Source organism: Bacteroides sp. AM54-2NS (assembly GCF_003602935.1).
In the GTDB taxonomy this organism is placed as follows: domain Bacteria; phylum Bacteroidota; class Bacteroidia; order Bacteroidales; family Bacteroidaceae; genus Bacteroides; species Bacteroides xylanisolvens.
In genome coordinates, this window is the sequence record NZ_QTMZ01000006.1 from 57672 (window position 1) to 115342 (window position 57671).

At 39.3% G+C, this 57671-nt stretch carries 51 protein-coding genes, 1 tRNA gene and 8 pseudogenes (1 of these 60 only partly in view); 34 read left to right on the plus strand and 26 right to left on the minus strand.

The window, feature by feature from the left end:
• A protein-coding gene (locus DXA05_RS05505; RefSeq protein ID WP_118219443.1) for a DUF4421 domain-containing protein crosses the window boundary here: on the minus strand, positions 1-640 show its 5' portion. It extends 470 nt beyond the left edge of the window; 640 of the gene's 1110 nt are visible here — the first part of the coding sequence; the start codon lies at positions 638-640; its stop codon lies off the left edge, out of view.
• Between the two features lie 157 nt (positions 641-797).
• Here DXA05_RS05505 and DXA05_RS05510 point away from each other — a divergent pair, with 157 nt between their 5' ends.
• Together DXA05_RS05510 and DXA05_RS05515 are read left to right on the plus strand one after the other, a co-directional pair.
• On the plus strand, positions 798-3926 hold the full coding sequence (locus tag DXA05_RS05510; protein WP_128858887.1) for a TonB-dependent receptor: 3129 nt from the start codon (positions 798-800) through the stop codon (positions 3924-3926).
• A 14-nt stretch (positions 3927-3940) separates the two neighbouring features.
• Complete coding sequence (locus tag DXA05_RS05515; RefSeq protein WP_049702475.1) at positions 3941-5422, plus strand: RagB/SusD family nutrient uptake outer membrane protein; 1482 nt, start codon at positions 3941-3943, stop codon at positions 5420-5422.
• Positions 5423-5554: 132 nt separating this feature from the next.
• Here DXA05_RS05515 and DXA05_RS05520 read toward each other — a convergent pair whose 3' ends face one another.
• Positions 5555-6760 carry an MFS transporter gene (locus tag DXA05_RS05520; RefSeq protein ID WP_009039884.1) on the minus strand — a complete coding sequence of 402 codons (1206 nt, stop codon included), beginning with the start codon at positions 6758-6760 and terminating at the stop codon, positions 5555-5557.
• A gap of 161 nt (positions 6761-6921) precedes the next feature.
• Here DXA05_RS05520 and DXA05_RS05525 point away from each other — a divergent pair, with 161 nt between their 5' ends.
• From DXA05_RS05525 to uxuA, 5 genes and pseudogenes are all read left to right on the plus strand, one after another.
• Complete coding sequence (locus tag DXA05_RS05525) at positions 6922-7167, plus strand: GlsB/YeaQ/YmgE family stress response membrane protein (RefSeq protein WP_004313353.1); 246 nt, start codon at positions 6922-6924, stop codon at positions 7165-7167.
• Between the two features lie 44 nt (positions 7168-7211).
• Positions 7212-7499, plus strand: coding sequence for a YtxH domain-containing protein (locus DXA05_RS05530; protein ID WP_015532932.1), 288 nt, complete (start codon positions 7212-7214; stop codon positions 7497-7499).
• Positions 7500-7887: 388 nt separating this feature from the next.
• Positions 7888-8961, plus strand: a complete 1074-nt coding sequence (locus DXA05_RS05535) for a substrate-binding domain-containing protein (protein ID WP_008025616.1) — start codon at positions 7888-7890, stop codon at positions 8959-8961.
• A gap of 21 nt (positions 8962-8982) precedes the next feature.
• Positions 8983-9794, plus strand: a pseudogene (locus tag DXA05_RS05540) (SDR family oxidoreductase).
• A 126-nt stretch (positions 9795-9920) separates the two neighbouring features.
• Complete coding sequence (uxuA, locus tag DXA05_RS05545; protein WP_049702477.1) at positions 9921-11090, plus strand: mannonate dehydratase; 1170 nt, start codon at positions 9921-9923, stop codon at positions 11088-11090.
• A gap of 76 nt (positions 11091-11166) precedes the next feature.
• Here the strand turns inward: uxuA and DXA05_RS05550 are convergent, their stop codons facing one another.
• Complete coding sequence (locus DXA05_RS05550; RefSeq protein ID WP_128858888.1) at positions 11167-11763, minus strand: 3'-5' exonuclease; 597 nt, start codon at positions 11761-11763, stop codon at positions 11167-11169.
• 117 nt (positions 11764-11880) lie between these two features.
• Here DXA05_RS05550 and DXA05_RS05555 point away from each other — a divergent pair, with 117 nt between their 5' ends.
• The 3 genes from DXA05_RS05555 to DXA05_RS05565 are packed head-to-tail and all read left to right on the plus strand — an operon-like array spanning position 11881 to position 16291.
• Positions 11881-14310, plus strand: a complete 2430-nt coding sequence (locus tag DXA05_RS05555; RefSeq protein WP_128858889.1) for a HAMP domain-containing sensor histidine kinase — start codon at positions 11881-11883, stop codon at positions 14308-14310.
• 39 nt (positions 14311-14349) lie between these two features.
• On the plus strand, positions 14350-15828 hold the full coding sequence (gene nrfA / locus DXA05_RS05560) for an ammonia-forming cytochrome c nitrite reductase (RefSeq protein ID WP_128858890.1): 1479 nt from the start codon (positions 14350-14352) through the stop codon (positions 15826-15828).
• 46 nt (positions 15829-15874) lie between these two features.
• Positions 15875-16291, plus strand: a complete 417-nt coding sequence (locus DXA05_RS05565) for a pyridoxamine 5'-phosphate oxidase family protein (protein ID WP_009039881.1) — start codon at positions 15875-15877, stop codon at positions 16289-16291.
• Between the two features lie 134 nt (positions 16292-16425).
• Here the strand turns inward: DXA05_RS05565 and DXA05_RS05570 are convergent, their stop codons facing one another.
• Positions 16426-16701: an antibiotic biosynthesis monooxygenase gene (locus DXA05_RS05570; RefSeq protein WP_049702479.1), complete on the minus strand. Its 276-nt coding sequence runs from the start codon at positions 16699-16701 to the stop codon at positions 16426-16428.
• Between the two features lie 331 nt (positions 16702-17032).
• On the opposite strand from DXA05_RS05570, the gene DXA05_RS05575 reads away from it, so the two are divergent.
• The 4 genes from DXA05_RS05575 (at position 17033) to rsgA (ending at position 20675) form a co-directional block, all read left to right on the plus strand.
• Complete coding sequence (locus DXA05_RS05575) at positions 17033-17872, plus strand: RteC domain-containing protein (RefSeq protein ID WP_049702480.1); 840 nt, start codon at positions 17033-17035, stop codon at positions 17870-17872.
• 108 nt (positions 17873-17980) lie between these two features.
• Positions 17981-18583, plus strand: coding sequence for a DUF1062 domain-containing protein (locus DXA05_RS05580; protein ID WP_128858891.1), 603 nt, complete (start codon positions 17981-17983; stop codon positions 18581-18583).
• An 84-nt stretch (positions 18584-18667) separates the two neighbouring features.
• Entirely contained in the window at positions 18668-19369 is a 702-nt protein-coding gene (locus tag DXA05_RS05585) for an SIMPL domain-containing protein (RefSeq protein WP_049703320.1), read from the plus strand.
• A 217-nt stretch (positions 19370-19586) separates the two neighbouring features.
• Complete coding sequence (rsgA, locus tag DXA05_RS05590; RefSeq protein WP_009039878.1) at positions 19587-20675, plus strand: ribosome small subunit-dependent GTPase A; 1089 nt, start codon at positions 19587-19589, stop codon at positions 20673-20675.
• Positions 20676-20775: 100 nt separating this feature from the next.
• Here the strand turns inward: rsgA and DXA05_RS05595 are convergent, their stop codons facing one another.
• The 4 genes and pseudogenes from DXA05_RS05595 to DXA05_RS05610 all read right to left on the minus strand — a co-directional run bounded on the left by DXA05_RS05595 (position 20776) and on the right by DXA05_RS05610 (position 23520).
• A complete protein-coding gene (locus tag DXA05_RS05595) occupies positions 20776-21348 on the minus strand; it encodes a GrpB family protein (protein ID WP_015532926.1) in 573 nt (190 codons plus the stop codon).
• A 179-nt stretch (positions 21349-21527) separates the two neighbouring features.
• Positions 21528-21995 carry a macro domain-containing protein gene (locus DXA05_RS05600; protein WP_008025599.1) on the minus strand — a complete coding sequence of 156 codons (468 nt, stop codon included), beginning with the start codon at positions 21993-21995 and terminating at the stop codon, positions 21528-21530.
• Positions 21996-22101: 106 nt separating this feature from the next.
• Positions 22102-22691: pseudogene (locus DXA05_RS05605) on the minus strand (hypothetical protein).
• Between the two features lie 109 nt (positions 22692-22800).
• Positions 22801-23520, minus strand: a complete 720-nt coding sequence (locus tag DXA05_RS05610) for a WGR domain-containing protein (RefSeq protein WP_008643530.1) — start codon at positions 23518-23520, stop codon at positions 22801-22803.
• A gap of 307 nt (positions 23521-23827) precedes the next feature.
• On the opposite strand from DXA05_RS05610, the gene DXA05_RS26410 reads away from it, so the two are divergent.
• The 3 genes from DXA05_RS26410 (at position 23828) to DXA05_RS05625 (ending at position 25393) form a co-directional block, all read left to right on the plus strand.
• Positions 23828-23882 (plus strand) — tRNA-OTHER (locus DXA05_RS26410).
• A gap of 770 nt (positions 23883-24652) precedes the next feature.
• Positions 24653-24841, plus strand: a complete 189-nt coding sequence (locus DXA05_RS27150) for a hypothetical protein (protein WP_284515441.1) — start codon at positions 24653-24655, stop codon at positions 24839-24841.
• 6 nt (positions 24842-24847) lie between these two features.
• A complete protein-coding gene (locus tag DXA05_RS05625) occupies positions 24848-25393 on the plus strand; it encodes a hypothetical protein (protein WP_008025592.1) in 546 nt (181 codons plus the stop codon).
• On the opposite strand, the gene DXA05_RS05630 is transcribed toward DXA05_RS05625, so the two are convergent.
• The 4 genes from DXA05_RS05630 to DXA05_RS05645 form a co-directional block, all read right to left on the minus strand.
• Positions 25376-25864: a hypothetical protein gene (locus DXA05_RS05630; RefSeq protein WP_008025589.1), complete on the minus strand. Its 489-nt coding sequence runs from the start codon at positions 25862-25864 to the stop codon at positions 25376-25378. The two genes, DXA05_RS05625 and DXA05_RS05630, sit on opposite strands and share 18 nt — an antisense overlap.
• 15 nt (positions 25865-25879) lie before the next feature.
• Positions 25880-26140 (minus strand): hypothetical protein, encoded by a 261-nt coding sequence (locus DXA05_RS05635; protein WP_008025586.1) that lies wholly within the window; start codon positions 26138-26140, stop codon positions 25880-25882.
• A gap of 42 nt (positions 26141-26182) precedes the next feature.
• Positions 26183-26587 carry a hypothetical protein gene (locus DXA05_RS05640; protein ID WP_008025584.1) on the minus strand — a complete coding sequence of 135 codons (405 nt, stop codon included), beginning with the start codon at positions 26585-26587 and terminating at the stop codon, positions 26183-26185.
• A 93-nt stretch (positions 26588-26680) separates the two neighbouring features.
• On the minus strand, positions 26681-27058 hold the full coding sequence (locus DXA05_RS05645) for an Imm10 family immunity protein (protein WP_008025582.1): 378 nt from the start codon (positions 27056-27058) through the stop codon (positions 26681-26683).
• 527 nt (positions 27059-27585) lie between these two features.
• On the opposite strand from DXA05_RS05645, the pseudogene DXA05_RS05650 reads away from it, so the two are divergent.
• Positions 27586-28502, plus strand: a pseudogene (locus tag DXA05_RS05650) (serine hydrolase domain-containing protein); the annotation flags it as partial.
• 1 nt (position 28503) lies between these two features.
• Here DXA05_RS05650 and DXA05_RS27155 read toward each other — a convergent pair.
• From DXA05_RS27155 to DXA05_RS05705, 11 genes and pseudogenes are all read right to left on the minus strand, one after another.
• Positions 28504-28752 (minus strand): annotated as a pseudogene (locus DXA05_RS27155) (hypothetical protein); the annotation flags it as partial.
• Positions 28753-28812: 60 nt separating this feature from the next.
• Positions 28813-29127 carry a hypothetical protein gene (locus tag DXA05_RS05660; protein ID WP_008025575.1) on the minus strand — a complete coding sequence of 105 codons (315 nt, stop codon included), beginning with the start codon at positions 29125-29127 and terminating at the stop codon, positions 28813-28815.
• Between the two features lie 77 nt (positions 29128-29204).
• A complete protein-coding gene (locus DXA05_RS05665; protein ID WP_008025573.1) occupies positions 29205-29606 on the minus strand; it encodes an SMI1/KNR4 family protein in 402 nt (133 codons plus the stop codon).
• A gap of 68 nt (positions 29607-29674) precedes the next feature.
• The gene (locus DXA05_RS05670; RefSeq protein WP_008025572.1) at positions 29675-29995 is read right to left on the minus strand and encodes a hypothetical protein; all 321 of its coding nucleotides are present in this window, start codon (positions 29993-29995) and stop codon (positions 29675-29677) included.
• Between the two features lie 155 nt (positions 29996-30150).
• Positions 30151-30579, minus strand: coding sequence for a hypothetical protein (locus DXA05_RS05675; RefSeq protein ID WP_008025569.1), 429 nt, complete (start codon positions 30577-30579; stop codon positions 30151-30153).
• A gap of 90 nt (positions 30580-30669) precedes the next feature.
• Positions 30670-30999 (minus strand): hypothetical protein, encoded by a 330-nt coding sequence (locus tag DXA05_RS05680; protein WP_008025567.1) that lies wholly within the window; start codon positions 30997-30999, stop codon positions 30670-30672.
• 38 nt (positions 31000-31037) lie between these two features.
• On the minus strand, positions 31038-31337 hold the full coding sequence (locus DXA05_RS05685) for a hypothetical protein (protein WP_118160708.1): 300 nt from the start codon (positions 31335-31337) through the stop codon (positions 31038-31040).
• A gap of 47 nt (positions 31338-31384) precedes the next feature.
• Positions 31385-31915: a hypothetical protein gene (locus DXA05_RS05690; protein ID WP_008025562.1), complete on the minus strand. Its 531-nt coding sequence runs from the start codon at positions 31913-31915 to the stop codon at positions 31385-31387.
• Between the two features lie 75 nt (positions 31916-31990).
• The gene (locus tag DXA05_RS05695) at positions 31991-32458 is read right to left on the minus strand and encodes a macro domain-containing protein (protein ID WP_008025559.1); all 468 of its coding nucleotides are present in this window, start codon (positions 32456-32458) and stop codon (positions 31991-31993) included.
• An 84-nt stretch (positions 32459-32542) separates the two neighbouring features.
• Positions 32543-32884: an Imm45 family immunity protein gene (imm45, locus tag DXA05_RS05700; protein WP_008025557.1), complete on the minus strand. Its 342-nt coding sequence runs from the start codon at positions 32882-32884 to the stop codon at positions 32543-32545.
• Positions 32885-32961: 77 nt separating this feature from the next.
• The gene (locus DXA05_RS05705) at positions 32962-33423 is read right to left on the minus strand and encodes an SMI1/KNR4 family protein (RefSeq protein ID WP_008025556.1); all 462 of its coding nucleotides are present in this window, start codon (positions 33421-33423) and stop codon (positions 32962-32964) included.
• A gap of 326 nt (positions 33424-33749) precedes the next feature.
• Between DXA05_RS05705 and DXA05_RS28305 the strand changes: the two are divergent.
• From DXA05_RS28305 to DXA05_RS05765, 12 genes and pseudogenes are all read left to right on the plus strand, one after another.
• Positions 33750-33983: pseudogene (locus tag DXA05_RS28305) on the plus strand (hypothetical protein); the annotation flags it as partial.
• Positions 33984-34354: 371 nt separating this feature from the next.
• Entirely contained in the window at positions 34355-36601 is a 2247-nt protein-coding gene (locus tag DXA05_RS05715; protein WP_128858893.1) for a hypothetical protein, read from the plus strand.
• 269 nt (positions 36602-36870) lie between these two features.
• Entirely contained in the window at positions 36871-37488 is a 618-nt protein-coding gene (locus tag DXA05_RS05720) for a DsbA family protein (RefSeq protein ID WP_004313318.1), read from the plus strand.
• Positions 37489-37565: 77 nt separating this feature from the next.
• A pseudogene (locus DXA05_RS05725) lies at positions 37566-38777 on the plus strand (AAA family ATPase); the annotation flags it as partial.
• A gap of 173 nt (positions 38778-38950) precedes the next feature.
• Positions 38951-39265, plus strand: a complete 315-nt coding sequence (locus DXA05_RS28310) for a hypothetical protein (protein ID WP_032842109.1) — start codon at positions 38951-38953, stop codon at positions 39263-39265.
• Positions 39266-39352: 87 nt separating this feature from the next.
• Positions 39353-41512 (plus strand): TonB-dependent receptor, encoded by a 2160-nt coding sequence (locus DXA05_RS05735; protein ID WP_128858894.1) that lies wholly within the window; start codon positions 39353-39355, stop codon positions 41510-41512.
• Positions 41509-42000 carry a DUF4625 domain-containing protein gene (locus DXA05_RS05740; protein ID WP_128858895.1) on the plus strand — a complete coding sequence of 164 codons (492 nt, stop codon included), beginning with the start codon at positions 41509-41511 and terminating at the stop codon, positions 41998-42000. Before DXA05_RS05735 ends, DXA05_RS05740 begins: the two co-directional genes overlap by 4 nt.
• A 153-nt stretch (positions 42001-42153) precedes the next feature.
• Positions 42154-42752: pseudogene (gene nrfH / locus DXA05_RS05745) on the plus strand (cytochrome c nitrite reductase small subunit).
• 39 nt (positions 42753-42791) lie between these two features.
• Entirely contained in the window at positions 42792-44273 is a 1482-nt protein-coding gene (nrfA, locus tag DXA05_RS05750) for an ammonia-forming cytochrome c nitrite reductase (RefSeq protein WP_128858896.1), read from the plus strand.
• Positions 44274-44296: 23 nt separating this feature from the next.
• Positions 44297-45541, plus strand: a complete 1245-nt coding sequence (locus tag DXA05_RS05755) for a cytochrome c biogenesis protein ResB (protein WP_049702491.1) — start codon at positions 44297-44299, stop codon at positions 45539-45541.
• Positions 45538-46328, plus strand: a pseudogene (gene ccsA / locus DXA05_RS05760) (cytochrome c biogenesis protein CcsA). Before DXA05_RS05755 ends, ccsA begins: the two are co-directional and overlap by 4 nt.
• 29 nt (positions 46329-46357) lie before the next feature.
• Positions 46358-47638 carry an alginate export family protein gene (locus DXA05_RS05765; protein WP_128858897.1) on the plus strand — a complete coding sequence of 427 codons (1281 nt, stop codon included), beginning with the start codon at positions 46358-46360 and terminating at the stop codon, positions 47636-47638.
• A gap of 177 nt (positions 47639-47815) precedes the next feature.
• On the opposite strand, the gene DXA05_RS05770 is transcribed toward DXA05_RS05765, so the two are convergent.
• Positions 47816-48505 carry a Crp/Fnr family transcriptional regulator gene (locus DXA05_RS05770; protein WP_004317686.1) on the minus strand — a complete coding sequence of 230 codons (690 nt, stop codon included), beginning with the start codon at positions 48503-48505 and terminating at the stop codon, positions 47816-47818.
• Positions 48506-48751: 246 nt separating this feature from the next.
• Between DXA05_RS05770 and DXA05_RS05775 the strand changes: the two genes are divergently transcribed.
• From DXA05_RS05775 to DXA05_RS05785, 3 genes are all read left to right on the plus strand, one after another.
• Positions 48752-49291: a flavodoxin family protein gene (locus tag DXA05_RS05775; RefSeq protein WP_009039862.1), complete on the plus strand. Its 540-nt coding sequence runs from the start codon at positions 48752-48754 to the stop codon at positions 49289-49291.
• Between the two features lie 252 nt (positions 49292-49543).
• The gene (locus DXA05_RS05780; protein ID WP_128858898.1) at positions 49544-50365 is read left to right on the plus strand and encodes an MBL fold metallo-hydrolase; all 822 of its coding nucleotides are present in this window, start codon (positions 49544-49546) and stop codon (positions 50363-50365) included.
• Positions 50366-50382: 17 nt separating this feature from the next.
• Positions 50383-53742 (plus strand): S41 family peptidase, encoded by a 3360-nt coding sequence (locus tag DXA05_RS05785; RefSeq protein ID WP_128858899.1) that lies wholly within the window; start codon positions 50383-50385, stop codon positions 53740-53742.
• A 155-nt stretch (positions 53743-53897) separates the two neighbouring features.
• Here the strand turns inward: DXA05_RS05785 and DXA05_RS05790 are convergent, their stop codons facing one another.
• Entirely contained in the window at positions 53898-54569 is a 672-nt protein-coding gene (locus tag DXA05_RS05790; RefSeq protein ID WP_128858900.1) for a DUF6198 family protein, read from the minus strand.
• A gap of 155 nt (positions 54570-54724) precedes the next feature.
• Here DXA05_RS05790 and DXA05_RS05795 point away from each other — a divergent pair, with 155 nt between their 5' ends.
• Positions 54725-55615, plus strand: coding sequence for an AraC family transcriptional regulator (locus DXA05_RS05795; protein WP_004304051.1), 891 nt, complete (start codon positions 54725-54727; stop codon positions 55613-55615).
• 174 nt (positions 55616-55789) lie between these two features.
• Here DXA05_RS05795 and DXA05_RS05800 read toward each other — a convergent pair whose 3' ends face one another.
• Positions 55790-57547 (minus strand): 1-deoxy-D-xylulose-5-phosphate synthase, encoded by a 1758-nt coding sequence (locus DXA05_RS05800; RefSeq protein ID WP_128858901.1) that lies wholly within the window; start codon positions 57545-57547, stop codon positions 55790-55792.
• Between the last annotated feature and the right edge of the window lie 124 nt (positions 57548-57671).

Consider the following 57671-nt stretch of genomic DNA (forward strand, 5'->3'; position numbering starts at 1 on the left):
GTTGGTTGGTGGACTGGCTGAAGGCGGCCGGATAAGAGAATTTTCTGTTATTGAAGATATAATATAAGTTCAGTCCTTTTATATCCACCTTTATTCCACTGAAATCCTCGGAATAGTTGGAGGGAATATCTTCAGAAAATCCTCTGATCTTATGTATCTTGTAATTGTTTCCGGTACGACGGTAGAATATATCTACGCCAAGTTTGGAACTATATAAGCTAAGGTCAAACTCTGTACCTCTATTCTTCCGGTTGGTTTTCCGATAGATATCATCCACATCTACGGACCATCCCAGGAAAATCCATCGCCAGCCGAAATACAATCCTATTTTATTATGCGGGTTGGGAGAGAAACTAAGTTTTTGTGGTTGAGGCTGTTCGCTGGTGACAGAGTAATATTCGAAGTTGCTGAAATGAGTAGCCATCAACGCATAATTATAACGGTTCGGGCTGATATAGAGCGTATCAAAATCACTGAAATTCATAAATTTCTTGATTGCTCTTTTGAAAGGACTGGACTGGGTGACCGTTGTGGAATCTATTCTTGTACTATCATTTGTAGAAAGGGCTTTCTCTTCACTTTGTGCCTGTAAGGACAGTGAAAATAACAGAAAAAGATATAGAATAACCCGTTTCCCCATGCGGTTCTTTGTTGTTTTAGATGTTTTTCGTTTCACGAATGTACTACCTTTCGTTGATTTATGCTAGTAATCTTCTAAAAAATGTTTCGTTTCCTAAACAAAAAAGTTCAATATACTGTTAGTTACAACAAGCAAATAAATCTTAAGCCACAAAATTATGAGAATCTATTTACGTTTATTAGTCGTGTCTCTTCTGCTTTTTGCAGGAAATATAGTATATGCGGAAGCACAGCAGGAGAAACGCGTGACGGGTACGGTGACTTCTGAAGGGGAGCCCTTGCCTGGTGTCTCCGTACAATTGAAAGGAGCATCCTCCGGCACCATCACCGATATTGATGGAAATTATTCAATTGAAGTTCCTGCTACCGGCACTTTAGTGTTCCGCTTTGTAGGAATGAGATCGGTAGAGCAACCGGTGAATAACCGAAGTGTGATTAATGTCACGTTGGAATCGGAAAGTAAAGAACTGGAAGAAGTAATGGTAGTAGCTTATGCTATCGCTAAGAAGTATAGTTTTACCGGAGCAGCTTCGACGATGAAAGCGGGTGAGATTGAAAAGCTACAGACTTCGAGCGTATCGCGTGTATTAGAAGGGACGGTGTCCGGAGTACAGGCTAGTGCGGCAAGCGGGCAGCCGGGTACGGATGCGGAAATCCGTATTCGTGGTATCGGATCTATCAATGCATCCAGCGCTCCGCTTTATGTGGTGGACGGTGTTCCGTTCGACGGTAGTGTGAATTCTATCAATCCTGATGATATATCTTCGATGACAGTATTGAAAGATGCGGCTTCTGCTGCTTTATACGGTTCACGTGGCGCAAATGGGGTGATTATTATCACAACCAAGCAAGGAGATCAAAATACCAAAGCGACCGTAAAGGTAAAAGCCTCTTTAGGAGGTTCCAATCGTGCCGTGCGTGATTATGATCGTGTCAGTACCGATCAATACTTTGAATTGTATTGGGAAGCACTTCGCAATCAGTACGCCAAGAGCGCGGATTATACTCCGGCAACTGCTGCGGCACAAGCATCCAAAGACCTGGTTACGAAATTGATGGGAGGTGGACCGAATCCATACGGTCCCCAATATGCGCAACCGGTCGGTACAGATGGAAAATTGGTGGCAGGTGCCCGTCCATTATGGAATTCAGACTGGAGTGATGCCATGGAACAACAAGCACTTCGCACAGAGTTGAATCTAAGTGTTTCCGGAGGCGGAAAAGCAAATCAGTATTTCTTTTCAGCCGGCTACCTGAATGATAAAGGTATTGCGCTTGAATCCGGTTATCAGCGTTTCAATCTTCGTTCCAATATCACCAGCGAAATGACTTCCTGGTTGAAGGGAGGAGTCAATTTGAGTTTTGCACATTCTATGCAGAACTATCCGGTTTCTTCCGACTCCAAAACCAGTAATGTGATTACCGCAGGACGTACCATGCCGGGATTTTATCCGATTTATGAAATGAATACCGACGGTAGTTACAAATTGGATGAGAATGGAGACCGCATTTATGACTTCGGCTCTTATCGTCCTTCCGGTTCGATGGCAAACTGGAATCTGCCGGCTACTTTGCCTTTAGACAAATCAGAACGAATGAAAGATGAAGTTTCCGGTCGTACTTTCTTGGAAGCTACGATTATTGAAGGATTAAAATTCAAGACAAGTTTCAACTTTGACTTGATTAATTATAATACGTTGGATTATACGAACCCTAAATTAGGTCCGGCTAAAGAAAACGGTGGCGGCGTCAGCCGAATGAATACCCGCACTTTCTCTTGGACATGGAATAATATTGCTACGTATGACAAGACAATTGGTGAACATCATTTTAATGTTCTTGCCGGTGTGGAGGCCTATTCTTACCGCTACGATGAACTGACAGCATCACGTTCCAAAATGGCGCAGCCTGATATGCCGGAGTTGGTAGTCGGTTCACAGTTGACCGGAGGTTCGGGGTATCGCATCGACTATGCGTTGGTGGGTTATCTGACTCAAGCATTATACGACTATCAAAATAAATATTTCTTCTCGGCATCCTATCGTCGCGACGGTTCTTCACGTTTTGCGCCGGAGACCCGCTGGGGAAATTTCTGGTCGTTGGGTACTTCCTGGCGTATCGACCGGGAAGAGTTTATGGCAAGTACTTCCGACTGGTTGTCTGCCTTGACTCTGAAAATGAGCTATGGTGCGCAGGGAAATGACAACCTGGGTACTTATTATGCAAGTAAAGGACTTTATACCATTGTTTCCAATTTGGGAGAAAATGCGTTAGTGTCCGACCGTATGGCAACTCCGAATCTGAAATGGGAAACAAACCTCAACTTTAATGTAGGTATCGACTTCTCCCTGTTTAATAACCGTTTTTCCGGTTCATTTGATTTCTTTACACGTCGTTCGAAAGACCTGCTTTATTCACGTCCGATAGCTCCTTCCCTGGGATATGGTTCTATTGACGAAAATGTAGGAGCCTTGAAGAATACAGGTATAGAAATGGTGCTTAACGGAACGATTATCAATCAGAATGGTTGGGTATGGAAACTGGGTATGAACTTGACGCATTATAAGAATAAGGTGACAGATCTCCCATTGAAAGATATGCCGCGAAGTGGTGTGAACAAGTTGCAGGTAGGTCGTTCGGTGTATGATTTCTATATGATAGAGTGGGCGGGAGTAGACCCGGAAAATGGAGATCCGCTGTGGTATAAGAATGAGGTGGATGCAAATAAGAATCCGACCGGAAAACGTGTCACAACAAATGATTATGGTTCGGCTGACTATTATTATGTCAACAAATCGTCTCTTCCGAAGGTGTATGGCGGATTCAATACGTCTCTTTCCTGGAAAGGATTTGATCTTTCGGCTATCTTTGCTTATAGTATCGGTGGATATATCTACAATCGTGATGTCACAATGATTCTGCACAATGGAAGTTTGGAAGGTCGCGACTGGTCGACGGAGATTCTAAGAAGATGGACTCCCGACAATCGCTATACCGATGTCCCTGCTTTGAGTACTACCTCTAATAACTGGAACTCGGCTTCCACTCGCTTCTTGCAGAATAATTCGTATATGCGATTGAAAAACCTGACACTTTCCTATAACTTACCCAAACAATGGATTAGTAAGTTGTCATTGAGCAGTGTGCAGGTATATGTACAAGGAGATAATCTGTTTACCATTCACCGGAATCAGGGACTAGACCCTGAACAGGGAATTACCGGTATCACTTATTACCGTTATCCGGCTATGCGAACCATCTCCGGAGGTATCAATGTTTCTTTCTAAATTCAGACTAAATTATGAGAAAAATAAAAATTCAATCCATTCTTGCGGCAGTTGCCGGACTTTTCCTGGCAACGAGTTGCAGCAGCAGTTTTTTGGATACGGACCCCACAGATGCGGTAAGTTCGGATAAGGTATCTGTACCCGAAAATGCGGAGGCACTTGTGAATGGTGCCTGGTATAATCTGTTTGATTATTCAAGTACCTATGCCAATATCGGTTATCGGGCACTTCAGTGTCTGGATGATATGATGGCAAGTGATATTGTTTCCCGTCCGAAATATGGTTTTAACTCTTCGTATCAGTTCAATGATATAGCGCAATCCTCAAATGGTAGAACAGAGTTTGCCTGGTATCTGATATATAAAACGATAGATAATTGTAATACTGCCATTTCTATCAAGGGGGATTCGGAAGAACTCCGTCAGGCACAGGGACAAGCATTGGCATTACGCGCCTTTTGTTATTTGCACTTGGTACAGCATTATCAATTCACCTACTTGAAAGATAAAGATGCTCCGTGTGTTCCTATATATACCGAACCTAGCAATAGCTCCACTGTACCGAAAGGAAAATCAACAGTGGCACAGGTTTATCAGCTTATTTTCGACGACCTCACTCTGGCGAAGGACTATTTGAAAAACTATGTCCGCAGCGGTGATAATCAAAAGTTCAAACCAAATGTAGCAGTAGTCAACGGTCTTTTGGCTCGCGCTTACTTGCTGACCGGACAATGGGAAGAAGCCGCAAAAGCTGCCGAAGCAGCACGTGCAGGATATACGTTGATGACAACTACAGCCGAGTACGAAGGTTTTAATAACATTTCCAATAAAGAGTGGATATGGGGATTTCCTCAAATTCCTTCCCAATCGGATGCCAGCTATAATTTCTATTATTTGGATGCAACATACGTAGGAGCATATAGCAGCTTTATGGCTGATCCCCATCTGAAAGATACATTTACCGAAGGTGATATTCGTTTACCTTTGTTTCAGTGGATGCGTGAAGGATATTTGGGATATAAGAAATTCCACATGCGTGCAGATGATACGGCTGATCTGGTCTTGATGCGTGCTGCTGAAATGTATTTGATAGAAGCTGAAGCAAAAGTACGCGATGGCGTAGCGTTGGCACAGGCTGTAGCTCCATTGAATACATTGCGTAATGCCCGTGGAGTAGGGGATTACGAGGTGACAGGAAAATCACAGGAAGATGTAATCAATGAGATTCTGATGGAACGTCGCCGTGAACTTTGGGGAGAAGGATTTGGTATTACCGATATACTTCGTACACAAAAGGCAGTAGAACGTGCTGCTTTATCGGATGAGATGCAGAAGACAGAAGTCGATTGCTGGCAGGAGGGTGGTAGCTTTGAAAAACGAAATCCTCTGGGACATTGGTTCCTCAACTTCCCGAACGGTAAACCGTTTACAGTAAATAGCACTTATTATTTATATGCTATTCCACAGAAAGAAATTAACGCTAACCCTAACATATAAATAGCTCTCTTAATTTTTTGACTTTGACCTTAACTTGTAGACCGGTATACGTCGTGACGATGCATACCGGTCGTTTTCTTTGGAAAAGAGGGAGCGCAAAATGTGACACACCCCATTTTATTTAATCTAATCTTATTCTATTTTTTTCTTCTTCAAATTCGGTAAAAAGAATGTGACCAATCCTAGTAGCGGCATATAAGCACAGATATTATATACATATTCAATACTCGTTTTATCCGCTAAATTACCGAGTACGGCAGATGCTACACCAGCCACCCCGAATGCAAATCCAAAGAATAACCCTGATATTAATCCGAGCTTGGTAGGAAGCAATTCCTGTGCATAAAGCAATATAGCGGGAAAAGCGGAAGAAAGCATCAATCCCACACAGAAGCTAAGGATAATAGTCCACATCAAATTAGCATGTGGCATTAGTAAACTGAACGGGGCAGCTCCCAAAATAGAAGCCCAGATCACATACTTCCGACCAATTCGGTCACCGACAGGTCCACCAATTAATGTTCCGATAGCAGTAGCTACCAGAAAGATAAATAAATATAGTTGCGAATCTTGTACGCTTACATTAAATTTATGAATCAAGTAGAAAGTATAATAACTCGTGAGACTTGCCATATAGATATATTTGGAGAAAATCAGAATCAGCAATATCGCGATTGAAAGGGCTGTCTTATCCATAGGCAAAGGAAGATGAACAGGTTTTCTGACACTGACGGTCTGTGCTTTCATCCGGTTTAGATATGATTTATACCATTTGCAAATTGGGTACATCACTCCGATAGCAGCTAAAGCCACAAATGCAAATACGATGAGATGTTGTCTGCCATAAGGAGCCACCAACAGAGCAACCAGTAAAGGACCTAATGAACCTCCGAAGTTACCACCTACCTGAAAGAGCGATTGTGCTAGTCCACGTTTCCCGCCGGAGGCAAGGAATGTGATACGGGAGGCTTCCGGATGTAGTACGGAAGAGCCAATTCCGATTAAGAATACGGAGGCTAATATCCAGTATAGATTATCAGAGAATGCTAAGTTTATCAAACCAATCAGTGTAAAGCTCATTCCGATAGGCAACGACCATGCAACGGGATATTTATCAAAAATGATTCCGGTAATCGGTTGAAAGACCGAAGCCGAAAGCTGATAAACCAGTGTGATAAGGCCGATTTGCGCAAAACTTAATCCTAAATCATCTTTGAATAGCGGATAAGCTGCTGAAACAACGGACTGTAAAAGATCATTGAGACAGTGTGAAAGACTTAATGCGATTAAGATGGAAAATGTAATTTTTCCTACGGGTTGTTCCTGATTTTGTACCATGATACCTATTGCTTTAGAAGTGTTCCTGAAAAATTGGCTGCAAAGGTACGCAAACTTTCCCGTTTCTCTAAGACTAAGGATTCTAAATTGTCGTTAATTCAATTTTGACTAACTGAACTATTCTCCGTACCTGCTGTTGTTAAATAAAAAAGGAGGATTATATGGGCTTTATTTGGTATATCATTATTGGTATTGTGGCTGGATTCCTCGCAGGTAAAGTAATGCGCGGCGGAGGCTTTGGTCTTATTATAAATTTATTACTTGGTATTCTTGGAGGTGTACTGGGCGGTTGGGTATTTGCCCTTTTCGGACTGTCAGCTTCAGGATTGATCGGAAGTTTGATAACTTCCACTGTAGGGGCTATCCTTGTATTATGGATTGCTTCCTTATTCTCGAAATCTAAATAGATATTTATATAATTTATTTTTAATCCTAAAAACAGAACTTAATTATGGAATGTAGACATGGAAATTTCTGGATTGGACTCGGAATTGGGTCAATCCTCGGCGCAGTAGCTTATCGTCTTTCACGTACAGCAAAAGCAAAACAGTTGGAAAGCGAAATTTATAATGCTATCCATCGTATAGGTCGCGATGCTGAAATAGCAGCTGCTCATGCTGAAAGAAAAGCAATGGATCTTGGACTTAAAGCAGTAGAAACCGGTGCGGAAATTGCTGATAAAGTAGCGGCAGAAGCCGACAAAATGGCCGGAAAAGCAAAAGATAAGTGGGAAAAGTAAGAATCCCAAAACGGGTAATCGATTTAAATATAATTGGTTACCTGTTTTATTTTTTGTATATTTAATCTTTTATCCCTAGCTTTATTTAGTCATCGTATCAATGTGTGTGCGAACACATTTAGGCTAATCTTCTTTATTATTATCGTTTCCTTCAAGAATTGGGAGTTACTTTCTCTCTAACTTTTCATCTGAAAAGAGTCTTTTTCTCTATACTATCTTTACTTTTTCTTATGTTTAACAACATGTATGTTTTCTGTTTGTTGGAGTTAATTGTTTGATTATTAATTGTATATGTTTGTTTTGATATAATGTGTGTGCGCACACACTATTGCTTAATTCAATAATTCATTTTACTTTTGCCGATGAAAAACAAGATGCTTATCAATATATGGATAAAGAGTTTTCAAATATTCGGATTGTAGACATTGCTAAGATGGCAGGTGTCTCTGTTGGCACGGTAGACCGTGTAATCCATAATCGTGGAAGAGTATCTGAAGAAAACAGGAAAAAAGTACAGGCTATCTTGGAAATGGTACATTACCAACCAAATCTGATGGCACGTTCATTAGCTGCCTCCAAAAAACAATATCATATCCTTGCAATAACTCCTTCTTTTGTGCAGGGGGAGTATTGGGAAGCTATTTCGGAAGGTATAGATAAAGCTGCGGCGGAAATGGAATCATATAATATCACCATTACCAAACTCTTTTTCGATCAATATAATAACAAGACTTTTGATGATATCATCCGAAATCTGCTGAATGAGAAAGTGGATGGGGTATTGATTGCGACTTTGTTTACAGATTCTGTTATCCGGCTTTCGCAGGAGCTTGACAGGAATGAAATACCATACGTGTATGTTGACTCCAACATTGGAGGGCAACATCAACTGGCTTATTTTGGAACGGAATCTTATGATGCCGGAGTGATTGCTGCCAGATTATTGATGGACAGGCTTCCTTCTTCTTCCGATATATTAATGGCACGGATTATTCATAGTGGGAAGAATGATTCTAACCAGGGAAAGAACAGGCGCGAAGGTTTCTGTCATTATCTCACTGAAACAGCGTTTAACGGAAATCTGCATGAAGTAGAACTGAAAATAAATGATTCAGTGTATAACTTCATGAAACTGGATGAAATCTTTGAAGCTAATCCGAATATTAAAGGCGCTATTATCTTTAATTCAACTTGCTATATTTTAGGAAATTACCTGAAAGCAAGAGGAATGCAGGCTGTCAAACTGGTTGGTTATGACCTTATCGGCAGAAATACGCAATTACTTTCCGAAGGTGTGATAACCGCATTGATTGCGCAGCGCCCCGAGCGTCAGGGGTACGATGGTGTTAAATCATTGTGTAATCATTTGCTGTTCAAGCAGAATAGTGAGAAAGTGAATTTGATGCCTATCGATATTCTCCTTAAAGAGAATCTGAAATATTATCTGAACAATAAATTATAAACATATAAATTTATAAGAACCATGAATGAATTATTTAACGTAAAAGACAAAGTAGTTGTTATCACCGGCGGAGCTGGTATTTTAGGTAAAGGTATTGCTGCGTATCTCGCAAAGGAAGGCGCAAAAGTGGTTGTACTCGACAGAAGTGAAGAAGCTGGAAAAGCATTGGTAGACAGTATCAAAGCAGAAGGAAATGAAGCAATGTTCCTTTACACTGATGTGATGGATAAGGAAGTGCTGGAAGGCAACAAAGTGGAAATTATGAAAGCTTATGGCCGTATTGATGTTTTGTTGAACGCTGCTGGAGGTAACATGCAGGTGCAACTATCGCTCCGGATAAAACTTTCTTTGATTTACAGATTGACGCATTTAAGAAAGTGGTGGATTTGAACCTTTTCGGTACAGTATTGCCTACAATGGTATTTGCTGAAATTATGGTAGAACAGAAGAAAGGTTCTATTGTAAACTTCTGCTCTGAATCAGCTCTTCGTCCATTGACTCGTGTCGTTGGTTATGGTGCAGCTAAAGCAGCTATTGCTAACTTTACTAAATACATGGCTGGCGAACTGGCATTGAAATTCGGTAATGGCTTGCGCGTAAATGCAATTGCTCCAGGCTTCTTCCTGACTGAACAAAACCGTACATTATTGACTAATCCGGATGGCTCTCTGACTGATCGTTCAAAAACAATTCTCGCTCATACTCCATTCAACCGTTTCGGTGAACCGGAAGATCTTTATGGAACAATCCATTATTTGATTAGCGATGCTTCCAACTTCGTAACAGGTACAGTAGCTGTAATCGATGGTGGATTTGATGCATTCTCAATTTAATAAATGGGGAATTGGGAATTAAAAATAGAGAATTGGCTGCGTAGCATCCGTATGCCGACTCTCAACTTTTAATTTTCAACTTTGATTTCTTAATTCTTAATTTTCAATTCTTAATTTAATAACAATATGTATTTATGTGAACAAACTTGGCGCTGGTATGGTCCTAACGACCCCGTTAGCTTGTGGGATATTAAGCAGGCAGGCGCTACCGGTATAGTAAATGCTCTTCATCACATTCCGAATGGTGAAGTGTGGACAGTAGAAGAGATCATGAAACGTAAGCAAATGATTGAAGAAGTAGGTCTGACATGGTCTGTGGTAGAAAGTGTACCTGTACACGAACATATCAAGACACAGACTGGTGACTTCATGAAATACATTGAAAACTATAAGGAAAGTATCCGTAATCTGGCGAAGTGTGGCGTAATGGTAGTTACTTATAACTTTATGCCCGTACTGGACTGGACACGTACTGACCTTGCCTATACAATGCCTGATGGCTCTAAAGCTCTTCGTTTCGAAAAGGCGGCTTTTGTAGCCTTTGACCTTTTCATCCTGAAACGTCCGAACGCAGAAAAAGATTACACTCCTGAAGAAATAGCTAAAGCAAAAGCTCGTTTCGAACAAATGAGCGAAGATGATAAGAAACTGTTGGTTCGCAATATGATTGCCGGACTTCCAGGCTCGGAAGAAAGTTTCACTGTAGAACAATTCCAGCAGGCATTAGACCGTTATAATGATATTGACGCTGAAAAGCTCCGTTCCAACTTGATTTTCTTCTTAAAAGAAATTGCGCCTGTTGCCGATGAAGTAGGCGTGAAGCTGGTGATTCACCCGGACGATCCTCCTTACACTATTTTAGGTTTGCCACGTATTTTGAGTACGGAAGAAGATTTCAAAAAACTGATTGAAGCCGTGCCTAACGAATCCAATGGCCTTTGCTTATGTACAGGTTCTTTCGGAGTGCGTGCCGACAATGACCTTGCAGGCATGATGGAACGTTTCGGTGATCGTGTAAACTTTGTTCACCTGCGCAGCACACAACGTGACGAAGAAGGAAACTTCTATGAAGCGAATCATCTGGAAGGGAATGTAGACATGTACAATGTGATGAAGAGCCTGATTCTTCTGCAACAACGTCGTAAATGCTCTATCGCTATGCGTCCCGACCATGGTCATCAGATGATTGATGATTTGAAGAAAAAGACAAATCCGGGATATTCTTGTCTGGGACGTCTTCGCGGACTGGCAGAACTTCGTGGCTTGGAAATGGGTATCGCTAAATCTATTCTTTAGTTGAAGTTTTAATTAGCACTTTATTATAAAAACACTATGACTATTATTGAACGTGATAATAGTTGTGGTGTTTTTTTTATTTATTCTTTTTCACTTGTTGAGGGATAAGTGAGGCGAATAAGTCTCCAACATGCGTATCTTTATCGGCTTTTTTTGCTTTCTTCGGTTTGGGAGGATCGGGGATAATAAGCAAAGCTATTTGTGCACAAGCTTCTGCGTCAGCAAGTGCGTGGTGGTGATTCTCTAAATTATATCCGCACCGTTCTGCTACCGTATGCAATTGATGATTGGGCAGATCTTTTCCGAAAACTTTTCTGGAAGTACGGCAGGTACAATAAAATTTGTAATTAGGATAAGTCATGTCATACAATTCGTGAACTGCCCGAAGACAACCTTCATCAAAAGGACTATTGTGTGCAACAAGTGGCAATCCATCTATCAATGGTTTGATTTCAGCCCATACATCGGGAAAATCTTCGGCTTCCACCGTATCGTCGTAAGTTAATCCGTGGATAGCCGTTGTCCATTGCGTATAATAATTAGGAGCAGGACGAATGAGACGATAGATTTTGTTCACGATCTTACCGTCTTTTACAATGACAATACCTACACTACAAACACTTGTACGTTTACCATTGGCCGTTTCAAAGTCGATGGCTGCAAAGTTCCTCATTTATTTCCTTGTTTTAGAGAAACAAAGATAATACAAAAAAGGGTCATGCAAAATATAGAAATAGGATTGATAACCAGGAAATTTATTGATTTTAATAAAAATGAATGTTTTTAATGGATGTTTTCAGTGAAATACCTTTCTTGTTGTGAAAATTATGCTATTTTTGCCAAACATAAACAAAAAAGCATGAACAAAACCTACTTCAAATATAAATACGTTTTAATATTCATTCTTTCATTGCTTGTTTTTATAGGTGGACTAAATTACAAACACTGGTATGTTACTGACAATTTGATGGTAAAGCGTATTTCCCTGATTTACTCCATATCTAAAGATGATATTGGCAACAGAAATATAGAAAAGTTGTTGTATCAGGAGTTTCAGAAACAAGGGATAGAGGTAACGTTTGATAAGTTTTATTTTGATTGTAGCAAATATGATGAGAAAGAGCGGATAGAACATGTAAGGGAATATCTTGAATTTCTAGAAAGTAAATCGACAGACCTTATTCTGACCGTTGGTGACCAGGCAACTAATTCTTTATTATCTACCCGTCACCGGTTATTATCTTCTATTCCTGTGGTAGCTTGTAATGTGCATTTTCCCAATGAAGAACTGATTGAAGAATACGATTCGCAGAAAGTTTATGTATTGCGTGATAGTCCCGATCTGAAACGTAATATCGACTTTATAAAAACATTGTATCCCCATAATGATATGGAGATTATTTATAATATAGATCTGACCTTTCTTGGACATAAATCTTTCGATAGCCTTTCCCGAGTGGTTGACAGGAAGAATGTGAGAGTTCTGGGCTATCAAAAAGCATTTGTGCAAGAGTGTGATTATAAGCATTTGACGGAGATGATTGAATATTTTAATCTGACCCCCGGCTTGATAAATGATAGTGCTAAAAGAAATGGTCTGACAATAAGTCTCTGTCCCTTTCGTTATATAAAAGGATCTTCTTTGCTGGTAATGTTGAAACAATCAAAGAGAAGACAACAAAATCAAGCGTTCTTACTGGATAAATTAGATATGCTGGCAATCCCGATAGTAACAGCTTTAAATATTCCTTCTTTTAGTTGTATTCGTGAAGGTTTCGGTGAAAATGCTAAGATTGTCGGTGGTTATATGGCTACAGAGGGTATTACGGCGAAGGCTGCCGCTAGCCTTGCTACACGTTTGTTAAAGAAAGAAAAAACAGGAATGCCTAAAATAAGAGATTTGGAAAAAGAGTATGTACTGGACTGGACATATTTTTCTGAATATGCGGGTGATATTAGTAATGTTCCGCAAAATGTTCGTATGATTAACTATCCCTTTTACGATCGTTATCGAAAAGAACTTTATTTGTTGGGTGGGTTGTTTGTTCTCTCTTTTATTTTGGTAACCATTAGTTTGTTACGTACACATCGCCGTTCGTTGATGGAGCGTAAGAATCTTCAAATGCTGGAAGAAGCGCACAAACGATTGACTCTTTCTATGAATGGCGGGAAAATTTCACTTTGGAATATTCAAGAAGGTGTTCTTGAATTTGATGATAATTATGTACGATTGGTTGGCATGGAACAACGGAGATTTACAAAAGAGGATATTATGAGATATACCCATCCTGATGATGTACAATTGCTTAGCTCATTCTACGAAACATTATATCAGTCTCCCAGTATGCAAATACAACGAATACGTTTTTGTTTTGGAGGGAAAGAGGCAGATTATCAATGGTATGAACTTCGATGCAGTACCTTGAAAGATGCCCAGGGGGAGATTATGTTGGCAGGCATTATGCAGAATATTCAAAACTTGGTAGAGCATGAACAACAGTTGATTCTAGCGAAACAGATAGCAGAAAAAGCAGAGCTGAAACAGTCGTTTCTAAATAATATGAGTCATGAAATCCGTACACCGCTCAATGCTATCGTAGGTTTCACAAATTTATTAATAGGTGAGGGGGCTGATGAAATAGAACCGGAAGAGAAAGCTGCCATGATTGAAATAGTCAATAATAATAATGAGTTGCTTTTGAAACTGGTGAATGACGTATTAGAGATATCTCGTTTAGATTCAGGCAACTTATCCTTTGATATAAAGGAACATAACATTACGAAAATAATAAAGGAGATTTATGTCACTTACCAAACATTGATTCAGCCTTCATTATGCTTTATCCTTGAACTTGATGAAACAGTTTCCTTACCCGTTAACATCGATTGCTTCCGTTTCACTCAAGTCATCTCTAATTTCCTGAATAATGCAAATAAATTTACCAAAGAAGGAACTATTACTTTGGGGTGCAGAATATATAAAGAGCATCAGGAAGTTTGCGTTTACGTAAAAGATACTGGCAAAGGGATTGATGATAAAGAACTAATGATGATTTTTGATCGTTTTTACAAGACTGATGAATTTGAGCAGGGGAGTGGTTTGGGACTTTCCATTTGTAAAGTGATTATTGAACGACTGGCTGGACGTATAGAAGTACATTCAGAAGTAGGAAAAGGAAGTTGTTTCTCCGTTATTTTGTCTTTGGCAAATATAATTTAGTACAATAAACAGAAGGTATTTAAAAGAAAAAAGCAAATAATGAAAGATAAGTTCAAACCCTGGCAGAGGTGGGTACTATTCGCTCTTGCAATGGCTGTTATTTTTGCATCGGGAGTAATTATTTCATTCCTGATGGAACACAGCGCAGAGGTTGTAAATATAGACTATAAGAAAAAGATAAAAATAAACGGAATAGAAGCACGCAGCATTATTTTTGCTGAAAACTATCCACGTGAATATAAGACGTGGGTGGATACGACATCGACCGATTTGCACAGTAGATTAAATGGAAGAACTTCTATCGACGTTTTAGCACAACGTCCTGAAATGGTCATATTATGGGCTGGATATGCTTTTTCTAAGGATTATTCAACACCGCGCGGGCATATGTACGCTTTACAGGATATTGTTCATTCACTTCGTACTGGTGCGCCTATGGGGGTTGCTGACGGTCCTCAATTTGCAAGTTGCTGGGTGTGTAAAAGTTCTGATGTTCCCCGTATGATAGAAGCTATTGGGGTAGATTCCTTTTATAATAATAAGTGGGCTGCATGGGGAGCCGAAATTGTAAACCCTATAGGATGTGCCGATTGTCATGAACCTAAAAATATGGATTTGCATATCAGCCGTCCGTCGCTCACTGAAGCTTTTAGCCGTCAAGGTAGAGATATCACTCATGCTACTCCACAGGAAATGCGTTCATTGGTCTGTGCACAGTGTCATTCGGAGTATTATTTCAAGGGGAATATAAAATATCCTACTTTTCCTTGGGATAAGGGCTTCACTGTTGAAGATTTGGAAAAGTATTATGATGAAATCGGATTTACTGATTATATTCATAAATTGAGCCGTGCCCCTATATTAAAGGCTCAACATCCTGATTATGAAATTTTCAAGATGGGCATACACGCCCAGCGTGGTGTGTCGTGCGCTGACTGTCACATGCCTTACAATGATGAAGGAGGGATAAAATATAGCGATCACCATATTCAGAATCCGTTAGCAGTGACTGAACGCACTTGTCAGACGTGTCATCGTGATAATAAAGAGACGCTCTGTAAAAATGTATACGAACGTCAGCAAAAGGCAAATGAGTTGCGTACACTTTTAGAAAAGGAGTTGGCAAAAGCACATATTGAAGCGAAGTTTACTTGGGATATAGGAGCTACAGAAAATGAAATGCAAGAAGCCTTGCTGTTAATTCGTCAGGCACAGTGGAGATGGGATTTCGGCGTATCTTCTCATGGCGGTTCTTTTCATGCCCCGCAGGAAACCATGCGTATTTTGGGGCATGGCTTAAATAAAGTATTCCAAGCTCGTATGCTTATCAGCAAAGTGCTTGTAGCGCATGGGTATACAGATAATGTACCACTTCCGGATATTACAACGAAAGAAAAAGCACAGCAATATATTGGTTTGGATATGGCTGTTGAAAAGGCGGACAAAGATAAATTTCTCAAAGAAATTGTCCTTGAATGGCTTCAAAAGGCTAAGGCAAACGGGCGTATTGTGAATTAGAATTTATTTTCACTATATTTGCCTGCAATATAAATCCAATAAGATTATGTCAACAAAAACAATGAAAGAGAAAGCAACCGAGTTGTTGCAGAGGTGTGAAGTGGTAGTGCTTGCTTCTGTAAATAAAGAGGGGTATCCCCGTCCTGTGCCGATGAGCAAGATTGCAACAGACGGAATTTCTACTATTTGGATGTCTACCGGAGCGGACTCATTAAAGACTATTGACTTTCTGGCAAACCCGAAAGCCGGATTATGCTTTCAGGATAAGGGAGACAGCGTAGCCTTAACGGGAACGGTGGAAGTGGTAACCGACGAGAAGATGAAACAAGAACTTTGGCAGGACTGGTTTATCGAACATTTTCCTGGAGGTCCTACCGATCCGGGCTATGTGCTGCTGAAATTTGAATCGAATCACGCAACTTATTGGATTGAAGGGACATTTATTCATAAGAAGCTGGACTAATCACTTCATACAGTTCTATTCCCGTGAGATCTGGAAATAAGAAGAGAGAAACATTCTTTCCTTTCGAAGAAGAATGTCTCTCTCTTTTTTTGATGATAGTTGGATAGATAGTATATCTATTCTTCGTGTTTCATTTAGAATTCGAACTTTTCTAGTTTCATTTCAGCTAATTCCTGAATGATACCTACGTACTTGCTGAAATGAGAAGATTTCTCGTGAGCTGCCAATACTTCAGCATTCTGCCATGTTTCACAAATCATGAAAACGTCGTGACGGGTACTGCTTTCGAAAGTATCATAAGCAATGCATCCTTCTTCCTTCAAAGAACAAGCAGTCAGTTCTTTAGCTGTCTCAATCGCTTTTTCGCGGTTTGTCTCGCTTACGCGGACGAAAACATTTAATCTAATCATAGTCTTTATTATTAAATGATTAAAAATAGCTTTATCACATCTTTGGTAATAAATCGCAGGCAAAGATACTATTTTTATGCTTTTTCGGATACCTTGTTCTTTAAATTTCACCAAAACGTCATATAATCATAAAAAACGATTATATTTGCCCTTGAAATCAAAAAGCAACTATTTTGGGCGCAACTCTTAAATTTGTTCTGGCTTAATATTAGCCTCACGAACCACAGGCTAATTTCTTTCGTTTGAGTAATTCCACTCGAACCGGTTTTTCATTTTGTTATTTTTATTATTTACTGCATGGTTTCTCGAAACGTATGCGATATGAAAACGAATGGAAAATTTCGTAAGAAATAGTAAGCAGAACATAGAAAAAGAGATTGAAAGAATTGAGCGACAGCCGATTGCCCCACTAGATAAGATTAAGCAGATTATTGATGTCATACAGATGTCTCTTATTCTGTTGAAATCCGCCGTTGCCGAATACCAATTTCCGAATCCGAAAGAAGAAATTCTTTTCTTTAAGACCTGGAAACCACAGATTTCCGGGCTGTTGATGTTTTATGTCCGCTTGTATCAGATTGAAAAGAAGCGTATCGGCGAATCTCCGTCTTCCCAATGCAAATATCTGAAGTCGGAACTGGAGAACCTGAAAAAATACTTCCTGAATAATTCCTTCTATGATTATTACCGTACCGGCAGGACGGAACTCGACGAACAATATTTTGTCAGAAGAAACTATGATATTCTTGCAGACACCCGTTTCGGGTTGCTGGACAGGGATTCTTCTTTCACTACCCTGCATGATTCAAGTGTGGCTGAAATCATAGCCAACAATCGTTTAGCGGAATACCTGTCTGCTCAAATAGAGATATTATCAGAGGAACTTCATTTGAAATTCACTTCAATGGTAGAAAACCGGCTATTGCAGTGGACGGACAGCAAGGTTGCTTTGGTTGAGTTTATCTATGCCCTGTATGCGGGCAAATGCTTCAACAATGGAAATACCAGTTTAAAAGACATAGCCTTCTGCTGCGAGACTCTTTTCAATATTGAGATTGGAGACTTTTATCGCATATTCCTGGAAATCAGAAACCGGAAGAAGAGTCGGACGCAGTTTCTTGATAAGTTGAAAGATAAAATTATAAAGATGATGGATGAGCTGGACAAATAAATTTCATGTCGTCTTGTGACATCTTGTGAATTATACAAATGGCTAATATCCAACTTTGCGGAGAAAAAGATTTGATTCACAAAGAAAGATAATAGCTTTTGTATAATTATGGAAACAACATTTACATGGGAGATAAAGGTGAAGAATACTCCTTTATTGATTAAAAAATGCAGCCACTGTGAGAGTGACCGCTTTTATTGCAGTGATAAGTTCAGGATGAATGCACAGAAAAAGAACATTGATGTCTGGCTGATTTACAGATGCGTGAAGTGCGATAACACTTGTAATATGACTTTGCTGTCACGTACCAAACCGGACTTGATTGATAAAAAACTGTTTCATAGCTTTTCTATGAATGATCGAGAAGTGGCTTGGCAGTATGCCTTTTCAGCCGGAATGGCAAGTAAGAACAAGCTTCAAATAGACTACGATAGCGTTGAATATGAGGTGATAAGTAATATCTCCTTCGAAGATATTATGAATATGAACAACGTGATAATAAGTATTCGGATCGAATGTGATTTTGAATTGAACCTGAAATTATTATCATTGATAAAAAGGTGTTTTTCTCTTTCCACTACCCGGTTGAAGCATTTTTTTGAAGAAGGAAATATTTCTTTGCTTTCCGGTAAGACGTCTCCAAAGTGTAAGGTAAAGAATGGAGATATTATTTTGATAGATCGAAAAAGCTTGATTGATATTTTGGGATAAGATCGATTTTACAGTTTTTTTTAATAGCTTTGTGATATAATCATTCGGATGCTGTAAATGAGGTTGTACTATAAAATCAAAGATATGAAAAAGGTATTTTTATTAGCTTTTGTTTTGTTTGCATGGAGTATGGTTGTCAATGCTCAAGAAAGTGATGGGAAATATATTGAAGTGACAGGTTCTTCGGAGATTGAAGTCGTTCCGGATGAAATACATTTTCTGATTCAGATTAAGGAGTATTGGCAGGAAGAGTACACAGGTAAATCTAATAAAGAAGAAGATTTTCGGACGAAAGTGCCATTGGCTATGATTGAAAAGGATTTGCGTCGGAGTTTGCGCAAAATCGGAATAGCGGATGATGCTATCCGTACACAGGAAATAGGGGATTATTGGCGCCAGAGAGGAAAGGAATTTCTGATAGGTAAGCAATTGGATATCCGGTTGACCGATTTTGAGCAGATCAATTCCATTATCCGTTCTGTCAACACATGGGGAATTGAGTCCATGCGCATCGGAGAATTGAAGCATAAGGATTTGCCAATGTATCGGAAGCAAGGTAAGATTGAAGCATTGAAAGCTGCCCGTGAAAAAGCATCTTACTTGGTGGAAGCGATGGGGCAGGAATTGGGTGAAGTGATCCGTATTGTAGAACCTGTTGATAATAATATAAGCCGTTATCTTCCTTTTCAGGCACAGAGCAATGTCAGCATGGGGACGGCTGCTACCGAACAGTACCGTGTCATCAAGTTGAGATATGAAATGACTGCCCGTTTTGCCATCAAATAAAAAATGCCTATCTTTGTGGCATGACTAAAAATAATAAATCGGATTTGGTTTGATAAACAATCTGTGTTTCTGACACAGGTTGTCCTTTCGTTTGCTCTCGGATGATTCCATTCGAGGGTGTTTTCTATATTTTTATAAATTCAATTTTTAACTTGCGTACAATGGTGTGAAAAGCATTGTTATGCTTTTCAACGTGTGCGCTCTATATATTAAGATCATGAATAACGAAAATCAAACAATTCACAAATCCGACGATAACCTAACTATTTATGGTTGGAATGAGAAACTCAATCAGCTAAAACAAGAATCAATATATAGTGCCCTTGCTCATGGGCGTGTTTCCATTGTACACCGTACTTGCTACGAGGTAATTTCCGGAAACGGATTGTTTCAGTGTGAACTCACGGGAAATATGATGTATGGAAAATCGGATGATGAATTACCTTGTACAGGTGATTGGGTCATTTTTCAACCGTTCGATGAACATAAAGGGATTATAGTTGATAGTTTGCCTCGTGAGCGGACATTGTATCGCAAGAAAAGTGGCACGGTTGCTGATAAGCAGGCCATTGCTTCTTATGTCGATAAGGCATTTATTGTGCAGAGCCTTGATGATAATTTCAATGTTCGCAGGGTAGAACGCTTTATGGTTCAGATAATGGAGGAAAATATCAGCTCTGTATTGGTTCTTAATAAAGCCGATTTAGATTTTGACAGACAGAGTGTTGAGGAACAAATAAAACATATCTCCAGTCAGATACCCGTATTTTTCACGAGTATTCATCAGCTCGAAACAATTGTCCGGTTACGGAAGTCCATATCGGAAGGCGAAACGGTTGTGTTTGTCGGTTCTTCGGGTGTCGGGAAAAGCTCTTTGGTGAATGCTCTTTGTGAAAAGCCGGTATTGCTCACATCTGATATAAGCCTGTCCACAGGAAAAGGCCGTCATACTTCGACCCGTCGTGAAATGGTATTGATGGACAGTTCGGGTGTTTTAATCGACACTCCGGGCGTCCGTGAATTTGGCTTGGCCATTGACAATCCCGATTCTCTTGCCGAAGTGTTGGAAATCTCCGATTATGCTGAATTGTGTCGCTTTAAAGATTGCAAACATATCAACGAACCCGGATGTGCTGTTTTAGAAGCAGTTAACAGTGGTGTATTAGATTATAAAGTTTATGCGAGCTATCTGAAACTTCGTCGGGAAGCGTGGCATTTCTCCGCTTCCGAACATGAGAAACGTAAAAAGGAGAAATCCTTTACCAAACTTGTGGAAGAAGTGAAGAACCGCAAGGCAAATCGTTGATCTCTATTGAAACGATGCAGGTATCTCCAGATGCCTGCATCGTTTTATACTAGCTTAAGCTTATATCTATTTGGGATTTATATTTAGAAGAGCTTTTTTATTACTTATTGTCGTATCTGCCTGTAAAAAGCAGTTTCCCTTTCTGTGTATATTGTTCTACGAAATCACCTTTGTGGGAAGTGTACATATTTCTGTCATGTTCATATTGTTTCCATAAATCAAGTTTAAGCCGTTCATATTCTTTCGCAATAGCTGTATTTGTTTGAAGATAATCTCTGAAATACAATTCATCATTATCTCCCTCATAACATAAGTGTAGATGAAATACCCGTTCGGCAAATCCTTGTAATGTATAACCTTTATTGAAATCAATGCGACTGTCGTTCTCTGCCATGCAGATATAGCCGCATCTTTCAATTGTACCTTTCAAATCGACGACTTTTTCTTCTCTTGGGATTTCCACAAGTATATCTATGGTAGGCTTTGCCCAAATTCCTTTAATTGCTGTGCTACCTATATGGCTAATACGTTCAATACAGGGAAGTCTCTCTTTCAGCAACTCCGCTTCTTCCTTATACCAATCTGCCCAATAGTCTTGGTGTGCAGTCAGGGTTATGGGGAATAATTGCCAAAGCTCGTCTAATGATAATTCAGTTAATTTCTTTTGTTCCATATCATGTGGCAATTGTTATTAATAATAAGTGACATAGCTATATAGATAAATTACAGTCAAAAATCAATTAATTCTTTTATTTCCTATTTCATTATCAACATTCTTTTTTGTATTAATGTTTTATGCTGATAATGGTTTGCAGCTTGCCGCCGTTAGGCAGGACAGGTGTATGTTGTAAGCTAAATTTCGTATTCAATCTTGTAATCTTCATATACATTGAATACCGTTTCACAATCTGATAAAATACTTTCAAGCAAAGGTTTGACCTCACTATTCCAATCTAACTTACCCAGCCCTGCACCTATTTTCGGTAGCGACACGGTTTTGATACCTCTGCTTTCGCACACTTTTTTCAAGCGTTTCAAACCTTTATTCAGATATGTGAGTTCCGCATGATACATATCGGGTTGTGTAGCGATGTAGATTATACCCGGAGAGAAACCTTTGATTTCTCCTATAAACACATTGCCAGCCTGGAACTTAGTGTTTCGTGTGTACTTCTTAAAGAGTTTTTGGATTTCAGGGAATTGACTTGACAGCTTAAAGGCAAGCCCAGTTCCTAATCCTTCTTGTGAGCCAACAGCTACACCTTGTGCTATGTACTCATCTTTACTCTGTAATATATCTCCCGAAATGTATTTTATCATATTGTTTCCGTTTTTCTATTGCTTATAATGGTTAGAAAGGAGCATCGTCAGATGCTATCTTTCGTTGTTAGCAACCTATTTGAAATAATTAATCAATTTATCGTTATTAGGAATATTCCCAGTATGCCACAAATGGATTTGTGACTTTATTACCTTCAATTTTTCCATAAACATATATACAGCCAGCCATGAAAACAGAAATATCTTTTATGCAAATTTCGTTGATTTGAAAAATGAAGCTATTTCCATCTTTAACCACTTTACCATCATTATCTAATCCCCATTGAATAGGCATTACATTACCCCCAAATTTGATTGCACAATTTTTTTCAGGCATATCTTTTTCTGTACTCATTTCGTATATTGAATAAATTTCATCTATTTCGGGGTGTTTATATCTATCACTTTTGCTTTGACTACTTAATTCATGTTCAACCAACAACAATTTACAATCGGGATATGTGTTATATTCCAATGCAACATCAAATTCCGGAGTGAAAATAGATATTTGCTTGTTGGGATTTAAAGGGTTTTGAAATGTTAGATAAAAATAGAGATTATCTTTGTCCGATAAATACTTATCATCAAAACAAGCTGGAGCATTTCCACCAACCAACCAAAGCAGTCTTTTTGGTATTCACCAATGCCGTAGTATATTGCATTTTCTCTTGTTTTAAGTATTCTTTCTATATCCATAATAACGATAATGATTTGATTGTTGCTAATGCGTTAATAACCACACCTCATAGTGTAGTTCCTAATCTCTATTATTCTCATATATTTACTATCTATTAGTTTCATATTATTAGTCCTTGTCGATAGGAAATGAAAGTAAGTCATCAATCATTCTGCTTTGAATCTCGGTCACCCCATTTCCCCAAAGTAAAGCTAATCTTTTGATAGCTTTAACTCCCTGTTCTTGTAATTTGGGTGAGAGACGCCCAGTGATTTTGATTTGTCCAAAGGCAGTAGCGTAAGTCACCATGTCGCTTTGTGTCATATCCATTTCTTTCTTTGAAGCTAGTTTTTTAACCACTTCGGGGTCAAGACTTTCAACAGGAATATATTCCATGCCCCAGTCGTGTTCTATCAGATACTTGGGATAATCAAGAAAGTTGAGTTTGGGATTTTTTCTGATCGTTTCTTCAAGAGAATCTAATGTATCACTTCCCTCATCGCTACCAAAAGGTGCTTCTTCGTCTACGCAATCATAATAGAGTTCTTCCGTGAAGTGTTCGGTAAATCGGGGATGAGAAGTTTTGGGGTGCAAACCATATTCTTCGGAATCAATATAAAATCTGTGCATGAAGTCGAAGTTGGCGTCTTCTACATATCCTTTTTTCTTTTTCGAGTGAATAAGTTTCTCTGCTTGTTTCAGGCATTCTTCTTCTGTATCGAAGTCTTTGATTTCAAATTTACCGATACTGTCGAACTTACCATAGTTTACAGCAAAATCACAGCCACTATAATCAATCCACCAAAATTTATGAGATTTCTCATCTTTATAAATAAATGCTCTTTTCATAATATTGTGTGTTTATTGTTGGGAGAGAGTAATATCTCTACTATACACAAAAGTAGGAAAACTGTTGAGTTATCACCTATATGTCTTCGTATTTCTTCTGTATTTTTACAAAATAAGTCTTGTTTATTCATTTTTTACTGTTTTTTCGAGAAAACAGCAAAAAAGTTTGAGTTACGCAAAAAGGTTGCGCACCACTACGCCTATCTTTGTCGAAGAAATAAGAAAACAGGTCAAGTACGGGTTACTTCAACACACTCTTTAAGGTAGAACATTACCAGCACGATTATCTGTTTTCCTATTTCGTAAAGGGGCAGTAGCTCAGTGGGTAGAGATGGTCGTCGGTTCGACTCCGGCCTGCTCCACAAAAAACAAATATAGAGGTAGGACAGTAGCTTCGGGATTATCTGAAATGAGGTCAACCGGGGCTTACTTCTTAACGGTGGATATTGCTGGTTCGAATCCGGCCTGTTCTACCTCTTTTTATCAACTTAAGGTCAAGGAAGACTTACTTCAACACTGCAGGAATGCTCCATTGATTCACAGTCTTCCGATTACCTTACTTAAAACACAATGTATGAAAAAAGATTAGTTGAAAGTACCTATCAGTCTAATTGTTGATCTCTATTGAAACGATACAGGTATCTCCGGATGCTTGCTTTGCAGATTGAAGTGCTGTTTGTTATTGTTATCAATATCGTATATCCGCGTGTTTATTATCTTTTCTTGATTTAAATTTGTCTTTTTCCTGTCATATCCGTAACTTTGTAAACTAAAGAATCCGATATGAATCAGGAGTTATTAGTAACAAAGCCGATACAATTCTATTCTTCGTAGATGCGCTTTCGGTGGTAAGAATTAAGATAGCCGGGAAACGAATTGTCAGGCTATTGAGAAAGAATGTACGATTAAGAATACAAACTAAAAATAGTGGCATAAATGATAACTTCCTGTATAGCAATAATATTCGGTTTTCGCTTTTTCGGCAGAGGATTGCATGAAATCTCTGGGGAAGAAATGGCGATTATTGCATTTTTCATGTTGTTTCTGTTTGTTCCGTGCCTGTGGCTTGTCAGGTATTTAAAAGATGACGAAATAGATTCAAACAGACAGGATAAGCTGGTGGAGATACATATTGCTGACCATCGTTCTGACTGTTGCGGGTGGTGTCTTTTCCCGGATGTCCGTACTTGTCAATAAGTGGATAGACGAACAACCGTTCATTGTTGCAGCTTACATAGCGTTGGCACTTAGTGTTTTTGGTGTCGTTATCGGCAAAGCTATTGATTTTTGGGTATATTATTTGAAGAAAAGAATATTCTAAAACAGTATGATAGAGTACATGAATATTCCGGTTTTGGTTTGTGTCTCCCTGTTAGGGGTGGGGGCTTTTGTTATGATAGTAGGCTCGCTATTGAAAAAGCAGTGGGCTACGGATGGGAAAAAGACTTCGTTATCCATTTACCTTTTATATCTTTTCGCAATGTCAGGTTCCGGCTGGACATGGTATAATAGCATACATAAAGCCCGTGCGTTGGCAGAAGGCAATCGATACACTTTAGCCACTTATGAAAAAGTGTCGGGTGTCATTAAAGGGGGACATAAGGTACGCCAGTTCGGTTTTTATGTGGATGGGGTGAAATATAATACTACAACGACATATCCCAAATTTTTGGGTGTCAGCAATCCTTTGCGTATTATAGTGAGGTATGCCGTCAGCAACCCTGAATACAATAAGGCTTTGGGGGACGAGTTTGTCCCCACATGGGTACTGTCCCCACCGGAAAAAGGTTGGAAACAATACCCGCCTGCTATTCATTGGGAAGGTGCTGTTCTGGATTCTGTTTATATGCAATCATTACAGGGTAATAATTAATCCGATGACGGTAAGTGCCGTATATACGCAGTTGATATAAAATGCAGCCATCAACAGCCGGGGAATATATTCAGACTTCTTGAATAAGGATGCAGACTGAATGATGAACAAAGCAGTAAAAAGAGCAATGCTAAAACCGACCTGACTTATCAGCAACCATTGCGGATATTCTGTAATGACAGCCGCAGACCATGCTTGGAGCAAGGGAGTTATATTTTGCAGAAATACGTGAGCCGCAAAATATCCTAGAGAAGAAATTGCTTCTTTCTTCTGTCGTAGAAGCGCATTGATAGCATAAGCGCCTATTCCGGCTTGTCCCAGCAGTATGGATAACTGGAAAAAGTCGAAAATCCAATAGATGGGATTGCTGGTAGTGCCATCGTTGGCAAAATAATCATAGAAACAGAGTGAGGATACGCAACTTGTTGCGACCAATCCTACACAGATAAATGAAATAATTCTTTTATTCATTGTATTTTATTTCTTTCAGATGTTTTTCCAATGCAATATACACTTCTTTCTGATAACTGATAAAAATAGTTTTATCTGTTGGGAGGAATGTTTCTTTTTCCCGTCATAGTGCGGAATATTAGATAAAAACAGGCTATATGAAAAATTCATATTCTTCTCTATTTTACGGGAAGGCTTGAATGACTTGGCAGGTATGTAAGAATAAATACCCTCTTTACAACGGTAGGGCTTATACATTTGCACAACTCCCCACGAATTAATCTCATTCTGTTTCATTTTTCGTTTATTAATTTATAAATTAAGTTCGGTGTCAGCATTTTAATTCAAGCTATCTTTCATCATTATTCGTAGTTGTTTTTGTGTAGGTAATGTTTTCCATCCTTTATCTGGTGCTTTTAGAGTAAACCAGGATGGTACGCTGTCTAATATTAGATGTCGGTCGGGGGCTTTTGCTAAGAATGTTACAAAGTAACGGGTTCCGATTGGAGTGTTTTTACTCTCGGCAAATGATATAAAAAAACTTCCTTTATATAAAGTCTTATTATATACAAATTCATATTTTGCACTTTGCCCTCTATAAGCAGAACTGTATTTAACAAGAGTTACTATAGAATATATGCCATCCTTTCTTACATTGTTGTTTCTAATTGTTGAGACAGCATACAATAGAATAAATACTACAATAGGGATTATAAATTTAAAAATCTTGGTTTGATTAATCATATTTATTGCTATTCTATAATACTTTCATTTTTTCCTCTGTCGATAATGTCCAGCAGCGTTCCGCTTTAAGCAGTAGTGCTGTTTGTTAGCAACTTATTCAATAATCAAAATATCTCCAAAGATATTTGAAAGCATTTTTCTATACTCTTTTATATCTTCAATTGCATTATCCTTATATGACACAGTTATTGAAGTAATATCGTCTTCATATTTATGTTTTACTGAAAAGACAATCTCATTTTGACGTATGACGACTTTACTACATAAACCATAACCAGAATTAGATTGATCTGAATATTCAAAGTAGTATGAATCCATACCCAATTTAATATCCTGTTCATCAAACTCTAATGCTCTTTCGACAATTACATATTCTTTGGGTTCATTCTTATCATCTGCGAAACCGACTAAATATGAATTGTCTTCTGTTACTTCATATACTATATCATTTGCTATAAAGTTTATTTCCATATTTCACCTGTTTTAATCAGTTGCTAACGTTATGCTAACAGCGATCATTTAATGTTTCGTTGTTATTTTTTCTAAGTATTTTATTAAATCTCTTCTTCAAAATATCGTCCAACGGATTTTTAATGTTTTGTTTATCAGTAAATTATATTCATATTGTTTTGCTATATATAATTATGCCTCTAAAAATACGGTTTTGTCTAATTATTCACAAAGGAATCTGTTAGTTTTTTCCTCTATCCTATACAATTTCATCCTTTGGCAGTCAATAACACAATCGTATGTTGTATAATTCGTAATTGCCTGTTTTCTGTTTACATTCGTACATCTATATCAAGTTATCAGGCAGAGAGAAGAAGCGTATAGCATCTCTATACCCAGTCTCTCCACAAAGATAAGCTATAATAATCCTCTTTCGGGAATAATAGCTAACTATATATGCTATATCGTCATTTCTTATCTATTTTCAACCTCATATCTTTGCAACATCAGAAAAACAATAGAATAAACTACTTATTAAATGGAGAATTATGAGAAAGAATTTATTATTTCTAACAGCATTACTAATGTCGGGAATGATTTTAGCTCAGAGAGGAGAAAGTATTATGAAGAAGTATGAAAATCAACTGCCACAGGCAGGGAGAGGAAATGTACATGTAGCCTACCAAGGAAAGGCTATTGATCAGATGATTTACGAATTTATAGAAGAGCAGGGGATACCGGGTATGACACTTGCCATTGTTCAGGCTCCTTACATTCCGCGTGTTGTAGGCTATGGAGTGACAGATTTTGAAAAAGGAAATCTGGCTGCGGCAAAAACTCTTTGGCCGGTAGGACCAATTTCACAGGGTTACGCCGCTGTAGCGGTGATGCAACTATATGAAAAAGAGAAATTGAAACTGAACGATCCTATCGGAAAGTATCTTAAGGATATTCCGGAAAATTGGAAAAATATCAGTATTCTTCAATTGTTGCAGCACAGTTCCGGTATTGCGGATTACCGTGCGCAGGCGGGATTCAATGTGTCGGAAGATTATCAGCCTTGCAACTGATTAAGACAGTCGAAAGTCTTCCTTTGGCTTTTGAACCTGGTACTAATGTGAAGCAAAGTGCGACAAACTTCCTGTTACTGGCTTCTATCATTGAAAAAGTAGGCAAAATGCCGTATCATGATTTCGTGAAAAAGTATCAGATTGACTATCTTGGGTTGCAACAAACTTATTTTGGTGAGGATTTGGCAAAAGTGAAACAGGAAGATGTAACGACTACTGCCAATGTGCATCAGACTTTTAAAAAGAACAAAGACTATATCAATCCGTCGGAAACAACTACCGGATACATGGAGAAAGATGGGAAACTGGTAAAAGCTCCTTCTGTGAGTCCGACAGCAATGAAAGGTTTTTCGGATATTTGGGCATCCGCAGAGAATGTGAGTCATTGGGATATCGCCCCGTAAAATCATATTCCGTTCGTCCTGCCTGTACGTTTTTCAGCACGCCCGACAACTTATCCATTGTAATCTGTGCGGCTACCGGAATATAAGGATTTATACTCTCACTCTGTATGCCATCCTTTCTTACATTGTTGTTTCTAATTGTTGAGACAGCATACAATAGAATGAATACTACAATAGGGATTATAAATTTTAAAATCTTGGTTTGCTTAATCATATTTATTGCTATTCTATATACTTTCATTTTTTACTCTGTTGGTAATGTTCGGCAAATAATCGAATATTAAGGTGCTTTATCTGTTTGTTAGCAATCTATTTCATTTCCATTTAATGATTCTATATCTCCTAATGCTTTATATTCTCTGTCCAAATCTTCTTTTGTGAATAGGTAATAGTTATCCTCAAATCTTGGCATATCATATCCTTTTACAAAAGATAAGAAAGAGAATATTTTTGCATCTATATCTATACCTTGATTACCCTTGTTGTCCAAAGTAAATAATAGATTATCAGCTTTCATCGAAACTCTATTTCTAATGCCTTCTACATTATATTCTTCGTTATCAGGTAACTCTTTAAGTATCTGATAGAAGTTTATTATCTGTTGTTTTACTTTCATTCTTAATTTGATTAGTGATATGCTAATGCTTGACAGCGTGCCGCTTTAAGCGGTATGCTGTTTGTTAGTAACCCATTTCACCATTCTTCAAAGTTCTCTTCTATAAAAACTTCAAGTGATGAAGCTAAAATTTCATTCTCTCCATTATCATGATAAAATATTAGCACTTCTCCTTTAGGATTAATCATAATTGGATTTCCTGCTCCATCATCTGCAACAGCATAGTTTTCTGAAGTTTCCGCATGAACTTCTCTCAAAGATTGAGTATAACCTACAACAGTTTCATTACCTTCAAAAGCAAAAATTTCAATGTCTGCCCAAGCACGACCAAAGTGTTTGATAAAATCAATATAGTCAGAACTAAACTTTACATTCAACACTTTTTCGGCTTGTTCTATTTGTTCGTCCGTAGCGGGAGTACCACGCATTTTATGTTTATTGAGAAATGTACTCAATCGTTCTATAAGTTTTTGTTTCATATTCTTCGCTATTTTTATGGTTACTAATGTCCGGCAGCGTTCCGCTTATTCAGTCGGTTAGCTATGTGTTATCGGTATCCAAATATTTTTATAATTAGTTTTTCATTATCAATATCATATTCAAATTTCCCAATCTTTTCAATTAAATCTTTCATTCTGGATAATTCGTTTATTGATTCAAAGGGGATAATGACATATTCTATATTCTTAGTCCTTATTGCCCCAGCTATGCCATCTGCTGTGTATTTCCCATTCCCAAGATAATCTGCAAGAAGTATATGCCAAAGAGTATCACACACAAGATCTTTTGCAAGGACTTCACTTGCAATGTACTTAATATCTGATTCTGCAATAGCTTTTAGTAACTTAGACCATTTGGCATTGCTCATATAACTACTTTTTAAAGTTACTGCTCTTTTAGTCATTTTATCATAGTTCTTCATCTATAATATGAAATTGGATTATTCTCATTATTTTAATACCGATAATGGCTGGCGAATAACTGATTGTTAGGGCAGTTCATTCGCTTGTTAGCAATAACTTATTATAATCCAAAATACCATTCCAAAAAAGAATTGAAGTCTTTCCATTGTGGAGACAACTTTCCATTCTGAAAATTGATTAGTTTCTCTCCCAATTCAATTTCAAGAACTTCTCCTGTATTACGGTTATAGAAAAAACCGCCTTCACCTTCAAAGCTATCAAGAGGTAAGTATTCGGAGGGAATGCCTAACACTGCTTGCCTTTCTATACCATAACTTAAATCATTAGAGTAAATTTTAAACCAACACACATTATAGATTTCGCCACATTGTCCTCGAAATGTTATTTCGGTAGTATTTAGATTAAACAGTGCAAAATCACTATTTAAATCAATTCCTAAATCAATCAAAGCCTTTTTATATGCTTTATCTTCTTTTTCTGAATATACACCTTGTTTATTCAAATAGTCTATCACTTTATTACTTAGCATGATTTGATGATATTTTATTTGTTTTACTTTATTGCTAATGTCCAGTGGCTAACCGACTTTTTGGGGCGGTTAAGCCATTTGTTAATCGTTTTACAAAACCTCTAAGTCATTTATTTTTATCTTATTCTCATTTTTGAAACAAGAAAGCGAAAGAGTGAGGTCGCTTTGACCTTCTTCTTCACTCCATAGAGGAATGTATATATCTACCTGTTTATCGGAAATTTGATAGGACAATGCCAAATCAAACGCTTTTACAGGTAGAGGTATAATTGTACAACCGTATTCCTCTATAACTCGCCGTATATCTTGAATAGGCACACTATTAGCCAACATTAGATTATTTACGGCTTGATAGTCTTTACGGACTAAACAATATATAAATTCTTGTATTCGTTTTTTATATTCTTCTATACTTGCCATTGTTTTTAGCGATTAATGTTTGGCAGCGTTCCGCTTATTCAGTCGGTCTGCTGTTTGTTATCGGTTTTTAATATTATAGTGGCTACTTTTTTATTGCCTGCATATACATCTACGGATTCTATGGTATTTAAAACTTCATGAGGTGCATGATCAACCAGAAAAGCGACCAAGCAATCACTTACATATTTATCAGGCTCAAGAATAAACATTTTAATGCTCCATGCTGAAGGCTCCACTTGCGGTAAAACTGTAACAGCATAACACAACTCATAAGTCGGCAGATTTTTCAATCCGCCTTCTTCTGGTTTGAGCCAATATATTACTCCTTCCTTTTCCATTTTATTAAACCGATAATGTTTGGCGGATAATTGATCATTAGGGCAATTCATCTGTTTGTTACCGATAGATTAACTTCCCTAAAAATTTTCCTGATAGAACTCCTGTATTCTTCTCCATCAGGGACGATTTTTATGATTAAATAATCATCTGTTTTATCACTTTTTAGAAAATGCAAATTAACTCCATTGCTCAAGAATAAAACCTTTTCCTCTTGGTCTGATACTTCACCGACAATTTTTAGGCTATTCATGTATTCTGATTTTTCAAGCTCTTTAGCGTAAAACAATCCTAATCTATGTACATACTTGGGGAAATTTCTTAATAACCCGATATTGAAATTTAAAGAATCGTGTACATAATAATGATCTTTATTATCATATACAATCTCAAAAGTTGTCACTTTGTTTATGTTTATCGAAATAATTATTGAATCAGACTCAGGCGTTGTCCATATTTCTGTTGCCATCTTTTTAAATTCATTTATTTTAAAATCGGCATATGGATTAATATGTTTAATGCCACCTGACAACAAGTAGTCTTTAATTGTAATATCTAACGTTTTATCTTTCAAATTCATTTTTATTATTTTATGGCATTATTGGTAATGGGTTGCAGCTTGCCGCCGTTAGGCGGAGCAGGTGCATGTTATAAGCTAAATTTCGTATTCAATCTTGTAATCTTCATATACATTGAATACCGTTTCACAATCAGATAAAATACTTTCAAACAAAGGTTTGACCTCACTATTCCAATCCAACTTACCCAAACCTGCACCTATTTTCGGGAGCGACACAGTTTTGATACCTCTGCTTTCGCACACTTTTTTCAAGCGTTTCAAACCTTTATTCAGATATGTGAGTTCCGCATGATACATATCGGGTTGTGTAGCGATGTAAATTATACCTGGAGAGAAACCTTTGATTTCTCCTATAAACACATCGCCAGCTTGAAATTTAGTGTTTCGTGTGTACTTCTTAAAGAGTTTTTGGATTTCAGGGGATTGACTTGATAGCTTAAAGGCAAGCCCAGTTCCTAATCCTTCTTGTGAGCCAACAGCTACACCTTGTGCTATGTACTCATCTTTACTCTGTAATATATCTCCCGAAATGTATTTTATCATATTGTTTCCGTTTTTCTGTTGCTTATAATGTCCGGCGGATAATCAACCCTTATGGAGATTAATCCGCTTGTTATCCACCACTATTTAATAAGAGCTATTTAACATTTTGATATTAAGATTGGAAAATAGTTCTTCATTTTCAACTACCCAAACATCTTCAAGAGGACAATCAATATATCCCCACTCATGCCAATTTCCTACAAGCCATTTAGTGCTCACTGCATAAGTTTCATAATTAGCATCTGAAGGTAATTTGTGCAATATCATACCTGCATAATATCCTGATATAGTCCATAATTGATATGCTTGCACGCCTATTTGCTCCGCTACCATAAAATATAAGGTATCTTCATAAGGGTATTTACCCTTACATTTTAGGATTGCTCCTCTTGAAAGATATTCTGTATAATTAATTAATTTAACCATTTTATTTTTTTATTCTTGGTGAATAATGGGGTTCAACTAACTGCGTTTAGCAGTTAAGGTGATTGTTACAAGCGTGATTAGCTTTCAGTTTCTGAATATTTAAGAAATTCCTTAAAGTAATCCATAAATGAATCATATAATTTTACAGGTTTACTCATATGGGGGGTATCATCTTCCCAATATACATCAGCTCCCCAAATAGAAGAATCTTTCAGATTATTACCAACTGGAATTTTATATAAAATGAGATATTCTCCTACCTCATAACTTAAAACGATCCAATCCATAGATAATTGAAATTGTTTTTGAATTTCCTTGGTTAATTCAATTATAGGATATGAAATAATTTCTGAATCTTTCGCTATTCCCGAAATGCAAACATCACTCCAGTTACACATTCCGCATTGAGATAAAAAAGTTTTGTATTGCAATGGGAAAGATATGCCTAATTCCTGTTCTGCATATTCTATTTCTTGTTCTGTTGCACCATCCCAATGAACAAAGCCTTCTTTATCTTCTATTAATTTCAAATATTCCATATTTATTAATTTGCTTGTAACGTTATGCTAACAGCGGTCATTTAATGTTTCGCTGTTGTTTTTATATTCTTTATTTCATCAGGCATATTATCTATATTATATGACTACCTATAAGTTGTCTCCTTGTCTATCCAATTACAATATTTGATAAATTTACACTATATGCTATAATTTCTTATTCTGACTTTTAATGTTTTGTTTATCAGTAAATTATATTCATATTGTTTTGCTGTATATAATTATGCCTCTAAAAATACGGTTTTATCTAATTATTCACAAAGGAATCTGTTAGTTTTTTCCTCTATCCTATACAATTTCATCCTTTGGCAGCCAATAACTTGCTTTACACTTATGAAAGCCAGTTCGGTGTAGTAGAGACAATGGCGCGTATCGAATAAACATTGAAAAATATGGGAATCCCAGTATTTGCGAAATTCGACCACGGCAAGAATGCTCAAGATGTGATGGCGACAGAATATGGGCTTGATAAAGAATCGGTGATTGGAAAGATGCAGAAGTTGCTGGAAAAGATTGTTATTCAATCGGCCAGCGTTTATTAACAAGAAATATAAAACAAGATACTTTATATTTTAAATCATATAGAGAGTGTCCCCTTTTCCGAAAAAAAAAGTTTGAGTTACGCAAAAAGATTGCGCATCACTGCATCTATCTTTGTCGAAGAAACAAGAAAACAGGTCAAGTACGGGTTACTTCAACACACTCTTTTAGGTTGAACATACCAGTACGATTATCCGTTTTTCCAGTTTCGCAAAGGGGCAGTAGCTCAGTGGGTAGTTACAGTCGTCGGTTCGACTCCGGCCTGTTCTACCTCTTTTTTATAAACTAAGGTCAAGGAAGACTTACTTCAAAACCGCAGGAATGCACCATTGATTCACAGTCTTCCGATTACCTTACTTAAAAAACACAACGTATGAAAAAAGATTTGTTGAAAGTATCTATCAGGCAACATGCAATTTATTTGCCAGCGATAGAAGGAACTGAAAAGCGCGAAGCATTGACTTCGACTACTGTAACATTGGTTGCTCAACTTCGAAAAGTGGGATATAGCTTATCCGAAGAGTTGCTGCATGCTGTCAATCAGTTGTATCCGGCACAACAGGTGGAGATTCTTCAGGTGATGAAAGAAGTATTGGGTGTGTCACTCAACTGGGCTCCATTGGTGAAAGGCTGGGATACACCTACCGGAGAAACACGTTTGGATCATTGGATTACATGGCTTGCTAATATGTTCAATAGTAAGAAAGGTGTGAAACTATCTTGCGGACACGTGATTCCTGATAATACATTCCCCTTGGAACGATACAACGGTTGTCCGTTCTGCGGAACTCCGTTTGAAACGGCATCTACAGAATATTTCGGACAAGCCAGTAAACTGAAAGTGTTGGAACTTTGGCAGGAAAAAGAGCTGAATGTTTTCTTTGGTGACTTGCTGGAATCACGTACGGCCCTTGATGCAACACAAGCGGACAGCTTGAAAATCTTGTTGGCTGAACTTCCGTTGCCGGCAGTCGGAATCAAGATGAAAGAAACTCTGATGCTGGTGATCGACACACTGGTAGAGCAGGATAGGGCACAGGAAGCGCAGATTTATTTCTCTGCTCCGAATGATATATTGCGTTATTTGTGGTATAAGAAAACCGGATTCTTGCAAATCATAGAGCCTAAGACCCTCATTCGTAAAGCGGGTAGAAACAATGCACATCTGTGCAATGCTTTGGATAAAAGCCGTTCGGCTGCCCAGGCAAAGCGGGAAGAATTAAAACTGAAATATACCCGTCGCGAGTGTAAAATGGTGGCTCTTTGGTTGAACAATTTGGCGATGACACCGGAGAAGTCTTGTGAAATGATGCATTCGAAAAGGGAAATGTGGGTACGTATGATACGTGCATTGCGTTTGGCGGAATATGCTCGTAAACCGGGATTCGAAAATTTGAAAGAGTTGATGGACGTATTCTACTGTCAGGCATATACAGTTTGGCAGGGAGAAGTGGAGCGTAGCCGTTTGAAAGCAGATGCGACACAGACATTCGCTTTGTTGAAGCAACGTCCGGGTATGTTTGCACGTTCCTTGTTTGCCAATATGCTTTGGTTCGGTCCGGAAGAGACGTTGACGGCATTTAAAGAAGTCGTTCATTTGTTGCCGGCTCGTTTGGTGGTCACTTTGGGTATGTATGCGGAGAGTTACTTTGAGCAAGGACATAAGAGAATGGTGAAGCCTTTAGGTGGTAATGCGCTTTTGATAGAGCCTCACTATTTGGTGAGTCTTTATATGGAAGACCAGCTTAAAGAGATGGTGAAAGAGGTACAGGATTTGTGTAAAGAGGTTGTTGCTGCCCGCTTTGCTAATGCGGGTGTCGGGAGTGGAAGCGCAAGTATGTATATTGATCCTATGTTGTTTCATATTCCATTGTCTATCGGCGACCGTAGCGAAACGGTTCAGGATACTTCCTGTGCCTTGCAGGGTACACGTTTCCCGGTGGAAGGAGATAAAGTTCGATTGTTTATGCAATGGGGAAAAGGACTTCCGGCACAGCATTTGGATATGGACTTGAGTTGTCATATCACTTTGCCTTCAACGACAGAAGTATGTTCCTACTTCAATCTGACTGTTATTGGTGCTAAACATAGCGGAGATATCCGAAGCATCCCCGACAAGAAAGGTACTGCCGAGTATATCGAATTGGATTTGAATGAGTTGAGCCGTGTAGGTGCGCAATATGTTGCTTTCACCTGCAATGCGTATAGCAATGGGGCTATCTCTCCTAATCTGGTGGTAGGTTGGATGAACTCCGCTTACCCGATGAAAATATCGGAGAGAAACGGAGTGGCTTATGACCCTTCTTGTGTTCAGCATCAGGTGCGAGTTTCTCAAAGCGTGCAGAAAGGACTTGTTTTCGGAGTCCTGAAAGTGAAGGAACGGGAAGTGGTATGGTTGGAAATTCCTTTCGGCGGACAGACGGTTCTTTCTTTGGATACACAGACTATTGAAAAGTATCTGGATAAACTGGAAGCCAAAACCACTGTGGGCGAACTGTTGGCAATCAAAGCACAAGCACAGGGTTTGAAGTTGGCTGATACACCGGAAGCCGATGAAGTATATACCCGTGAATGGGCATTGAATACGGCTGCTGTGACTAAGTTGCTGTTGGGTGATTAATTTCTAGCGGTTAACTGAATCTTTTCTTCCTAATATTTATAAGTTGTATTGCGATAAAGTATATCTTTGTATGCAATAAACTAATCGTCTGACTATAGTTACTTTTTCGTCTAACTATAGTCAGACGAAAGAATAACTATAGTTAGATGCAAGTTACACTATAGTCAGACGAATAAATATATGCTAGCCAAGAACTAATGATTGGTATAAGAGAGATTAAATATCAGGCAAGAAAATGATAAATGATAATCAATAAAATATAGCTGCTTATGAGTGCGTATTATGATTTGTATGAGACACCGGACGTTCAGAATACCGGCGAGAAGCAACCCCTTCATGCGCGGATAGTTCCGAGCGGGACTTATTCCCAAAAAGAGTTTATAGAACGTGTGTCACGTTATCAACATTTTCCCCAGAATATGGTTGACGGGGTGTTGGGGGCTGTAATAGATGAACTTGGTAGTCTCTTGGCGCGTGGCTATATTGTGGAGCTTGGAGAGCTGGGACATCTTAGTGTCTCTTTGAAATGCACTCAGAAGGTAATGACTAAAAAAGAAATCCGTTCCGAATCTATCTGTTTTGACAATGTACACCTGCGTACCTCCAAAAATTTTAAATTGAAGGTAAGACGGGAAATGAGACTTGAACGTGTGCCCAAATCGGGACGGACTGTCAGTAAAACGGAGATACCTATCGAGCAACGTCTTCAAATGTTACAGGAGTTTCTGAAGAAGAATGGAGGAATCACCCGCATAGAATACAGCAGACTGACAGGAGTAGCCCGGCTGAAAGCTGTTGATGATTTGAATACTTTTATTCAGGAGGGAAAACTGCGTAAGAGAGGGGCGGGAAGGAATGTGTTTTATGTATGGAAACAGGAAGAATAATATTATAATAAGTAATTGTCCTTCTTTTTGCTAACAATTTTGTACCTTTGTTTGTATATAGAGAAAATAGTAAGATTATGGCAAGAATAACTATTCCTTATGCAGTAGCGGATTTCATAGATTTGCGTGAACGTGGTTTTTATTATGTTGATAAGACTGATTATATTCCTAAATTAGAGGATTATAATGCTCCTGTATTTCTCCGTCCCCGTCGTTTTGGAAAAAGTTTGTTGGTTTCTACATTAGCTTGCTATTATGACCGTACAAAAGCGCATCGGTTTGAAGAACTGTTTGGGGGAACCTGGATAGGTAACCATCCGACAAAAGAGCATAACAGTTATATGATTATTCGCTACGATTTTTCGAAAATGGTAATGGCGGATACTATTGAAGGATTGGCTCAAAACTTTAATGATTTGAACTGTGGCCCGGTAGATGTGATGGTAGAGCATAACAGAGATTTGTTCGGTGATTTTCAGTTTACTACTCGGGGAGACGCTTCCAAAATGTTGGAAGAAGTTCTTAATTATGCCCGTTCTCATGAATTTCCAAAAGTTTATCTATTGATTGATGAATATGATAACTTCACTAATCAGTTGCTTACAGCATACAACGATCCGCTTTATGAGGAAGTGACGACGAATGATAGTTTTTTGCGTACTTTCTTTAAAGTGATAAAAGCCGGAATAGGTGAGGGGAGTATCCGTACCTGTTTCTGTACAGGTGTATTACCTGTTACGATGGATGATTTGACCAGTGGATATAATATAGCAGAGATATTGACTCTTGAACCTAATTTTCTGAATATGCTCGGGTTTACATACGAAGAGACAGAAACATATCTGCGTTATGTACTTGATAAATACTCCACAGGACAAGAACGTTTTGATGAAATCTGGCAGCTAATTGTAAGTAACTATGATGGTTATCGTTTCCGTCCCAATGGTGACCGGTTGTTCAATGCTACTATCTTGACTTATTTCTTCAAGAAGTTTGCGGCCAATGCCGGTAGTATTCCCGACGAACTGGTAGATGAAAATCTACGTACCGATATTAATTGGATTCGTCGGCTTACCCTTTCACTGGATAACGCGAAAGCGATGTTGGATGCATTGATTATTGATGATGAGTTGCCTTATAATTTCTCTGACCTCTCAAAGAAGCTTGATAAACAGAGAGTTTTTGATATAAGATTTTATCCTATTATTTTATTCTTTTATGGAGTGATAACTTTAAAAGATAAATATTATATGGCTTTTCCTGATAAAATAATGCGTAATATTCTATTGGCATAGTTGTGTATATCTCCATTTTGGCATTGAAAGAGATTAAAATCGAATAGGGTGTGTTATTGATTCTTTTTGATCGTTCACGATAACACATATTAAGCCTGATAATTTGCACCTTCTCTTTCATACATCTATATTTGTCCTCGCTATTCTATATTATCAATAGAGGGAGAATGTATCAAAAGAGAAACATAAAGGTATATATAGCGTGGGTGTTGTTGATGACATTCATTCCCTTCTTTGTGGTGAAAACCTTTCACTATCATGGAAGTGAAGATGAGACATCATGTTCCCATGCAAAACATTCCCATAATCCTTCTGATGATTGTGCGATATGTAAATACTCCCTTTCTCTTTTTACGGAACCTCAACCGGTAGAATTTCATTGTACGTTGACGCTCGTCCCATACGAGCCGGTTATTTATCAGGATAAGGTTGTTTGTAAACGAACTTATTCGCATCATTTACGCGGACCTCCCGTTGCTTGATTACATAATCATATTTTCAAAGGAGATAGATTGACCTTCAATCTGTTCTCCTATTCATTTTACACATTATATAAAAGATTGTAATTGATGCGTATCGGAATTATTTCGGGCGTAATAGGGGTATTTATAACCTTATCCGTCCATGCACAGAAATCCGATTCAATCAAGAGTATGCTTTTGCCTGATGTTGTGGTGACCGAAACGTACCAGCAGCGTCAAGTGAAAAAGTCTGCCCTTACGGTTGATGTAGCCGATCAGGATTTTCTGCGCAAACATTTTACAGGAAACTTCATGCAAGCGATGGAGAACATTCCCGGAGTGCAAGCAATGGATATTGGTTCGGGATTCTCCAAACCGATGATTCGCGGAATGGGATTCAACCGGATTGCCGTATTGGAAAACGGAATCAAGCAGGAAGGGCAACAATGGGGAGCCGACCACGGTTTAGAGCTGGATGCTTTCAACATCGGAGCGGTCAATGTTTTGAAAGGCCCTTCCTCATTGCTTTATGGTAGTGATGCGATGGGAGGAGTGATAGATGTTGTTCCATCGGCCGTGCCTGTGGATAATCGGGTGTTTGGAGATGTCACACTGCTGGGTAAATCAGTCAATGGAACCATCGGAGGATCACTGATGCTGGGAATCAAAAAAAATGCCTGGTACTCTTACATCCGTTATTCGGAACAGCACTTCGGCGACTATCATATTCCTACGGATTCTATTGTCTACCTGACACAGAGAATCCCCATCTATGGGCGTAAACTGAAGAATACAGCAGGCATTGAACGCAATATCGGACTCTTTACCCAATATCAGCGAAGGGCATATAGAGCGAATTTCTCCGTGAGTAATGTCTATCAAAAGACAGGTTTCTTCCCCGGAGCGCATGGCATACCCGATGCGTCCCGTGTGGAAGATGATGGAGATAGCCGTAATATCGAATTGCCTTATAGTAAAGTGAATCACCTGAAGGTGACCATCCATCAGCAATATGCGTGGGAGAAACTGATCTTGTCAGGTGATTTGGGTTTCCAGAACAATCACCGTGAAGAATGGAGTGCTTTCCATACTCACTATGGCTCGCAACCCGCACCAGAGAAAGACCCCGACAAAGAACTCGCATTTAATCTGAACACCTTCAGTGCTTCAGTGAAAGCTCGTTTTATCGGATCTTCTTCATGGGAACATACATTGGGGTGGGATGGACAGCATCAACGGAATGACATTGCCGGCTATTCGTTTTTATTGCCCGAATATCACCGTTCCACCACCGGAATGCTCTGGCTTACAACGTACAGACCTAACAATGTGCTCTCCGTCAGCGGAGGAGCTCGGTATGACTACGGATACATAAATATTTCTTCGCATGAAGATGTTTACCTTGCCGATTATCTTCAAAAACAGGGATATACCCAGGAACAGATAGACCTTTATAAGTGGAACAGTCACCAGGTGAAAAAACACTATGGTGATTATTCTCTTTCTCTGGGATTGGTATGGACTCCCTCCGACAAGCATCTGGTAAAGGTGAATATCGGGCGTAGTTTCCGCCTGCCCGGTGCGAATGAGTTGGCTGCCAACGGAGTACATCACGGCACTTTCCGCCATGAACAGGGAGATGCCAATTTAAAATCGGAACAGGGCTGGCAACTGGACGCTTCTTATCATCTGAAGTACCGGAGAATTTCTTTCTCCGTCTCTCCATTTGTCAGTTGGTTCAGCAATTACATCTTTCTGCGTCCTACCGGAGAGTGGTCTGTATTGCCTCATGCCGGACAAATCTATCGCTATACCGGAGCGGAAGCACTGTTCGCAGGAACTGAAGCTACCGTAGATGTTGATTTTCTGCGTAACTTCAATTATCGGATTTCCGCTGAATACGTTTACACCTATAATTGTGATGAACATATTCCATTGAGTTTCTCGCCGCCACCTGTTATGCGCAATACATTAACCTGGCAAAAGAACCGGTATATGTTGTATGCAGAATGGCAGAGCATTGCTCGGCAAAATAGAGTGGACCGTAACGAAGACCGTACAGCCGGAGCAAATCTCTTCCATTTGGGCGGATCTTTAAACATTCCGATAGGTGGAAATAATGAAATTGAAATTACCCTGACCGCCCGGAATATATTCAATACCCGATATTACAATCATCTTAGTTTTTACAGGAAAGTTGAGATTCCCGAACCGGGACGTAACTTCCAGATATTAATCAAAGTTCCATTTAAAAAATTACTGAAATGAAAAATAAATTTTATCTCCCAATGGTTAGCCTTTTGGCAACAGTTACTTTCATGTTTTCCTCTTGTGATAATGATGACTCCAGCGATACGATCAAACCTTTGATTGAACTTCATGAACCGGAAGAAGGTCAGGCATTGGAGATCGGAAACGAACATGGAGTTCATTTTGAGATGGATTTGTCGGATGACATCATGCTGAAATCCTATAAGATAGAAATTCATAGCAATTTCGACCATCATTCACACGGCGGTAATAGTAGGGCTGCACAGGAAACAGTAGATTTTAGTTTTAACAGATCGTATGATGTGTCAGGACAGAAAACAGCACATATTCATCATCACGATATTGTAATACCAGCCAATGCGACTGCAGGGGATTATCATTTGATGGTTTATTGCACAGATGCCGCAGGCAACGAATCTTATATCGCGCGCAATATTAAATTGAGCAATGAGGTGGAAGATGAAGACCACCATCATAATGAATAGACAACTATATAAAGGAACTGGAATATCTGTTGGCTACAGGACGATAGATAGGCTGTTTTTTGTATAAAGAGTATTTTTTCTTTCGAAAGGTGTAATAGATATTACACCTTTTTTGTTTCCAATCCTTTACTTTTGTGAAAAATTCTATTTCGTATGATGAAGTTTCCAATAATAAATCGACTCTTTCCTTCTTTTAAATGGAAGGTAGCGGCTGTCATCATTGGCGGTGTTATTGTGGGTGGAGGAGCACTGTTTCTGTACATGCTCCGGGCGCATACCTATCTTGGAGATGACCCGGCTGCTGTGTGAACTGTCATATTATGACTCCTTACTATGCAACTTGGTTTCATAGCTCACATGCCCGGAATGCTACCTGCAATGATTGTCATGTACCGCATGAAAATGCTGTGAAAAAATGGACCTTTAAGGGGATGGACGGAATGAAACACGTAGCTGCATTTCTTACCAAAAGCGAGCCGCAGGTGATTCAGGCTCATGAAGCCAGTTCCGAAGTGATAATGAATAATTGTATTCGCTGTCATACACAACTCAATACGGAATTTGTGAAGACGGGGAAGATTGATTATATGATGTCACAAGTAGGAGAGGGGAAGGCTTGCTGGGATTGCCATCGTGATGTTCCTCATGGTGGAAAAAACTCTCTGTCCGGCACTCCGGGAGCTATTGTTCCTCTTCCGGAATCGCCCGTTCCCGAATGGCTCCGGAAGATGGTGAATCAGAAAGATAAATAGGAAATGAAATACGTAATAAAATAATAAAACCGATATACAATGGAAAAGAAATTAAAATCATGGCAAGGATGGCTGTTGTTCGGAGGTTCAATGGTCGTTGTATTTGTTTTAGGATTATGCGTTTCTGCGTTGATGGAACGGAGGGCGGAAGTTGCCAGCATTTTCAACAACCGTAAAAACGTCATCAAGGGGATTGAAGCGCGAAATGAACTATTCAAGGATGATTTCCCCCGTGAATATCAAACTTGGACGGAAACTGCAAAGACTGACTTTGAAAGCGAATTTAATGGGAATATAGCTGTGGATGCCTTGGAAAAACGTCCTGAAATGGTGATTCTATGGGCGGGATACGCTTTCTCTAAAGATTATTCTACTCCACGGGGGCACATGCATGCCATTGAAGATATTACGGCATCGTTACGTACCGGTGCACCTGTGAACCCGACGGATGGTCCGCAACCGTCTACTTGCTGGACTTGTAAAAGTCCGGATGTTCCCCGTATGATGGAAGCATTGGGTGTCGATTCTTTCTATAATAATAAATGGGGAGCTATGGGGGCCGAAATCGTAAATCCGATTGGCTGCTCTGATTGCCACGACCCGGAAACAATGAATCTTCATATCAGCCGTCCGGCTTTGATTGAAGCTTTCCAACGCCAAGGTAAAGACATCACCAAAGCTACTCCGCAAGAAATGCGTTCATTGGTCTGTGCGCAATGTCACGTTGAATATTTCTTCAAAGGTGATGGCAAATACCTGACTTTCCCTTGGGATAAAGGTTTCACGGTAGAAGATATGGAGGCTTATTATGATGAGGCCGGGTTCTATGATTATATCCATAAATTGAGTCGTACTCCGATTCTGAAAGCACAGCATCCTGATTATGAGATTGCTCAAATGGGTATTCATGGGCAAAGAGGTGTTTCTTGTGCCGATTGTCACATGCCGTATAAGAGTGAAGGTGGTGTGAAATTCAGCGATCACCATATTCAGAGCCCATTGGCTATGATTGATCGTACCTGTCAGGTTTGCCATCGCGAGAGCGAAGAGACTTTGCGTAATAATGTGTACGAACGCCAACGTAAAGCGAATGAAATCCGTAACCGTTTGGAACAGGAATTGGCAAAGGCGCATATCGAAGCTAAATTTGCCTGGGATAAGGGTGCTACGGAAGCACAGATGAAAGATGTGCTCGCACTGATTCGTCAGGCACAATGGCGTTGGGACTTTGGAGTGGCTTCACATGGAGGCTCTTTCCATGCACCGCAGGAAATTCAGAGAATCCTTTCTCACGGACTCGACCGTGCTATGCAAGCCCGTCTTGCCGTATCCAAAGTATTGGCGAAGAACGGATACACTGGTGATGTTCCGATGCCGGACATCTCGACGAAGGCAAAGGCACAGGAATATATCGGCTTGGATATGGACGCTGAAAGAGCTGCGAAAGAGAAATTCTTGAAAACAACGGTTCCCGCCTGGTTGGAGAAAGCGAAAGAAAATGGACGTTTGGCGCAGATATAAAACAAATATAAGCATAGATATATATGTGGAGCAAACCGTGGAGTTATAAAGAAGGGTTGGCGATTGGCGCAGGATTACTGATAATAGGCATATTGCTGCAAATGACAGTGGGTGCTATTAACTGGGATTTGTTTGCCTGTCCGGTCAACGTGATTGTGCTGCTGGTTTATATCGTTGCCTTGATAGCCATGCACCTTCTTCGTAAACGTGTGTATTTATTCAGTTGGTTAAGCCATTATTCCGCTGCCGTCTCCGCTTTGTTGTGGGTGGTCGGCATGACGGTAGTTATGGGACTTATCCGGCAAGCTCCTTCCGGTCATGCTCCAAATGCTTCAACGGATTTGCTGGGATTCTCACAGATGATTGCATCCTGGCCTTTCGTTCTGCTTTACTTTTGGATGGTCACTGCATTGGGACTGACGATACTTCGTGCCAGCTTTCCTTTTAAGTGGAGACGACTTTCGTTCCTTCTCAATCATATCGGATTATTCGTCGCGTTGATAGCGGCCACTTTAGGAAACGCCGATATGCAACGGTTGAAAATGACAACCCGCATGGGCAATGCCGAATGGCGGGCTACTGACGATAAAGGTCAACTGATTGAACTTCCATTGGCTATCGAACTCAAGGATTTTACTATCGACGAATATCCTCCAAAACTGATGCTGATTGACAACGAAACCGGGCGTACGCTTCCCGAAAAATCTCCTGAACATGTATTGCTGGAAGAGGGAGTGATAAAGGGAACATTACAAGACTGGCAATTGACAATTGAACAATCTATCCCGATGGCAGCTTCTGTAGCTACTGAAGATACTGTGAAGTTTATAGAATTTCATTCGATGGGAGCAACTTATGCTGTTTACCTGAAAGCTGTCAATCAGAAGAATCAAACAACGAAAGAAGGTTGGGTAAGCTGTGGCAGTTTCCTCTTTCCTTATAAGGCAATCCGATTGGATTCTTTAACCAGTCTTGTGATGCCGGAACGGGAACCGCAGCGGTTTGCATCGGAAGTGAAAATCTATACACAAGAAGGAACGATAACGGAAGGCACCATTGAAGTGAACCGTCCGATGGAGATAGAAGGATGGAAAATCTATCAACTTAGCTACGATGAGACAAAAGGACGATGGAGTGATGTCAGTGTCTTCGAACTGGTTCGCGATCCGTGGCTACCGTTCGTTTACGCAGGAATTATAATGATGATGGCAGGAGCTGTCTGCTTGTTCGTCAGTGCACAAAAGAGAAAAGAGGAGGACAAAGCATGAATTGGGAGTACTTTATATTATTTGCAATAGCTGCACTGGTTTGTTGGGCTTTAGGAGCTTTTGCTGCCTGGAAAGGAACAAAACCGGGATGGGCTTATGGATTTACTTTCTTAGGGTTGGCTATTTTTTTCAGCTTCATTATCGGAATGTGGATTTCATTGGAACGTCCTCCGATGCGAACTATGGGAGAGACCCGGCTGTGGTATTCTTTCTTCCTTCCGTTGGCGGGATTGATAACCTACGTACGTTGGAAGTATAAATGGATTCTTAGTTTCAGTTGCATCCTTTCGTTCGTCTTTATCTGTATCAATATCTTCAAACCGGAGATTCACAATAAAACGTTGATGCCCGCTTTGCAAAGTCCGTGGTTTGCTCCTCATGTCATTGTGTATATGTTTGCTTACGCTATGTTGGGAGCGGCGACGGTGATGGCTGTCTATCTGCTTTGGTTCAAGAAGAAAAAGATTGAACGGAAAGAAATGGATTTGTGCGATAACCTCACTTATGTAGGTTTGGCATTTATGACATTAGGTATGCTTACAGGAGCTATCTGGCGAAAGAAGCCTGGGGACACTACTGGGCTTGGGACCCGAAAGAAACCTGGGCAGCGGCGACTTGGTTTGCTTATCTGGCATATATCCATTTCAGATTGGGAAAGCCATTGAAGGCACGTCCGGCATTGGTTATTTTATTGGTCTCTTTTGTCTTATTACAAATGTGTTGGTATGGAATCAATTATCTTCCGTCCGCACAAGGAGTCAGTGTACATACGTATAATTTGAATTGAAATATCGAATCATTTAAACTGCACTATCAATGAAAACATTTTATTGGTCATTCTTGCTTATGCTATTGCCAAGCATGGCATACACACAAAACACGGAGAAAGAGAATGAATTTACGATGTCTATGCAAATCAGACCTCGTGCAGAGTATCGGAACGGTGCCTTGACTCCCCGGGATGAAGGGGTGGCTCCTACGTCCTTCATCAATAACCGCGCACGTTTGTCGATGGATTATAAACGTTCGGATCTGGAACTGAAGATGTCGGCACAGCATGTAGGTGTTTGGGGACAGGATCCGCAGATTGAAAAGAACGGGCGTTTTATGCTGAATGAGGCTTGGGCAAAGATGAACTTTGGCGAAGGATTTTTCGCTCAACTGGGACGTCAGTCGTTGATTTATGATGATGAACGTATTTTGGGAGGATTGGACTGGAATGTAGCGGGTCGTTATCACGATGCGTTGAAGCTGGGGTATGCCAACAAAAATAATGAAGTGCATTTAATTCTTGCTTTTAATCAGAATAATGACAGTAGAACAAGCGGAGGCACTTACTATGATTCTTCTACGGGACAGCCTTATAAGAATATGCAAACCGTTTGGTATCACTATAAGGCGGACAATGTTCCGTTCGGGGCTTCTTTATTGTTTATGAACTTGGGATTGGAAACGGGCGATAAAGCTACGGATGACTCTCACACTCGTTACTTGCAAACAATGGGAACCTACCTCACTTATAAGAACAGTAACTGGAATCTGGATGGTGCTTTCTACTATCAGATGGGTAAGAATAAAACTGCTGATAAAGTTTCAGCTTTGATGGGAAGCATACAGGCTGCTTATACGTTTGACCATACATGGGGAGCTGTGGCTAGCTTTGATTATCTAAGTGGTGATAAGGGAAATGGCGGTAAGTACAAAGCTTTCGATCCTCTTTATGGAACTCATCATAAATTCTATGGAGCAATGGATTATTTTTATGCTTCTACCTTTGCGAACGGTTATGCCCCTGGATTGATGGATGCCCGTATCGGAGGCCGTTTCCGTGCTTCTGACAAAGTGGATATGGAACTTAATTATCACTACTTTAGCACAGCCGTAAAGGTTCAGGACTTGAAGAAATATTTAGGTTCGGAAGTCGATTATCAGATAAACTGGTCGATCATGAAAGATGTGAAACTCTCTGCCGGATATTCTTTTATGCGTGGCACGAAGACGATGGACGCTGTGAAAACCGGCAATCATAAAAGCTGGCAGGATTGGGGTTGGCTATCGTTGAATATTAATCCGAAGATATTGTTTGTGAAGTGGTAAATCCAAGGGAATAGATAGAATTTAAATAAAGAGAGAGTTTTTGAAAGTTTTTGAATTTATAAAATCATCCTTACTACAGTATATCTGAAGTGAGGATGATTTTTTGTTTTAACCACTTCTTGATAGTACACTCTTATTGTTACGTCTGTTGTTACGGATATTTTTCTAAATACGTCGTTACAGATACTTTTCCAAAGTTGTTTTATCTAAAATCTCGATTCGTTTTCCTTCCATGATGACGAGTCCTTCTTTCATCATCTTATTGATTTCTTTAGATAGAGCAGGGCGTGACACATTTAAATATTCGGCGAGCTGGGATTGGGTGTGCATGATATCTACTACTAACGAGTCTTTTTTCTTATGTTCGTATAGATAGACAATGAACCTTTCCCGTACGGTTTTGCGTGAAAGAGGTTTCAGGCGGGATACAGTACAGATGTTACAATTACCTGCGATACAAAGAAAATTATGAAGAACTTGTGGGTCCTGACTAATTACTTTGAAGGTTGAATCTTTGGTTGCCATAAGTATCACACTGTCCTCAAGAGCAGTGAAAGTAGCCGGCAAAGTATTGTTCGAATTAAAAAGATGAGGAGTGGCGAAGGTACGTGGAGCGATAATGTATTCAATCATCACCTCATTACCTAATCCGTCAATAATATCTGTACGTAGTTTTCCTTCCAAAAGTACAAATAACTTGTTGCAGGGTGTTCCTTGTGTAACGACTATCTCTTTTTTATTAGCCGCATAGATTACAAAATCCAGCTTTTCCAATAAGGACTCTTTGATGTTTAAAGGTAAATCCCTGAATAAGGGGATTTGAAACAGCTTTTCTTTATGTGAGTCGGTCAGTTGTATTTTTTTCATTGTATCATGTTGTCTGTATCACGGGCAAAGATATAAATTATATATTAGTGAAAGAAACTTTCAGAACTATTTGTAGAATAACTATATACAAGAAAGTTGTTAAAACGAATGTAAAATATAGAATCTGTAATTATGGTATCTTTCTCTGTAATTTATCTACATGCAGGATACCTTTATTTGTCTATTTTTGCAACATGAATCATTGATAAAAAGAATTCTGAAAATAAAAAGTAATAAAAGAAAGTTATGGCTAAAAAAGTTTTGATAATTTCGTCCAGTCCACGTAAAGGTGGTAATTCGGATTTGCTTTGTGATGAATTTATGAAAGGTGCTATCGAGGCGGGCAATGAAGTAGAGAAGATTTTTCTGAAAGACAAAACGGTTCATCCTTGTACGGGATGCAGTGTTTGCAGTATGTACGGTAAACCTTGTCCGCAGAAGGATGATACAGCGGAAATCGTGGAGAAGATGATTGCTGCCGATGTGATTGTAATGGCAACTCCTGTTTATTTCTATACCATGTCCGGGCAGATGAAGATTATGATTGACCGTTGTTGCGCACGTTATACGGAAATAACCAATAAGGAATTTTATTTCATTATTGCGGCAGCAGAAAACGATAAAGCAATGATGGAGCGTACTATCGACGGCTTCCGTGGCTTCCTCGATTGCTTGGAAGGACCACAGGAAAAAGGGACGGTCTATGGAATCGGTGCATGGAAAGTAGGAGAGATTAAAGATACTCCCTACATGCAGGAAGCATATAATATGGGAAAGATGGTGTAACTGTTTGTTTTCCATATTAAAGATATTCATAAAGAATATGATAAATGGATTTGTTCGAATATTTGAGATATAGTTTTGAACTTAACTTTTAAAACCTGACGGGAAATCTGGAAAAGACGGTTATGTTTTCCAGATTTTCCCCTTTTTACGATTACTTAATTGACTGGATTGCTTGTTCTGCCACAGAATTATTATAATTTTGTGGCAGAACTTTTTATTTTGTATAATTCGTTTGATAACTAACTAAGTATCATGGGCTATAAAATAACGACTCTTGTGGAGAATTGTGTCTATGGACGTAAATTGCAGGCAGAACATGGTCTTTCTCTATATATCGAGACTCAAGAACATAGATTACTTTTCGATACGGGAGCATCTGACTTGTTTATCCGTAATGCCCGCTTGTTGCATATTGACTTGCAAAAAGTCGATTATTTGATATTATCTCATGGTCATAGCGATCATACGGGCGGACTACGTTATTTTTTGGAATTGAATACGCAGGCAACCGTTGTCTGTAAGCGTGAGATTTTTTCTCCTAAATTCAAGGATGAACGTGAGAACGGGATGATGCATACACAAAATCTCGATCGTTCCCGTTTCCGCTTTATTACAAAGCAGATCGAACTGCTTCCCGGAGTTTTCCTTTTTCCCTCTATTGATATTATAAATCAGGCAGATACCCATTTTGAACGTTTTTGGGTTCAGCAAGAAGATGGATGCAAAATACCGGATACTTTTCAGGATGAATTGGCGGTGGTATTGGTGGAACCGGAAGGATTTTCCGTATTAAGTGCCTGTTCTCATCGGGGAATAACCAATATTTTGCGTACGGTTCAGGCTGCCTTTCCCGAATCTCCTTGTAAGTTACTTCTGGGAGGTTTTCATATCCATAATGCGGAAAAACAAAAATATCAGGTCATTGCAGATTATTTACAGGAATATCTTCCCCGACAGATTGGCGTTTGTCATTGTACGGGAGTGGATAAATATGCCTTCTTTTATAAAGATTTTGGTGACAACACATTTTATAATTACACGGGAAAACTAATTCAAACCGATTTATCGGAATAAATTTATAATAATTTGATATGAAGAAACTAATAACTTCTTTAGCGCTGGTATTATCAGCATTATCCAGCTATGCAATTACTCCTTTGTGGATGCGTGATGCACGTATATCACCGGATGGATCAGAAATTGTTTTTTGTTACAAGGGTGACATTTATAAAGTCCCTGCACAAGGAGGAACAGCTGTTCAACTCACCACACAAACCTCTTATGAAGCCAATCCGGTTTGGTCGCCCGATGGCAAGCAAATTGCGTTTGCCAGTGACCGGAATGGAAATTTTGACTTATTCATTATGCCTGCTGACGGAGGTGCCGCCCGGCGACTGACCTATCATTCTGCATCAGAAATACCGTCGGCTTTTACTCCGGATGGAAAGTATGTCTTTTTCTCTGCTTCTATACAGGATCCGGCAAGCACTGCCCTGTTTCCTACAGGAGCAATGACGGAATTATATAAAGTTCCTGTTGCCGGCGGACGTACCGAGCAAGTGCTGGGCACTCCTGCTGAACTGGTCTGTTTTGATAAAACAGGGAAGAATTTTCTTTATCAGGATCGTAAAGGGTTTGAGGATGAATGGAGAAAGCATCATACTTCTTCCATTACGAGAGATATCTGGTTATATAATACCCAAACGGGAAAACATACGAACCTGACAAACCGGGGAGGAGAGGACCGTAATCCTGTGTATGCACCTGATGGTAATGCTGTCTATTTTTTAAGTGAGCGTGATGGAGGTTCCTTCAATGTGTATACTTTCCCTTTGAATACCCCACAGGAAGTGAAAGCTGTGACTACTTTCAAAACTCACCCGGTACGTTTTTTGTCTGTCAGCGATAAAGGTACCTTATGTTATACCTATGATGGTGAGTTATACACACAGAAGTCTGGTGCACGTCCGGAAAAAGTAAAAGTAGAACTTGTTCGTGATGATGAACAGCAGCTTGCTACACTTAAATTCTCGCAGGGAGCAACTTCCGCTTCTGTATCTCCGGACGGTAAACAAATTGCTTTTATTGTACGTGGTGATGTGTTTGTGACTTCAACTGATTATGCTACCACCAAGCAAATCACAAATACTCCGGCAAAAGAAGCTGCCGTTTCTTTTGCTCCGGACAACCGGACACTGGTTTATGCCAGCGAGCGAACCGGTAACTGGCAACTTTATACCGCCAAAATAAGTCGTAAGGAAGACCCGAATTTCCCTAATGCCACTCTTATTGAAGAGGAAGTATTATTACCGTCTAAAACGGTAGAACGTACTTATCCGCAATATTCACCGGACGGTAAAGAATTGGCTTTTATCGAAGACCGTAATCGTTTGATGGTACTCAATTTGAAAACAAAAAAGGTACGTCAGGTAACGGATGGTTCTACATGGTATAACACCGGAGGTGGATTCGATTACGAATGGTCGCCTGACGGTAAATGGTTCACTCTTGAATTTATAGGCAACCGCCACGATCCTTATTCGGATGTAGGCATTGTCAGCGCACAGGGAGGGGCAATTACTAATCTGACAAATAGTGGATATATCAGTGGTGCTCCGCGTTGGGTACTCGATGGGAATGCTATTCTTTTCCAAACCGAGCGCTATGGTATGCGTGCGCACGCTTCCTGGGGATCGCAGCAAGATGTGATGTTGGTGTTTCTCAATCAGGATGCTTATGATCGTTACCGTTTGAGTAAGGAAGATTTCGAATTACTCAAGGAATTTGAAAAGGAACAGAAGAAGGCAAAGGAGAAAGACGATGAGAAGACGAAAGACGCAAAGAAGTCTAAAGCAGAAAAAGCAGATAAAGGAAATGCTAACAAGGGAAAGACTGATAAAAGCAAGGCCGACAAGGAAAAGAGCAAAGTAGATAGCAGCAAAGACAGTAATCAGGATGAGTCTGCTGATGATAAGGCAGATCAAAAAGAGATACTTGTCGAGCTGAACGGCATTGAAGACCGTATCGTACGTCTGACTCCCAATTCATCCGACTTGGGTAGTGCCATACTTTCAAAAGACGGGGAAGATCTTTACTATTTCTCTGCGTTCGAAGATGGATATGACCTTTGGAAAATGAATCTCCGTGAAAAAGATACGAAGCGTCTGCACAAACTCAATACCGGTTGGGCATCGTTGATGTTGGACAAAAAAGGAGATATCTTTTTGTTGGGAAGCCGGATTATGCAAAAGATGGATGCCAAGTCGGATGCGTTGAAGTCCATCAGCTATCAGGCTGAAATGAAAATGGATTTGGCTGCCGAACGTGAAACGATGTTTGACCATGTGTACAAACAGCATCAAAAACGTTTTTACAATGTCAATATGCACGGGGTTGACTGGGATGCTATGACTAATGCTTATCGTAAGTTCTTGCCTCATATTGATAACAATTATGACTTTGCAGAATTGTTGAGTGAGTGGTTGGGTGAGCTGAATGTTTCACATACCGGAGGACGTTATTCTCCCAAAGGAAAAGGAGATGTCACTTCTAATCTCGGACTTTTGTTCGACTGGGATTATCAGGGAAAAGGAATGCAGATTGCCGAAGTAATAGAAAAAGGTCCGTTCGATCATTCACGTACCAAAGTAAAGACTGGTTGCATCATTGAAAAGATTAATGGAGAAGAGATAACTCTCGATAATGACATAACCTGCTTGCTGAATAATAAAGCAGGGAAGAAAACATTGATTTCAATCTACAATCCACAAAATAAAGAGCGTTGGGAAGAAGTGGTGATGCCGGTCACCAACGGGCAACTGAATGGATTGTTATACAAACGTTGGGTAAAACAACGTGCGGCAGATGTTGAAAAATGGTCGAAAGGACGTTTGGGATATGTTCATATTCAGTCGATGGGAGATGACAGCTTCCGTACTGTATACTCGGACATTCTGGGAAAATATAACAACTGCGAAGGTATTGTGATTGATACCCGTTTCAACGGTGGTGGCCGTCTGCATGAAGATATTGAAATACTGTTCAGTGGTCAGAAGTATTTTACACAAGTAGTGCGTGGACGTGAAGCCTGTGATATGCCGAGTCGTCGTTGGAACAAACCTTCCATTATGCTGCAATGTGAGGCCAACTACTCGAATGCACACGGAACTCCGTGGGTATATAAACATCAAAAGATTGGCAAACTTGTCGGTATGCCTGTTCCGGGTACTATGACAAGTGTGTCTTGGGAAACTTTACAAGATCCTTCACTGGTTTTTGGTATTCCTATCGTCGGTTATCGTTTGCCTGACGGCAGTTATTTGGAAAATACCCAATTGGAACCGGATGTAAAGGTTGCCAATAATCCGGAAACAGTAGTCAAAGGAGAGGATACCCAACTAAAGGTGGCTGTGGATGAACTTCTGAAAGAGATAGATAGTCAGAAGAAGTAAATACGAGTATAATTATATCTAAAATAAAGAGTCGCTTCTTTGAAAGAATCAATCAGATTCTAACAGAGAAGCGACTTTCTTTTATAGTGATTTCTTATATTGACCTTTTTATATGACTCCTTTTATAAGGCGTTTATTTTAAATAGATATAGGGCTTACTTCCAGACCGGCAGTAATCTATGGAGGGTTTTTCTAGTCATTATCTTCTGATTCAGGAAGCTGACGATATACCCCGTTATACAAGCGGCAATGAGTGATCCTTCGCGTACTCCCTGAATACCTTGAGTCAGCAGGAGCGAGAGAATCACGGCTAATGTAACCAAAGTAATATCAAAATAAACTTTGAACTTTCCAAATTCCTTGTTATAATGGCGGGATGCATATTTCACAAATGCTTCTGCGCTCATCATGGCTACTTTGGGTTTCAGTTCAAGCACTACTCCGATAGACTGCACCATGCATCCTGTAAGTAATAAAGCAATCGACATACTATAATTAGCGGGATGCAGTTCGCTTGTCAGCATCATATTGAAATCAATGAATGCCGAAAAGATAAAAGAGAACGGTAGTTGAAGAAGAATTTCAATAATATCCTGTCGGGTTCTATTCTTTCGGATTAACCAGAACTGTCCCAGGATAAGCACCATGTTGATGATAAATGTGCAAGTACCCAACGATAAAGGACTATTCAGGCTTAATACATAATTGATGCTCGATATGGGAGTAGTTCCCAATGCCGAGCGTATAATCAACACGATACCTGCCGCTAAAAAATAGAGTCCGATAACAAACACTAAATACCTCTTAAAAATCTCTTTCATTTCCATGTCTTTTTAACCTCTTTCTATTGATTCCTTTTTCATGTATTGAAAAGGATATGCAAAGGTCTTGTTTTTTACTCTGAAATAGATTATCTAATTCCATACAGTTTTTGTCATATCCGAAACAAATCGTATTTTTACGTCATAAAATAAAGGTGTAAATGGTAAAATCTCGTATATTTGATAATACGCAACTATTGAAGGAGCATCCTGAACTTCCTCATTATAAAGAGGAGGTAGTCTGTTTCCGGAGTGAATATAAAGATAGAAGTTATCCGGCAAATGAATGTTATTTCAATCGGGAGCTTTATATGATATTCGTTCTTGAAGGCCGTTCGGAAATTCTACTGAATGGAGAGTTTATTGCGATAGAACCGAATATGTTACTTATTCACGGAGCAAATTATCTCACGGAACATCTTTATTCAAGCCGGGATATTAAATTTATCACTCTCGCCCTTTCCGAATCTATGCGGACGGACGATTCATATCTGACACAAATCACGGCAATCCTGTTGGCAACCATGAGGCGGAATAAGCAATATACGATTCAGTTGACAGAGTATGAAGCTCAAATCATCCATAAGGAGCTGGAAGTATTGATGCATCTGATGAATATTGAACATCATTTCCTTTTCCGGCGTATACAGGCAGCGTGCAATTCTCTGTTTTTGGATATAGCAGATTTTCTTTCCCGAAAGACCGTTATCAAAAAAGAGATCAGTCGTAAAGATCACGTTCTGCAAGAATTTCATGCACTCGTTACCCGTAATTTCAGGGAAGAACATTTCGTGAGCTTTTATGCGGATAAACTGGCTATTAGTGAACAGTACCTGGCACGCATTGTACGTCTTGGAACAGGTAAGACTATCAATAGCCTTATTAATGAATTGTTAGTAATGGAAGCGCGTACTTTATTGAGTTCTACCAAATTTACGGTTGGCGAGATTGCTGCTAAACTGGGGTTTAGTGATGCAGCCGGTTTTTGTAAGTTCTTTAAAAGAAATGCGGGACAGACTCCGTTGAATTATCGGAAAGGATTATTGATTTGAACGGAAAGGATTGCTGAACTGAATGGGGAATTACTGAACTGAATAGAGAATATAATGAATTTAAATAATAAGTTGGCTGATTTGAATAAAAATGGAAGTAGGTTGATGCAACTCAACTGTCCTTAAAGACCGTATACATCAACCTACCTGAATATATAGTGAATGGGTTTGATTTTAACCGATCACTGCTGTGATATCTTCTACAATCTGTTCATCCGTCAGATGATTGGCACGGAGAAACTCCTGTATATCATATCGGTCAACAAATTCTTTTTTAGCTCCAAAGTTCAGAACTTTCATGTTTGTAGCACCATAATAACGGGCAATCTTTTCACCGAAACCGCCATCCAATACACCGTCTTCCAACGTAATCACTAATTCGTGATCTGCTTTCAGTTCATCCATCAGTTCGTTGTCTACACCGGTGATGTAACGCGGATTGATGAGTGTTGCGTCAATATTGGCTTTTTCTTTCAGAAGTGATGCAACCGACTGTCCCAATCCATAGAACGAACCTAAAGCAAGAATGGCTACTTTCGCTCCACGATGCGTCACTTTATAGCGATTGAGAACACTATAATCAGTCTCCACCGGTTCCCCACAAGTAATTACATCTGTTGCCGGTACACGGATAGCAACCGGGTATTCATTTTGGCGGATACTCCATTCTAGCATAGCAAGATATTCCTCTTTGCAAGTCGGTGCCAGATAAACCATATTAGGAATATTGCTGATGAGCGGAATATCGAAGAAGCAGAGGTGAGTTACATCATTCATTCCAGACAGTGTTCCCCAGAATACCAACAAAACAGCCGGGTTATTATTGATACAGAGGTCTTGCGAAAGTTGATCGTATGAACGTTGGATAAATGTACTATACACTCCGTAAACAGGTTTTCCGCCATTGGCTGCGATGCCCGAAGCAAGAGCTACTGCGTGTTCTTCTGCAATGCCGACATCTACAAACTGTTTGCCAGCTTCCTTGCGGCGGTCCGGAGTGAATCCGAGAACGGCAGGAGTACCCGAAGTGATTGTTACCACTCGCTTGTCTTCTTTCATCTTTTTCAGCAGATATTGGGCAGTCATTTCGCTATAATCTTCCGCATCCTCGGCAAACTTTGGTTTTCCGGTTTCTATATTGAAAGGAGTGAGCCAGTGAAAAGTTTCCCTATCTTGTTCTGCAGGTTTATAACCTTTCCCTTTCAGAGTATTAATATGTACTACTACCGGATGCTGAATATCTTTCACTTTAGAGAAAGCCTTAACCAATGCTTCCACATTATTGCCGTCGTTCACGTACATATAATCCAATCCCATAGCCTTGAAGAAATTACATTCGCACTGACCGTTACTGTCACGCAATTTTTTCAGGTTCTTATATAGTCCACCGTGATTTTCGGCAATAGACATCTGATTGTCATTGACAATAATAATCATGTTTGTACCAAGCTCCGCCACATAATCCAATCCTTCAAATGCTTCGCCGCCACTTAAGGAACCGTCGCCTATCACGGCTATGATATTCTCATTGCCACCGGTCAGGTCGCGTCCTTTCGCCAATCCGCTAGCCAGGCTGACGGAAGTGGAAGTATGACCGATAACAAAAAAATCATGCTTACTTTCTTGTGGTTCGGAATAACCGGATACGTTGTCATACTCTGCCGGATAGAGAAAAGCATCTTTCCGTCCGGTCAGCATCTTATGTACATAACTCTGATGCGATACATCAAAAACAAGCTTGTCTTCCGGTGAATTGAATACATAATGTAAAGCGATAGTCGCTTCCACCATTCCGAAATTAGGGCCGAAATGCCCGCCGTGTTCACTCAACTTTTGCAGGAGTGATGCACGGATTTCATTACTTAAATCATTGAGTTCTTTAAACGATAACTTCTTTACGTCTGCGGGAGAGTAAATATTTTCTAAATACATATCAATTTGTTTTTTACGTTTATACCTATTATCTTTATCACACTGCAAAGATACTGCTGATTTTAGATTCGATTTGTATATAGATTACGGATTATTTTACCTATATTACCGACCTTGGAAAATA

Excerpts from the sequence above, each read along its gene's own strand:
- DXA05_RS05515 (WP_049702475.1), top strand. The coding sequence starts at position 3,941 with ATGAGAAAAATAAAAATTCAATCCATTCTTGCGGCAGTTGCCGGACTT.
- DXA05_RS05630 (WP_008025589.1), bottom strand. The coding sequence starts at position 25,864 with ATGAATAAAAGAATTATTTCATTTATCTGTGTAGGATTGGTCGCAACA.
- DXA05_RS05520 (WP_009039884.1), bottom strand. The coding sequence starts at position 6,760 with ATGGTACAAAATCAGGAACAACCCGTAGGAAAAATTACATTTTCCATC.
- DXA05_RS05575 (WP_049702480.1), top strand. The coding sequence starts at position 17,033 with ATGGAAAATTTCGTAAGAAATAGTAAGCAGAACATAGAAAAAGAGATT.
- DXA05_RS05715 (WP_128858893.1), top strand. The coding sequence starts at position 34,355 with ATGAAAAAAGATTTGTTGAAAGTATCTATCAGGCAACATGCAATTTAT.
- DXA05_RS05580 (WP_128858891.1), top strand. The coding sequence starts at position 17,981 with ATGGAAACAACATTTACATGGGAGATAAAGGTGAAGAATACTCCTTTA.
- DXA05_RS05525 (WP_004313353.1), top strand. The coding sequence starts at position 6,922 with ATGGGCTTTATTTGGTATATCATTATTGGTATTGTGGCTGGATTCCTC.
- DXA05_RS05675 (WP_008025569.1), bottom strand. The coding sequence starts at position 30,579 with ATGCTAAGTAATAAAGTGATAGACTATTTGAATAAACAAGGTGTATAT.
- DXA05_RS05720 (WP_004313318.1), top strand. The coding sequence starts at position 36,871 with ATGAGTGCGTATTATGATTTGTATGAGACACCGGACGTTCAGAATACC.
- DXA05_RS05690 (WP_008025562.1), bottom strand. The coding sequence starts at position 31,915 with ATGAATTTGAAAGATAAAACGTTAGATATTACAATTAAAGACTACTTG.
- DXA05_RS05680 (WP_008025567.1), bottom strand. The coding sequence starts at position 30,999 with ATGGCAAGTATAGAAGAATATAAAAAACGAATACAAGAATTTATATAT.
- DXA05_RS05755 (WP_049702491.1), top strand. The coding sequence starts at position 44,297 with ATGTGGAGCAAACCGTGGAGTTATAAAGAAGGGTTGGCGATTGGCGCA.
- DXA05_RS05800 (WP_128858901.1), bottom strand. The coding sequence starts at position 57,547 with ATGTATTTAGAAAATATTTACTCTCCCGCAGACGTAAAGAAGTTATCG.
- DXA05_RS05550 (WP_128858888.1), bottom strand. The coding sequence starts at position 11,763 with ATGAGGAACTTTGCAGCCATCGACTTTGAAACGGCCAATGGTAAACGT.
- DXA05_RS05735 (WP_128858894.1), top strand. The coding sequence starts at position 39,353 with ATGCGTATCGGAATTATTTCGGGCGTAATAGGGGTATTTATAACCTTA.
- DXA05_RS05565 (WP_009039881.1), top strand. The coding sequence starts at position 15,875 with ATGTCAACAAAAACAATGAAAGAGAAAGCAACCGAGTTGTTGCAGAGG.
- DXA05_RS05795 (WP_004304051.1), top strand. The coding sequence starts at position 54,725 with ATGGTAAAATCTCGTATATTTGATAATACGCAACTATTGAAGGAGCAT.
- rsgA (WP_009039878.1), top strand. The coding sequence starts at position 19,587 with ATGAATAACGAAAATCAAACAATTCACAAATCCGACGATAACCTAACT.
- DXA05_RS05665 (WP_008025573.1), bottom strand. The coding sequence starts at position 29,606 with ATGAAACAAAAACTTATAGAACGATTGAGTACATTTCTCAATAAACAT.
- DXA05_RS05765 (WP_128858897.1), top strand. The coding sequence starts at position 46,358 with ATGAAAACATTTTATTGGTCATTCTTGCTTATGCTATTGCCAAGCATG.
- DXA05_RS05775 (WP_009039862.1), top strand. The coding sequence starts at position 48,752 with ATGGCTAAAAAAGTTTTGATAATTTCGTCCAGTCCACGTAAAGGTGGT.
- DXA05_RS05685 (WP_118160708.1), bottom strand. The coding sequence starts at position 31,337 with ATGGAAAAGGAAGGAGTAATATATTGGCTCAAACCAGAAGAAGGCGGA.
- DXA05_RS05770 (WP_004317686.1), bottom strand. The coding sequence starts at position 48,505 with ATGAAAAAAATACAACTGACCGACTCACATAAAGAAAAGCTGTTTCAA.
- DXA05_RS05600 (WP_008025599.1), bottom strand. The coding sequence starts at position 21,995 with ATGATAAAATACATTTCGGGAGATATATTACAGAGTAAAGATGAGTAC.
- nrfA (WP_128858890.1), top strand. The coding sequence starts at position 14,350 with ATGAAAGATAAGTTCAAACCCTGGCAGAGGTGGGTACTATTCGCTCTT.
- DXA05_RS28310 (WP_032842109.1), top strand. The coding sequence starts at position 38,951 with ATGTATCAAAAGAGAAACATAAAGGTATATATAGCGTGGGTGTTGTTG.
- DXA05_RS05705 (WP_008025556.1), bottom strand. The coding sequence starts at position 33,423 with ATGGAATATTTGAAATTAATAGAAGATAAAGAAGGCTTTGTTCATTGG.
- DXA05_RS05510 (WP_128858887.1), top strand. The coding sequence starts at position 798 with ATGAGAATCTATTTACGTTTATTAGTCGTGTCTCTTCTGCTTTTTGCA.
- DXA05_RS05670 (WP_008025572.1), bottom strand. The coding sequence starts at position 29,995 with ATGAGCAATGCCAAATGGTCTAAGTTACTAAAAGCTATTGCAGAATCA.
- DXA05_RS05610 (WP_008643530.1), bottom strand. The coding sequence starts at position 23,520 with ATGAAAAGAGCATTTATTTATAAAGATGAGAAATCTCATAAATTTTGG.
- DXA05_RS05645 (WP_008025582.1), bottom strand. The coding sequence starts at position 27,058 with ATGGAAATAAACTTTATAGCAAATGATATAGTATATGAAGTAACAGAA.
- DXA05_RS05625 (WP_008025592.1), top strand. The coding sequence starts at position 24,848 with ATGATAGAGTACATGAATATTCCGGTTTTGGTTTGTGTCTCCCTGTTA.
- DXA05_RS05635 (WP_008025586.1), bottom strand. The coding sequence starts at position 26,140 with ATGAAACAGAATGAGATTAATTCGTGGGGAGTTGTGCAAATGTATAAG.
- DXA05_RS05695 (WP_008025559.1), bottom strand. The coding sequence starts at position 32,458 with ATGATAAAATACATTTCGGGAGATATATTACAGAGTAAAGATGAGTAC.
- DXA05_RS05570 (WP_049702479.1), bottom strand. The coding sequence starts at position 16,701 with ATGATTAGATTAAATGTTTTCGTCCGCGTAAGCGAGACAAACCGCGAA.
- DXA05_RS05595 (WP_015532926.1), bottom strand. The coding sequence starts at position 21,348 with ATGGAACAAAAGAAATTAACTGAATTATCATTAGACGAGCTTTGGCAA.
- DXA05_RS05660 (WP_008025575.1), bottom strand. The coding sequence starts at position 29,127 with ATGAAAGTAAAACAACAGATAATAAACTTCTATCAGATACTTAAAGAG.
- DXA05_RS05740 (WP_128858895.1), top strand. The coding sequence starts at position 41,509 with ATGAAAAATAAATTTTATCTCCCAATGGTTAGCCTTTTGGCAACAGTT.
- DXA05_RS05790 (WP_128858900.1), bottom strand. The coding sequence starts at position 54,569 with ATGGAAATGAAAGAGATTTTTAAGAGGTATTTAGTGTTTGTTATCGGA.
- uxuA (WP_049702477.1), top strand. The coding sequence starts at position 9,921 with ATGTATTTATGTGAACAAACTTGGCGCTGGTATGGTCCTAACGACCCC.
- DXA05_RS05555 (WP_128858889.1), top strand. The coding sequence starts at position 11,881 with ATGTTTTCAGTGAAATACCTTTCTTGTTGTGAAAATTATGCTATTTTT.
- imm45 (WP_008025557.1), bottom strand. The coding sequence starts at position 32,884 with ATGGTTAAATTAATTAATTATACAGAATATCTTTCAAGAGGAGCAATC.
- DXA05_RS05785 (WP_128858899.1), top strand. The coding sequence starts at position 50,383 with ATGAAGAAACTAATAACTTCTTTAGCGCTGGTATTATCAGCATTATCC.
- DXA05_RS05640 (WP_008025584.1), bottom strand. The coding sequence starts at position 26,587 with ATGATTAATCAAACCAAGATTTTTAAATTTATAATCCCTATTGTAGTA.
- DXA05_RS05535 (WP_008025616.1), top strand. The coding sequence starts at position 7,888 with ATGGATAAAGAGTTTTCAAATATTCGGATTGTAGACATTGCTAAGATG.
- DXA05_RS05780 (WP_128858898.1), top strand. The coding sequence starts at position 49,544 with ATGGGCTATAAAATAACGACTCTTGTGGAGAATTGTGTCTATGGACGT.
- DXA05_RS05530 (WP_015532932.1), top strand. The coding sequence starts at position 7,212 with ATGGAATGTAGACATGGAAATTTCTGGATTGGACTCGGAATTGGGTCA.
- nrfA (WP_128858896.1), top strand. The coding sequence starts at position 42,792 with ATGGAAAAGAAATTAAAATCATGGCAAGGATGGCTGTTGTTCGGAGGT.
- DXA05_RS05585 (WP_049703320.1), top strand. The coding sequence starts at position 18,668 with ATGAAAAAGGTATTTTTATTAGCTTTTGTTTTGTTTGCATGGAGTATG.